Genomic DNA, 54,575 nt, shown 5'->3' with positions numbered 1-54,575 from the left:
CTGTGCAGGCGGCTTTGGGATACGTTTATGATGATCTGGGTTGGGAAACGGCAATCAGCGTTATTGTGCGGGAAAACGAAGGCTCACGCTCGCTCGCCAAACGGCTTGGTGCTCACCACGTTGGTGACATCAAATTGCCGGAAAGACCTCCCGCTGAGATCTGGAGGCATCTGGCTCCTGCGGAACTTCGGAAACGCTTGAATTCTGGCGAACTGTTGGATGAGGTGTGAGGGCTATTTGGTTAGCCCAAGCATGGTTTCCATGGCTTCTTTCATGCCCGCGCGGTACTCTTTTTCCGTTGTGATTTCCTGCTTCAGGCCTTTTGAGTAGGTGTTGAGAAGCCGCGCGATCTTGAGCGGTGTGCCCTCTGTTGTTTGCTGCAGATGAGGCAGGCCTGCCTGCTCGATTGCTGCTGCGACTTCAGACAGGAAGCTGGCTTCTGCGGACTGCATGATGTCGCCAGTTGTTTCAATTGCGGCTGCTACAAAGTCTGAGGCGACATGGTCGATCTTGCCAACGTATTGGCCGTGCCAGATGCTGAACATCTCTGTGACAATGACTTGCAGAGGTTTGCCAGATTGGGCGGTCTGCTGCACCAGCTTTAGGTTTTCTTCAAACGTGAACGCGCTGGCTTCTCGGAAGAGATCCGTCTTGTCTTTGAAGTGAAGATAAAGCGCCTGCCGGGAGACATTGGCGGCTTGGGCGACGTCATTAAGTGACGATTTTCTGAAGCCAAACTGCATGAACACCTCAACGGCCGAGCTCAGAATACGCGCCCGGGTATCGCGAGGTTTTTGAGGATTGGTTTGCACAGCAGTCTCCCTGAATGCGGAAAGTCATAGTGCTGATCACGAACTTGTCAAGCTTTACAAACTTGCGAATCTTGTAAAGTTGGTAAAGAAAGGACGCTTCCGTTTAACAGGAAGTGCGGGGCTCGTGCTTCCCGAAGCTGAAGGACTTTTTATGTTGAAGTTGAAATCGCTGGGCATCGGGCTGGTGCTGTCTGTGTTGAGTGTGACTGGTGCTGTTGCCGAGAAGCTGGCGCCCGTTGATGCCATGACTGCGTTTTATGAAGTGGCGGACGCACGCCCGTTTGATCGGGAGACTTTTTCTCTTTCTTCTCCGAGACTCATACAAACCATGATCCGCGCCCGGGCCAGACAAATGAAAGCAGCGGGGACATTGTGGCGGACTTTTATAAGTCTCTGCAGGATGGTTCGTCTGATGGGCGCCACGAGATCACGTTTGTTGAGCCTGTTGGTGACAGCAAAGCCCTTGTGCGCTGGCGCTATGTGGGGACGCATGATGGCCCTCTCTTTGGCATTCCGGCATCTGGCAATGAGTTTGATGCTGCGGGAATGGAGCTTTGGGAGTTTGATGAGAACGGCAAGATCAACGGGCTTTGGCACGTTGAAGAGATTGCCACACTTCTGCGGCAGATTACAAAGAAGCCATGAACTGTTTGGAATGAGGGGGCCTATCAATTGGTTCCCTTTTTTGTTCGGCGGTGATGATGTCCTGTTGTGTTTAAGGATGCTTTGGTGAGGGTGCAGTACTGTTGGCAGAGGAACTGGATGCCAGCAGCAGAGGGCCCTGAAGATGCATGATGTGATTGTGGTTGGGGGGAGTTATGCCGGGATGGCGGCGGCTTTGCAGCTGTTGCGGGCGCGCAGGTCTGTTCTGGTGATTGATGCAGGTGAACGGCGGAACCGCTTTTCTGAGCATGCCTATGGTTTTCTTGGGCAGGATGGGGTGAAGCCCGATGATATCTGGGCGCAGGCACGACAGCAGTTGGATGTCTATCCTGATCTGACCTGGTATGAGGGACAGGTGCAGGAGATCTTAGGTGAGATTGGAGCGTATCGGGTCAGTACCGACAAGGGCACTGATTTCACAGCGCACCGGATTTTGCTGGCCACAGGTGTGCGGGATGAGCTGCCGGATGTTCCGGGATTGGCAGAGCGTTGGGGCACGTCTGTTTTGCATTGCCCGTATTGTCATGGTTATGAGCTGCACAAAGAACCGATTGCTGTGATTGCCTTTAATCCCGTCTCCTTACATCAGGCGGAGATTATGCCGGAGTGGGGACCGACGACCTTCTTCACCAATGGTGCCCCTCCGCTGGAAGACGAGCAGCGTGAACATTTGCTGCGCAGTGGTGTTACCCTTGAAGATATTAGGATCAGCCGTATTGAGGGCACTGCGGATGTGGTGCTTGAAGATGGGCGTACACTACCGTTCTCTGCCATCTTTGTAGTCTCCAACACCTATCCCTCTAGTGGGCTGGCTCAGGCTGCTGGGTGTGCGTTGGAGGATCACATCATGGGGCAACAGATTGTGACCTCGGAGTTCAAGGAGACAACCGTTCGCGGTGTGTTTGCCTGTGGGGACGTGGCCCGCGTTCCGCATTCCGTTTCCTTTGCCGTGGGGGACGGGGTTTGGGCTGGAATGCAGGTGCATCGGTCCTTGCTTGATCCGGAGTTGTAGCGGTGCTTTATCTTGGTGCTGCTTCCAGCTCTTTCATTGGTGGATCCCATGGCTGAGCGGCTTCTTCGAAGACGGTGAAAGTGGGAGAGAAGCGGCTTGGATCGTCTAATGTGGCGGCGTGGATGTAGATGCGGTCCGGGAAGCGTTCTGTTCGGCTGGTGAGTGGGGAGCCGCAGGTGGGGCAGAAGCCGGAATGGGTCGCTGCACCGTTGTCGCTTGAGGCTTTGTACTCGCGGATTTCTCCGTGAAACTGAACCTGACTGGTTGCCACTGCGAAGGCTGATGAATGGCCAGTGCCGGTAGCCTGTTGGCACTTTCGGCAGTGACAGTTGAAGGAAAACTCGATTTCGCCAGCTGCTTCATAACGGACTGCACCGCAGGCGCATCCACCGGTGAGTTGCTCTGTCATTCTTCCAGTCTCCTTAGCCAGTGGCCAAAACAGATGATGCCGCGGCCCCAGCCGTAGGTGAGGGACTGTGCTGCTTCCTGTGTTGGCAGGTGTTCGTGAAGGATGGTGATGCGGACGCCATCGGCTTCCTCGGTGAATGTGATGGTCACCAGTGTGTCGCGTCCTTGTGTGAGGTGGTTGTCTTCCTCACTCTCCCACGTGAAGGTCAGGGTGTTGGGGCGGGAGATTTCGACGTATCGGCCTGAATGGTGTGAAGGGGCACCTGTTTCTGGCACCATGCGAAACCGCCAGTGACCACCGGGGATGAGGTTCAGCTCCAGAACCTCCGCTGTGTAGCCGGGTGGGCCGAACCAGCTGGCAATGGCCTTGGGATCTGTCCAGCCTGTGAAGGCGGTTTCCAGATCCGTGTCAAACCACATGCTCTCGTTGACGCTGTAGTCGGGGTTTGCTGTGCTAGCCATCGCCGTCTCCCTGTTTTTCGAGATAAGCGCCGAAGGATGCCAGTTTTTGTTGCCAGAACGCTTTGTGTCGCTCTGTCCATTCCAGCATGGGATCGAGGCCCGCTGTGGCGAGCTCGCAGTGGTGCTCTCGGCCTTTGACGGTGCGTTTGATCAGCTGCGCTTCCTCAAGAACCTTGAGGTGCTGCGAGATTGCGCCCGGTGTCATGTCGTGGTGGTGGCTTAACTCTTTCACGGTCTTGCTGCCGTGGAGCAGGTCATCCAACATCTGTCGGCGAACCGGATTGGCGAGGGCGGCGAATGTGGTGTTCAGGTCGGACATGGTTTAGTAGATTCTATACTGTTTAGATATTTCTAAACAGTTATGGTGAGCGGTGTCAAGTTTAGCTGTATTGGTTGGCTTGCTGGGCCTGAGGGATGTCCGGAGAGTTGGGTTGGTAAGCTGTTGTTACTTTGAGGCTTGTCGCTTGGAGGCTACGGTTTCTTCCCAGCCCTTGATGAGAGAGGCGCGGCGGGCTGGGTATTTATCGGACTGAACTTCCATGGAGTGAACTCGGTCGGTTCGGAAATGCCGGTAGTCCTCTCTGCTCTCGCACCACGCGACGATGTAGCGGACCTTATCCAGATAGGCGATGAACATGGGCCAGATGATGCGGGTGGTGAGTTGCTCGCTCTGGTCTTTGTAGGTGAGCTGCAGTTTGGTTCTGCTTCTTATGGCGCGTCTCAGGATGACGCCGTCGAACTGATCGCTGACGGGTGGTTTGGTTGCGATGGGTTTGACTCCAGCATCCAGTATGATCGGGCGTAGCTCTGACGGTATGGCAGCAGAGAGTTTGGCGACCAGATCTCTGGCGGAGCGAACAAGGGATGGATCTGCCTGTGTCGCCACCCATGCGGCGCCCAGTGCAGCGGCTTCCAGTTCGTCAGCAGTTAGCATCAATGGTGGCATGTCGTAGGCATCGTCGAGCACGTAACCTGTTCCGGCTTCTCCGGTGATGGGCACGCGCTGGGCCATGAGCTCAGCCATGTCGCGATACAATGTACGCAGGGAGATTTCGAGCTCGTCAACGAGCGCGCGTCCTGTGACAGGAGACCGGCTGGACCGCAAAATCTGGATGATGTGGAAAAGGCGTTCCGTGCGACGCATTGCGGGCTCCTGCTGTCATGCTGCTGCCATAACGGTGTCAGCAGCGCCACTGTATCAAGGGTTCAGCACCAAGCAAGATGTTTGCGAAGACTGAGGAAATCCAGATGATACACTTTGAGCGTTCTTTGATGATTGATGCCCGCGCGCATGCAATTTGGAATGTGCTTGGCAAGTTCATGCAGATCGATGAATTTGCTCCGCTGTTGAAGTCCGTTGATGCTCTGACAGAGGGGCCGGATGGGGTTGGTTCCAAGCGGCGCTGTCACTTTGAGGATGGCAACTCCGTGGTTGAAGAGGTGACTGAGTGGGAGACTAATCACCGATATCGCGTTCGGTTGTTAGAAGCGCCGTCTATGCCGCTGCATGAGGCTTATGCGGAGATTTGCATCAAGCCGCACACTCAAGGTCGGTCGCTGGTGGTGTGGAGCATGGATTATCGTATGAAGTATGGGCCGCTTGGATGGTTGATGGGCCAGACCCTGCTGAAAATGATGATGGGCAAGGTGCTTGATGCGAACCTGAAAGGTCTCTCTGCAAAGGTGAAAGCGCCCAGAGCAATTGCAGCTTAGAGATGAATACGCTTGACGAAACCCATGCGGGCCTTGATATGAGTCAGTGGTTCGGGTGGGTTAGGTCCTTATAGTTCCAGTCGGACTCGCGAAATGGAGTATCCTGATTGTGACTGGTTTCTGGCGTTTTTGTTCTGCAGCTTTTGTAAGCCTCGCGCTGTTTGTTGGCGGCGGGGCTGGTGCGTTTGCGCAGGAACCGGAGCGCATTCTGGTGTTCGCCGCCTCCAGCCTGAAGGATGTGCTGGAAGATGCTGGCGCGCAGTTTGATCAATCCCATAACACCAAGACCGAGTTCTCATTTGGCGGGTCGCAAACCATCACCCGCCACGTTGTGGCCGGTGCGCCCGCTGATGTGCTGGTGACAGCAGATGATGCGTGGATGGCGTATGCCGTGAAGAACGGCGTGCTGGTGGATGACAGTGTGGTGGAGCTCGCCTCCAACGGGCTTGTACTGGTCGGCTCTGAGGCGCTGGGCGCAAAAGCTGTTGAGCTGAATGCGGAAGCCTTGCAGACTGTGTTGGGAGATGGGCGCTTGGCGATGGGAGAGCCGGAGACGGTGCCAGCCGGGCGTTATGGCAAAGAGGCGCTGACCAACCTTGGTTTGTGGGAGAGTGTGGCGCGTCAGGTGGCACCCATGGAGAATGTGCGTGTTGCTCTGGCCGCTGCAGCGCGGGGCGAAGTGCCTTTGGCGCTGGTCTATTCTTCTGACGCGAAAGTGGAACACGGTGTGCGGGTGCTTGCAGAAATTCCGCAGGACAGTCATCGTGCTATTGTTATTCCGGGAGCCTTGACCTCTGGCCATTCCAAGGCTAGCGAAGGTTTTATGGAGTTTTTGAAGAGTGCTGAGGGGCGCAAGATCTTTCAGGCTCATGGTTTCAAAGTGAGCGGCGATTGAGCTTTTATCTGACGGATGCAGAATGGGCAGCGATCCAGCTATCGCTGCAGGTTGCGAGCCTTGCAATTGCGATTGCGCTGCCGCCTGCGGTTCTGCTCGGCTATGCTCTCGCCCGCTGGAAGTTTCCCGGATACACGCTGGTGAATGCCCTCGTGCATTTGCCGATTGTGCTGCCCCCTGTGGTGACGGGCTATGTACTGCTGGTGCTGTTTGGGCGTCAGGGCATGTTAGGCAGTTTCTTTGCGGATGTGTTTGGCATTGTGTTCGCCTTCCGATGGACGGGCGCTGCACTTGCCGCAGGGATTATGGCGTTCCCGCTGATCATTCGTCCGGTGAAGCTTTCCTTTGAACTGTCCGATGGGCAGCTGGAAGAAGCTGCGCATTCGCTGGGAACCTCTCGCCTTAAAACCTTTTTGCTGATTACGCTACCGTTGGCGCTGCCGGGTATCCTGAGTGGTGCGATCCTTGGTTTTGCCAAGGCGATGGGTGAGTTTGGGGCGACGATTACGTTTGTTTCCAACATTCCCGGTGAGACGCGCACGCTGTCGCTGGCGCTTTATACGGAGATGCAGAGCCTTTCTGGTGATGCGGGGGCGATCCGCCTGACGGTGATTGCGATTGTGGTTTCCATCTGTGCACTGGTGTTCTCTGAGGTGATTTCACGACGCCTCTCCCGCAAGTTGGGAGGGCAGCATGATTGATGTCGACATCTCCAGCCAGTTGGGTGACTTCTCGCTTTCCGCCCAGTTTGAGGTGAACAGCGGGATCACGGCGATCTTTGGCAAATCGGGGGCTGGCAAGTCCTCGTTGATCCGCATGATTGCCGGGCTGTCTGCTCCCGACCGTGGACGTATTGCGCTGGGCGAGCGGGTTGTTTTTGATCGGGCGACTTCCATCAGTGTGCCAATTCAGCTGCGCGGGGTGGGCATGGTGTTTCAGGATTCCCGCCTGTTTCCGCATATGAACGTGGAGCGGAACCTGCTTTACAGCCAGTGGGCGGCAGGGCGTAAGTCTGCTGTTGGGCTTGTTGAGATTGCTGAGTTGCTGGGACTCTCCCACTTGCTGAAGCGGCGGCCTCATGGGCTTTCTGGCGGGGAGAAGCAGCGTGTGGCGATTGGGCGGGCTTTGCTTTCCAATCCGCAGCTTCTTGTGCTGGATGAGCCGCTGGCCTCGTTGGATGCCTCGCGGAAAGCTGAGATCCTGCCGTATCTTCTGAAGCTGAAGAACGAGTTTGGCATCCCGATGCTCTATGTGAGCCATAGTCTTGGTGAGATCGAACAGCTGGCGGACACGCTGGTGCTGCTGGATGCCGGGTCTGTGGTGGCGCATGGGCCGATTGCGCAGATGCTGAGCAATCTGGAGCTGCCTCAGTTGGCGAGCGGGCCGGATGCTGGCTCACTGCTGTTTGCCACTCTGAACCACTATGATGAGCAGTGGCAGATCACTGAGTTTGGTCTGGAAGGGCAGATGCTGCAGTTGCCGGGGCAACTGGGTACTGTAGGGCAGGATGCGCGCATTCGCATCAAGGCGAAGGATGTTGCTCTGGCTCGTAAAGCGCCGGAAGAGGCATCCGTTCGTAATGTGCTCTCCGTTGTGATTGAAGGGATTACAGAGACCTCTGGCCCGTACGCTGAAGTGGATTGCCGGGTTGGGGAGCAGCATTTGCGGGCGCGGCTGACACGTCACTCCGTGCATGAGTTGCAGCTGGTTGCCGGACAACAGGTATTTGCTTTGATCAAAAGTGTTGCGCTAGACCAGTGAACGAACACGCGTTACACCGTACGTGATTGAGCGCATTTGGTGATGTCTTGGGAGGCATCGCCACCATATTCTAAATCGGACAAGCGACGTGAACAGGACAAGCAGATCTGAGCGATGGCAGCGGGTCTCCAGTGTTGCACTGGTGACGTTTGCTGTGTTTGCGCTTGTTGTGGCCTGGGTCGTGATGCAGCTCAGCGGCCAGTTTTATATGGCAGACCTGCAAACGCGCAGTCAGGCGACTTTGTCTGTGCAGGCGGCGGGGCTTGAGAAGTATCTCGACAAGTATCGTTTGCTGCCTCCGCTGTTGGCGCGGCGCTCGGACATTGTGCAGATCCTTGCTGAAGATGAGCATGAGCGCGGGCAGAATGTTGCCAAGGTGATTGCGGGCATGTCCGGTGCGCAGGAAGTTTGGTTTCAGAAACCTGATGGCGAGATTGTTGCCTCCAACCTGATCGACAATGCCAGTATGGCTGAGCGGGGCATGTCCTCTTACGCTGATGCTTTGAAGGCGGCGCGGCAGGGGCGGCTTGGGCGTCAGTTGGTGCTCTCTCGCAATGGTGGGCCTGCCAGTTACGTGTTTATCGCGCCGGTTCGGCAAGGCGAGCAGGATTATGGCTTTATTGCTGTGCGTGTGAGCCTTGAGGAGGTGGAGCAGAACTGGGCGCTCTCCAAGGATCGCCTTGTTGCGGTGGACCAGAACGGCATTGTAGTAGCAACCAACCAATCCAGTTGGCGCGGGGAACGACTGTTCGCGCAGCGCACGACACGACGTGGGCGAGTTTCGGGGACGCAAAATGGTGTGATTGACCAGCGTTGGTATGACCTGGACTTTGAGCTGGTGCGTCTGAGCCCGCCTTTCAACAAAACCAACTTCCAGATGATTGAGCAGGAGCTTCCGGTGTTGAACTGGAAGGTGGTGCTGTTTGCAGATACCTCTCAGGTTCGGCAGCAGTCCATCTGGGCGGCTCTGGTGGCATTGCTGCTGTGTGTTGTCAGCGGTGGTTTGTTCTGGATGGCCGGGGAGCGACGGCGGCGATTGCTGGAGCGGATCCGGCAGGACAAGGTTTATGCGGCACGGCTGGAAGAGCGGGTGCATGAGCGAACCCGTGAGCTTTCCAACATGAATGCGTTGCTGGCTCAGGAAGTGAAAGAGCGTGAGGCGGCGGAAAAAGAGCTTCAGCAGGCGCAAGCGGGGCTGGTGCAGTCCGCCAAACTGGCGACTCTGGGCGAGATGTCTGCTGCGATATCCCATGAGTTTAACCAGCCGTTGGGCGCGATCCGCACCCACTCCGAAAATGCGCAGGTGCTGATTGAGACGGGCAAGTCTGATCGGGCGCTGAAGAGCCTTGGCAAGATTGTCGCCATGGTAGAGCGTATGGCGGCGATCAGCCAGATCCTGAAAGGGTTCACCCGAAAAGCAGGGCGTGATCTGGTGCCGGTGAAAGTATCTGCCGTGGTTGGCGAAATCCTGATGCTGACGGGGCCGCGCTGCAAGCAGATGGGTGTGCACACAGAGGTGGTGCAGGAAGATAAGTCGCTTGAGGTGCTGGCCGGGCAAGTGCGCTTGGCGCAGGTGCTGATGAACCTGATGAGCAATGCGCTGGATGCGATGAAAGAGCAACTGGAGCCGCGCATTCGGATCACTGTTTCTCACCGAGAGCAGCAGGTGGTCATTCGGTTTGAGGACAACGGCCCGGGTGTGCCTGAAGATGTTGTTGCCAGCATTTTTGATCCGTTCTTCACCACAAAGGATGTTGGTGAAGGATTGGGGCTTGGTCTTTCCATCGCCTATAAGATAATCGAGGACCTTGAAGGGCAGCTGCACTATGAGCAGTCTGAGCTTGGCGGTGCGTGTTTTGTGATTGTGCTGAAGGACGTCTCGGAGACTTCCGGCGATCCTGAGGAAGAAGAAGTTTAGTATGGACGTATGGGCGATTGATAAAGCCACCATTCTTCTGGTCGATGACGATGAGGATATGCGTGAGGCGCTGGTAGAAGGGCTGGAACTGGCTGACTACCACGTGGTGCCGTTTTCCCGCGCTGAGGAAGCGCTGGAGCATATCACGCATGAGTTCTACGGCGTTTTGGTGAGCGATATCCGTATGCCGAAGATGGGTGGCTTTGATCTGATGAAAGCTGCCTTCGAGATCGACAGCGCGTTGCCCGTTGTGTTGATTACGGGGCATGGTGATGTGCCGCTGGCGGTGGAAGCCATGCGTGCTGGAGCCTATGACTTCAAAGAAAAGCCGTTCCCCGTCAGTGGGTTGGTTGCTGTGGTGGAGCGTGGGCTGGAGAAGCGCCGCCTGACGCTGGAAAACCGTGTGCTGCGTGAGGAGCTGGGCAACCTTTCCGGTCTGGAAGAGCGCATCGTGGGCAAGTCACCCTCCATGGAAGCGCTGCGCAACACGATCACGGCGCTCTCTGGCACTGATGCTGACGTGCTTATTCTGGGTGAGACAGGTTCTGGTAAGGAAGTGGTTGCCCGTGCGCTGCATGAGGAAGGTCTGCGCAAAGATGGACCGTTTGTGGCGCTGAACTGCGGCGCGCTGCCGGCGGATATCATCGAAAGCGAGCTGTTTGGGCACGAGAAAGGTGCATTTACCGGGGCGAGTGGTCAGCGGATCGGTAAGCTTGAGCATGCTCATGGCGGGACGGTGTTTTTGGATGAGATTGAGTCCATGCCGCTCGACTTGCAGGTGAAGCTGCTGCGGGTGTTTGAGACGCGGACGATTGAGCGCCTCGGTTCCAACAAGGCCATTCCGCTGGATCTGCGATTTGTGGCAGCAACTAAGGAAGATCTTGAGGCTGCTTCTAATGAAGGGCGGTTCCGGAAGGATCTGTTCTATCGCCTCAACGTGATCACGCTGGCTATTCCGCCTCTGCGGGAGCGGCTGGAGGATATTCCGGTGCTGTTCCACTATCTGACCCGGGGCGCGCGGGCACGCTATCGCAAAGAAGTCCCTGAGATTTCGAGAGAGTTTCTCTCAGAGCTGATGCAACGTGAGTGGCCGGGTAACGTGCGTGAACTGCGTAACGTAGCGGACCGGTTTGTACTGGGGCTTGAGGGACAACCTAAGGCAGCTGGGGCGGCTGCTGCTGTCGCCGGACCACAAAGCGGTACTCTGGCTGAGCGCGTCAGTGCCTATGAACGCGATATCATTGCCGCTGAACTTGAGAAGAACGACGGCAAAATCAAGCCGACATACGAAGCCCTCTCCGTTTCTCGCAAGGCGCTTTACGAGAAGATGAAGAAGTATGGGCTGAGCAAGGATGAGGTTGGCGAATAGAAATGTGTCGAATTCGACACATTTTTGAATAGTCAATGTTACTTATTCGAAACAAATGCATTTTGAATGATTAGGTGAAATTCCGTAAGTAGCTGTATTTATTATAGGTATTTAAACTGGCACGCAGATTGCTTTTGGTAGTGTGAGGAGCTTCGCTCCGTTCCATCTGGGAGGATACTATGAAGAAGATTATTACTGCTGCCACAGTTGCAGCTGGCATGTTCACCGCTACTCAGGCTGTTGCTGCTGAAGCGTGTGATCCGGGTGAAGTTGTTATCAAGTTCAGTCACGTTGTGTCCGCGACCGGTCACCCAAAAGGTGACTTTGCAACTGCACTTGCTGAGCGCATCAACAATGAGATGAATGGTAAGGCCTGTATGCAGGTTTTCCCAAGCTCCCAGCTGTTTGATGATGACAAAGTGATGGAAGCTCTGCTGCTCGGCGACGTTCAGATCGCTGCGCCTTCTCTTGCGAAATTCGAAGCTTACACACTCAAGTACCGTGTGTTTGACCTTCCGTTCCTGTTCTCCGATATGGATGCAGTGAACAAGTTCACACAGGGTGAAAAAGGTCAGGAACTGTTGGGCGCGATGTCTGACATCGGCTTTGTAGGTCTTGGTTATGTTTACAACGGTATCAAGCACTTCTCAGCAAACAAGCCACTGGTGACACCTGCTGATGCGGCTGGCCTGAAGTTCCGCGTTCAGACCTCTGACGTTGCTGTGGCAATGATTGAAGCGATGGAAGCAAACGCTCAGAAGCTTGCATTTAAAGAAGTGTATGGCGCTCTGCAGACTGGCGTTGTTGATGGTCAGGAAAACACCTGGTCCAACATCTACACCAAGAAGTTCTTTGAAGTTCAGGACGGTATTACAGAAACCAGCCACCAGCTGCTGTCTTACCTGGCTGTGACTTCTCAGGAATGGCTCGACAGCCTTGATCCAGAAGTTCGCGATCAGTTCATCACTATCTTCACTGAAGTGACCAACGATGCGAACGCACGTTCTTCCGCTATCAACGAAGCTAACAAGCAGAAGATCATCGAAGCTGGTGTGGAAGTTCGCACTCTGACACCTGAGCAGCGTCAGCAGTGGGTTGACGTGATGAAGCCTGTATGGGGCAAATTTGCTGATGACATCGGTCAGGATGTGATCGACGCTGCCGTCGCAGCAAACAACTAATCCAACACATTTTGATAGGACCGTCCGGCCATTGGTCGGGCGGACCCTGAAAAACCACAATGGTTTCTTTCTCGGTGCCGCAACACACTGAGAAATGAGAGTGCTGTTGGGGGAGGGCGCTTTGTCTCGACTAAATAAAATAATAGATGCTTTCGAAGAAGGGTTTATTGCCACCATCCTTGCTGTGATGACGCTGGTAACCTTCTGGCAGGTCGTCATGCGGTACGGCTTTAACTCGGGTTGGGGTGGCGCGCTACAGTTCACCCGCGTACTGTTTGCGTGGCTTATTCTCTTCGGTATGAGCTACGGCCTGAAAATTGGCTCACACCTTGGCGTTGATGCTTTCATCCGCCTGTTTCCAAAACCAATCTTCCGCGCATTTGGCCTTCTGGGCGCGTTGGTGACACTGCTTTATGCGGCGCTGCTGTTTGATGCGGACTGGTTTGGTGTGTTGCTCGGACTGGAAAACCGCGGTTCTACCGGTGGTGCGTTCGACTACGTGGCCAAGTACTACAAGCTTCCAATCGGTATGGAAGATCTGAAATTCCCTGAGTGGTATCAGGAGATGTTTGGCGTGAAAGAGCGCGTTCCTCGCTGGTGGGGTTACGTCATTCTGCCAATTGGCCTTGCCCTTCTCGCTTTCCGGTCGCTGCAAATGTGCTGGCTCATTCTCACCGGCCAACGCGACACGATGATTGCTGCGCACGAAGCTGAAGAGCTCGTTGAAGAAAACAAAGACGTGCTGAAGGACTAAGCCCAATGGAAACCGCTGTTCTCTTTTTGCTGCTCTTTGGGCTGCTTCTTATCGGGGCACCAATCGCGATTGCGCTTGGCTTGTCTTCCGTTCTCTATATCGCGCTGTTCTCTCATGACTCCATGAGCTCTGTGACCATTCAGATGTTCAATGCGTCACAGAACTTTACACTGCTCGCGATTCCGTTCTTCATTCTGGCCTCCAGCTTCATGTCCACCGGTGGTGTGGCACGTCGTATCGTGAACTTTGCGGTTGCGACTGTTGGCTGGGTGCGTGGTGGTCTGGCTATGGCTGGCGTGCTGGCCTGTATGATCTTCGCTGCGCTGTCTGGTTCTTCTCCTGCGACCGTGGTTGCGATTGGTACCATTGCGATTGCCGCGATGCGTCAGGCTGGTTACTCCAAGGAGTTTGCTGCCGGCATCATCGCCAACGCTGGTACGCTGGGTATTCTGATCCCACCATCCATCGTGATGGTTGTTTATGCGGCTGCGACCAACGTTTCCGTGGGTCGTATGTTCCTCGCGGGTGTTATTCCGGGCATCGTTGCCGGTCTGATGCTGATGGTGACCATCTACTTCATCGCGCGTAAGAAAAATCTGGCTGCATTGCCGTTTCCAAGCATGAAGGTGCTCTGGACCACGTTTGCTGAAGCTGCCTTTGGTATGTTCCTGATCGTGATCATCCTTGGCGGTATTTATGCTGGTGTGTTCACGCCAACTGAAGCTGCTGCTGTGGCTGCTGTTTATGCGTGTCTGATTGCTCTGTTCATCTACCGTGATATGGGGCCGCTGAAGGATAAGAAGTGGCGTAAGCCGGGTGAAAACCTGATTGAAGCAGTTGGCCGTAACATTGGTCTGCTGGTTCTTTACTTCTTCCCTGCGTTCTTCCACCGCGATACCCGCAAGGTGCTGGTTGAGAGTGGTAAGACCACGATCATGCTGATGTTCATCATCGTGAACGCGCTGCTGTTTGCGCATACGCTGACCGCTGAACGCATTCCGCAGATCATCACTGACTGGATGATTGGTGCTGGCTTCAACTGGTTCACCTTCCTGATTGCAGTGAACATCATCTTGTTGATCGGTGGTCAGTTTATGGAGCCATCTGGCCTGCTGCTGATTGTGGCACCTGTGGTGTTCCCGATTGCGATTGAGCTGGGTGTTGATCCAATCCACCTCGGTATCATCATGGTGGTGAACATGGAGATCGGCATGATCACACCGCCAATCGGACTAAACCTGTTTGTGACGTCGGGCATAACGGGCATGAGTCTGGTGCAGGTGGTGCGTGCTGCTGCGCCGTTCGTGATGGTTCTGCTGGTGTTCCTCGTGTTGGTCACGTACTTGCCGTGGCTCTCCACGGCGCTGCCGACTTACATGATGGGGCCTGAGGTCATCGTCAAATAGCGGAACTGATGAGTTCTTTGAAAGGCCGGGGCATTTGCTCCGGCTTTTTTGTATCTCCACTGATTTGCAGCAAATTCGCCGAATTAGCTTAGGCTGATTTTCGGGGTAAAATGCGACAATAAAGGTTCCCCAATGTTTGTGTGAGGAGCCGATGAAGAGAGCGATCGTTTCTATCATTTTCGCTCTGGGCGTTGCTTTTGCTTCACCTGCGTTCGCCCAGATTGAGTGTAAGCCTGGCGAAGTTGTCATCAAGTTCAGCCATGTTGTGCCGCCGAGAGGCCATCCTAAGGGGGATTTTGCGCGCATGCTGGCGGAGCGGGTGAACTCCGAGATGAATGGCAGGGCGTGTATGCAGGTGTTTCCCTTTTCCCAGCTTTATGATGATGAGAAGGTGATGGAAGCCCTGATATTAGGTGATGTGCAGCTGGCGGCGCCTTCTCTTTCAAAGCTGGAAGTTTACACCAACAAGTACCGGCTCTTTGATCTGCCTTTCCTGTTTGAGGATATGGATGCGGTGCAGCGGTTTACTGCCAGTGAGCAAGGGCAGGAGCTGCTTGATGTGATGTCTGACTTTGGGGTTGTTGGACTTGGGTATCTCTTCGATGGCCTGAAGCACTTTTCTGCAGACAAGCCGTTGCTCGTTCCTTCTGATGGAGCAGGACTGAAATTCCGCGTGCAGAACTCTGATGTGGCTGTGGCGATGATTGAGGCGATGGGGGCGAGTGCTCAGAAGCTGGCGTTTAAGGAAGTCTACGGGGCGTTACAGCTGGGTGTTGTTGATGGGCAGGAGAACAGCTGGTCCAACATCTTCACGTCACGCTTCTATGAGGTCCAGAACGGGATTACCGAGACCAATCATCAACTGCTGGCCTATGTGGTGTTCGCACCCAAGGAATGGTTGGAGAGCCTTGACCCTGATTTGCGGGATCAGTTTCTGAAGATCTTCCAAGAAACGTTGGTGAAAGCCAATGCACAAGCGGCTCAGACCAGCGAAGAGAACCGGCAACGGATTGTTGATGCAGGCTACACCGTGCGTGAGCTGACACCTGAGCAGCGCCAGCAGTGGGTGGATGTGATGCGGCCTGTGTGGGGTGACTTTGAGGATCAGATCGGCAAGGACCTGATTGCAGCGGCTGTGGCTGCTAATACGCCCGAGGACAACTGATGGCTTTCAGATAGGCTCTCCGTAGCTATTGCGCGCGCGTATCTTATTCGTATGATCAATGTTGATCATGTAATAGGTGCGCCATGTCTGAGGTTATTTATCTTTCCGCCAAAGAAGCTGCCAATGAGTTGGGTGTGCGCCCAGCTACGCTTTATGCCTATGTGAGCCGTGGGCTTGTTCGCTCCGTTCAGGGGCCGGGGCGCACCCGGCTTTATGATGCTTCTGACATCCGTTTTCTGAGAAGTCGCCGAGCTGGTGAAGGCGTGGAAGACAAGGAAGGGCAATCCCGCAGCGCAGCGGCCAAGGGCGTGTTGGAGACAAAGCTTACCCTTCTGACTGAAGATGGGCACTACTATCGGGGACAGTCTGCGCTTGAGTTGGCGAAGGCGGGGACGCTGGAGAGCGTGGCGACGTTGTTGTGGGACTGCGAGAATGATCCGTTTGCTCAGCCTGCTCCAAAGGGCGTTGGAGGCTTCAGCTCGCACCAGAGGCCCGTTGAGCGGGCGATTGTTGCTTTGTGTTCGTGGCCGGAGCAGGACAACGCGGCTTATACGCTGTCTCAGGAGCTTTTGAAGAAGAAGGGCGCGAGCCTCATTCGCCTGGCTGCCAGTGCACTCTTGATGCAGGAACCAAGCACAGATCCGATGCATAGGCAGATTGCTCAGGCTTGGGAGATCAAGGATGAGAAGGCCATTGATCTGATCCGTGCGACGCTGGTTTTGTGTGCGGACCATGAGCTGAACACCAGTGCCTATGCTGTGCGATGTGCTGCTTCTACCCGAGCACCGCTGCATGCGGTTCTAGTATCCGGGCTTGGGGCGTTCATGGGTCCAAGACATGGAACAAATGCAGAGCGTGTGCTGAGTTGGCTGAAGCATATTCATGATGTTGACGATATAGAGAAGGTGCTGCAAGAGCGTTGTATGAACGGCGAATATCTGCCGGGATTGGGCCATTCTATCTATGGTGGGATGGACCCTCGGGGCAAATTCCTATTAGACAAACTCATTCAAAGTGAGCTGAATCACCCACTCATTGAATTGATTCCGCCTTTGCTGGAAAGGTCGCGTGAGCTGTTTGGAAAGCCCGTGAATGTGGATATTCCACTAGCACTTTTGGAGCAGATTCTCGCGCTACCAAAAAATTCCGCCGGAATTTTGTTTTGTATTTCAAGAATTAGCGGATGGATCGCGCAAGCGCTGGAACAATATCAAATGCAAGAACAAATACGTCCGCGTGCTGCATATGTTGGTATTCGTCCAACCTGAAGCACGGCACAGTTGAATAGTTAATTTTTTTGATCTTTAACCTGAGCGTGTATCTTAGCATTATTCTATGGTTTCCTAGCGTAAAATTCAGGAAATTATGTTCTTTCTCTGTAATTATATTTGTATCGATTATTTATTCTGATTATCTATAAGTATTCCTTAGATTATCAATAATTGAGTAGTTGCCTATCGATGTTATCTATTGTGGAAATGTGGCTTTTTACATAATTTTTGACGTGACCTAGTTGATTTGAGGGTGTTCAAATTGGGGAGGCGCTATGTTACGTCTACATCATTAATTGGAATATTCGTTGTATCTCTCACTCTATCAAGAATAAGGCATTTCATGAATCGTTTGCCCCCTTTGAATGCTTTGGTCGCGTTTCGTGCAGTTATGGAAACTGGGAGTTTGGTTTCAGCGGCCCAAAAGCTAGCGATTACTGCTAGTGCGGTCAGTCACCGGCTCAAAGCGCTGGAGGATCACTTGGGTCTGGAGCTGTTTGAGCGTCGGTCCCGTGCTGTGTTCCCAACTGCGGCCGCTTATAGATATGCCTCAGAAATTGCAGAGGCGTTTGACAGAATTTCGACTGCGACGCGCACTATTGAAGCTGTCGGGAATAGAGATACGTTGAGTATCCATTGTTCTTCCAGCTTTGCGAGTAACTGGTTGCTGCGCCGCCTTCGCTCCTTTACTGCGCACAACTCTGAAATCACAGTAACTGTCTCAAGCAGTGGTGCTGATCAGAGTATTGAAGGCGGTCTTTATGACCTTGTCTTCACGCGCCAATCTAACACTCCGGATGAGTTTGAAGAGCTGACACTGGGACGTGAAAAGTTCCGTCCTCTGATTTCACCGGAACTGCTGGATACGCTTGGTTATCCGAAGAAGCCGAATGAGCTGCTGAAGCTGCCGATTATTCGCAGTGAAGGGGCTACGGTTTCCTGGGAAACATGGTTGTCTGAGGCTGGTGTTCCAAACCCAATCGTCAATGAGATGATGGTGTTTGAGAATGCAGCGCTTGCTCTGGATGCCGCTGAGAAGGGCTTTGGCATTGTGCTGGAATCCAACCTTCTGAGTGCAGAAGCAGAGACTGCTGGTCGCCTTGTGCCGATTTTCCCTGAGTATCAGCGGGATGGTCGTGAGCATAAGCTGATGTGGCGTGAGAAGCGTGGTGCGGAACCAAAAATCCGTAGCTTCCGTGATTGGTTGGAAAGCCAGCTGCGTTACGACTTTGTCGATGAAGAAGCGTATGAGCCGGTTGCGGCGCTTGTCGACTAAAAGGCATTACGGCATGTGACTGGTATCGGGCGGGCAACTGCCAGTTTGCATTGCTGAGTGTTTGATTTGGGTGGGTACGTATGTGCCCACCCATTTTCGTTTTCAGAAAACGATTTTGTATCTGATGTGCTTTGAGGAACTGAATTTTTACAGTCAGTTCGTGAGGGCTAGGGCCTGCCCATCTACCTGAGACAAAATTCTTCTGTTCATCCTTGATGAAATCCCTTAGAAGCACCGTAAACAGGCGCTCCTTTGCTGTTTCCCAAAGACAAAGTATGAGGCGCCGCTCAATAGCTCCATAAAAGAGCTTTAGAAAACACCAGAGAATTTGGTCGCCAGAATGAGAACCTCAGAACTCCTGATGCCTGCGGGCAACTTGCAGAAGCTTAAGATTGCCGTTCTTTACGGAGCAGATGCAATCTACCTTGGTACGCCAGATATGTCCCTGCGCACGAAGGCAGAGTTTACGCTTGAGCAGGTCGTTGAAGGCATTGAGTTTGCGCACAAACACGGCAAACGTGTTTACCTGACGCTGAACCTATTCTCTCACAACAAGGACGTTCCTAAGCTGAAGGAATATGCGGAGACCATTCGCGATATCAATCCAGATGGTTTGATCATTGCTGATCCGGGCGTGTTCCAGTTTATGCGTAAAGAACTGCCGAACGTGCCGCTGCACATCTCCACGCAGGCGAACGTGTGCTCCTGGCTTTCCGTTGACTTCTGGAAAGAGCAGGGCGCGGATCTGGTTGTTTTGGCCCGTGAAGTTTCCTTCCCAGAGCTTTCTGAGATTCGTGAGAAGTGCCCGGATATCCGCCTTGAAGCGTTTGTTCATGGTGCGATGTGTATGACCTATTCCGGTCGCTGCCTGCTTTCCAACTTCATGGCGGAGCGTGGCGCGAACCAGGGGAACTGCGCGAACTCCTGCCGCTGGAACTACAAAGTGCGCATGCGCATGAAAGATGGCACCATCAACGAGCTTGAGCTGAACGAAGACAATATCGGCATGTTCGAGTTCCTGCTGGAAGAAGGCTGCCGTCCGGGCGAGCTGATGCCAATTCTGGAAGACGGTCGTGGGTCATACATTCTGAACTCCAAAGACCTCTGCCTGATGCCGAAGCTCAATGACTACCTGCGCATTGGTGTGGACTCGCTGAAAGTGGAAGGCCGCAACAAGTCCATGTACTACGTGGCTGTTGTTGCACGTGCCTACCGCATGGCGATTGATGACTATTACCGTGATCCGGAGAACTGGAACCCGCAGAAGTACATGGACGAGATGTACAGCGTTGCCAATCGTGGCTACACCACTGCGTTCCACGAAGGCCGCCTGAACAATTACGCTCACAACTACGAAGATACGCATTCCATCGGTGAATGGGAATTTGCGGGTATCATTGAGGATGTAACAGACGAAGCCTTCTACATGAAGGTGAAGAACAAGATCGTCGCTGGTGAGGTTCTGGAGTTCTTGCAGCCATTGTCTGATGACAGCATCCTGCTGCGTATCTACGACTTTGAAGATGCGAAGTCTGGTGAGATGACGCAGGAAGTACAGGCTGGTAAGCAACCGGTTGTGCGTATTCCATTCACACTGTTTGATAAAGAAGATGCAGCGACGTTCAAAGAGCGCTTCCCGGTTAACACTGTGGTGCGTAAAGAACGTCCGTTGACCCCAGAGCAGTGGAGCCGCCTGAAGTTGGACCGCACCGCGGAGCGCATTGAAGCACGTGGTGAAGTGACTGACGCACAGCAGAACAAGTATGAGAGCCAGCGTGACCGCCTGATTGATGCGATTGCAGAAGGCAGTCAGGATCGTAAGCCGAAATCTCCACGCCTTGGTCTGGAAGGGTGCTGTGGTCGTGGCTGTAACGGCTGCATGATCTTCTGGGAAGATCCTAAGTTTGAGAAAGCGCGTGAAATTCTGAAAACCAAGAAGCAGGGTGAGATGCTTGCCCGCAACGCGTTGAAGCATGAAGTCAGCTGATAGCTTAGCATAACTTATGCATTGTGAGCCCCGGTCTGAGAAGGCCGGGGCTTTTGTTTTGCTTGGCCTCTGCGGGAACCTACTGAAGTTTCAGGTAAATATCATATTTATTAGGATGGTTAACTATTATTAGTATTAATTTATGTATGTTTGAAACATGAGTCCTCCGAATTCATGTAAGTGACGTTGGGATAGTTGCGCTGATTGTACTGGATGACTTGTCGTGGGGTACGTAAATACGCTGATCTTACTTATTTGATGCTCATCTCGCTCGGATGAGCTGCGTGGATGAGAAGGCGGCGTGTCGGGGATTATCTGCACTGGATGTGCAGTTTAGAAGGTAATTCGAGATGAATTGGTCCGGTATGTTGAAGGGCTCACCAAAAGCTCAGGCATCACATGAAGCGGATGTGGAACTCATCAGTCGTGAGGGTATTGATGCACTTCTGTTGGCTCTGATGGAGGATCGTCCGCTGCCTGAAGTGGATGGAGTTTCACCAGATCTTTATCAGCGATTTGAGGCGCTGAAACAGAAGATGGATACTCAAGACGAGACCACTCTTGGTCAGACGGTAGAGTACTCGTTGCAGGCCAGTGAATCCATGGCGGCGATCTCTCAGATCACCTGGCATATTCGTAAAGCGGATGAAGGTGCGCAGACGATCGCAACTGGCGTTGAAGAACTGAACGTTTCGTTCTCTGAAATCGCCTCCAGTGCGCAAGGTGCAGCGGATGCCGTTGAATCTGCCAATGTCGCCATGCAGCAAGGGGAGGCTGCGACGCGTGAGTCCGCAGATGCGAGCCAACATATCGGGCAATTCTTTGAGACAATGATTGAGGCCGCAAATGAGTTGACGGCAGCAGCAGTGCAGATTGGCACCTTCGTTGGCACGATTGAGGGCCTTGCAAAGCAGACCAACCTGCTTGCGCTGAATGCGACGATTGAAGCGGCACGAGCTGGAGAGGCCGGCAAAGGTTTTGCGGTTGTGGCGTCCGAGGTGAAGGATCTATCTGGCCAGACCCAGCAGGCGACTGATGACATCCGGACCCGGATCGAGACACTTCAGGGCCATGTGAATGATGTGAACTCCTCTGTGAGTGATGCGCAGTCGCTGGTGGGTAAGAGCATAGATAACTCTCAGAATGCTGAAAGCCTGATTTCTGAAGTGCTCCGTGATGTCGGTGTTGCAAGCACCCAGATGCGCGAGATTGCGCGCCAGTTGACCCAGCAGGAAGAAGCGACGCATGAGATCAATCGCGGCGTTCATTCCATCGCGGGTCATGCGCGTGATGTGAATGAGCGGATTGAGCATGTAATCCAGACCGTTGCTCAGTCAGAATCCATCGTTGAAGAACAGTTCACCGAGTTTGAGAAGCGTGGCGTGCCGAACTTCATTCTGCATCGTGCTAAGGCAGACCACATCATCTGGAAGAAACGCCTTGCTGAAATGTCCGTAGGCCTCAGCAGCTTGCAGGTGACTGAGCTTTCCGATCATCACCAGTGTCGTCTTGGTAAGTGGTATGACAAGGTGGAAGATCCTCGCGTGCGCGATAGCCTTGCTTTCAAGAAACTTCTGCCCGTTCACGCTGAAGTACACGAACAAGGCAAAGAATGCGCCCGCATGCTGGAAACTGGCAACCACGAAGGTGCCGACGCCGCTTACAAGCGCATGGAGACCGCATCCGTCGACGTCCTCCGCTACCTGGATGAGCTACTGACCCGTCGGTGAAGAGGTTTGCTTGTTGTGTGATTGATGAAGCGGTCAGGTTGACTGACTGCTTTTGGCATAGTGCGTATCCTGATTTTGCAGAGAGCGTGTGCTGGTGGCTGATTAAACGTTCTGTGCGAGCATCTATGCTGTTTTGACAGCAGGTTTATTAGTCGAAAACGGTTTTGTTCTCAGCTGATGCTTATGCTGGCAGTTCGCGGACAGATTTTGATGCTGGTGGGGAGCACAGTAGGGTGGGATGAACGATTATTACTTAGTGTAGATCAAAAGACACGGCATCATTTGATTGTTGTTTGGTTTTTCTGTTTTGGACGAAACTAGCTAACCTTTTATGCCGTAAGCGACGCCATTAGATGTGTTTCATTGAATTAAGTAATTGAATTGTATTTTGGAATCTAATTTCGCAGAGATATTGAAATGTATGTGTTCCTCTTCAATTTAAATGATCTCTGTGTACGACAATCAGGGCATCGCTTGTTTCATTCTGTCATTGCCTCAATTGCTTAGTCGGTTAGCCTGTAAGGCAACTTTCTCCGCGTAGATTTATCATTTTATATCTAGTTGGTCTCATTTAGGAGATACTAAAATATTCAGGTGACCGCTCAAGCTGGCATCAGTTTCGTGCTGACTTGGGGCCATTCATGAAATCCGGATTTAATATTCTTGCTTGCTGCACGCTGCTGCTAACGGGGGCGTGTGCTCAGATGCCTAAAGATGTTCTTCAGGTAAGTGAAAAGCACAGGGTTATGAAGGTAGCTCAATCCAGAAAAGTTGCGACACCAAAAAAGAAAGAGGTTCTTTTGGCTGGTGCCGCCGCCTTGCAGGATATGGGGTTCACCATTGATCAAAGTGATCCTGAGCTTGGGCTTGTGGTCGGGTCAAAGCAACGCGATGCCACTGATGGTGGACAGATTGCTCTTGCTGTGGTTGGCGCGACCTTGACGACGCTGCTGGCTGGGCCTGCTGCTGGTGTTAACGGTTTTCGATATGATGATGAGCAGGTTGTCAGAGCTTCTTTGATTGCAGGTGACGGTGCCGACGAAACGGATCTTCGCATCAGCGTGCAACGTGTGGTTCTGGATCAGCGCGGCAAGGTTTCAAAGGCTGAAACGATCCGCGATGAAGAGCTCTACACTCAGTTTTACGAGACACTTGGTGGATCCATTCCATGGGAAGTCACAGGAGGTTAGAATGGTATTGAGGCGATCTCAGATAGTAGCTTGCGCAGCCATTCTGGCCATGAGCTTTGGAGCAACAGGTTGTCAGATGAACTCCAAGGACAATGTCTTTGACATTGAAGCAGCAGAGCAAAGTGGCTTACGGCAAGTGCAATCTCGAACCTTTAAGGTTGAAGACAAAGACAAGACAATGCGCTCTGTGATGACAACCATGCAAGACATGGGATTTGTTATCGGGAACGCTGATAAAGATCTGGGCACTGTCAGTGGTACCAAGCTGGACGGGTACCAGTTAAGGATGACGGTGAGTGTTGTTCCAATCGTTGATGGACAGATGCTCGTGCGTGCAAATGCATCCTACAACAACAAGCCGATAGATTCTGAAGCTGCTTACAATGACTACTTTAGCGTTCTGGAGAAAGAACTGAAGGTTCCCGCGCAAGAGTTGGGCTAATCTCTTCGAGCTTATTGAAAAAGCCCGGGCAGGAGGTGCGCCGGGCTTTGGGTGTGTTGTTTTTTATTCTGTTATTTGGTTTGTTTGGCTCAGAGAGAGGCCATTGACCTCTCTAAATCTTTCAAGATCAGACCGGGATGACGACCCAGTAATCCAGATCGAGGATCACGCCGTCTTCGTATTTCCCTTCTTCGTTTTTATAAGGGAAATCTCCGCAGGTGAGATCTTTAGTAGCGACGAGGCGCAGGCGCATGGCTGCAATGTCGCTTCTGCCTTCAATCCGCTTTTTGTCCAGCACTTCAGACCATGCATAAACGGTGTCGCCTGCGAAGAGCGGGGCAACGTGGCGTCCTGCATTGATGCCTGTGATGTGGAATGCATTGCCCAAACCATTGAAAGACAACGCACGTGCGAGCGAGATGACGTGACCGCCGTAGATCAGGCGTTTGCCGAAGCGGCTGTTCTTCTCACTGTGGTGATTGAAGTGGACCTTCGCCGTGTTCTGGTAGAGACGTGTCGCCAGCTGATGCTCAGCTTCTTCCACGGTCATACCATCAACGTGATCGATCTTCTCACCCACTTCGTAGTCATCAAAGCGGAATGGAGATCCGGACAGGTCAAAGTCCCAATTCTCGATGGATAGCTCCGGAACGGCTTGTCCCAGAGTGTCTTCAGAAACGCCTTCTGGCAACTCCGGCAGGGTGGTTTCTGGTGCGGGCGCGTTTTCATCACGCTTCTTCACCATGACCCAGCGGGTGTATTCCAGAACCTTTTCAGGGTTTCCTGGCTCCTTGTGGCGATAGCCAGTAGAGCGCACATAAACAACACCGGTTTTGCCGTTTGAGTTTTCTTTCAGCCCGATGACTTCTGACGTGGCAGAGAGCGTATCTCCGGCATAGACAGGCATCAGGAAACGGCAATCGGAGTAACCCAGATTGGCGACGGCATTTAGTGAAATATCTCCCACTGTTTTGCCGAAGACCACGTGAAAGACTAATAAGTCATCCAGTGGGTAATACGGGTAGCCAATTTCTTCTGCAAAAGCAGTTCCCGACTGTACCGCAAATCGAGATCCGTACAATGCAGTATAAAGAGCAGTATCTCCTTCGTTTATTGTCTTTGGTGTTCCATGTCTTATGACCTGGCCCACGTGAAAATCTTCAAAAAAGTTACCGCAAGACGTTTTTGTCTTAACCGCAGTTAACGTCATGTATGTAGTCCCCCAACAACAACACGGCAGGCATTGAATAAGAAGTATTTTTAGTTATCAAGCAACACCTTAGAAGGTTGACACTTCGCATAGTATCTGTCGCTTTTGATCTTTTTTCTTTTGCCTTTGTATTTTCCTTAGTTGTCCGATTGACTTGTTTTATTAAACAAATTCAATAGCTTGACGGATAATGTGGTGGTTCCCGCACTCCGTGCTCCAGATGATCGACAAAAAAGCTCGAGAGAAACGAGCAAGCTTTCTGTCCGTTTGAACCCCTTTATATCTCAGAATCAGGAGAAATGAGCAAATTAAATGTAGATATTAGTTAGGTAATTGTGTCGTGTTTTTAGCTGAACCTACATCCTGACGTTGAAATTGTAGGATTGTGCAAGCGAATCACTAAAAATGTTAGCAAATCTCAGCTGATTCACTTGAGAGGCTGAAGTAGTGATGTTCACTGTTTGGCCCCCTAAAACCGCAGGTTTTTCTTCCAGATCAACGCGTTACTATGAGTAGAGGGAGGTTTGTGCCCATGGTGAGCTTTTTCTGGCGGATTGTTGGTGTTGTATTGCTGGCTTGGGTCGCGTGGGATCTTTATGCGGGATACACGCTTCTCTATGACGTGATCTACAGATCTGTTGATCCTTTGATGTACTGGATCGGTATTGCGCTTTGGACTGCTCTTGGCCTTAGCTGCTTCTTCTCATCAAGTAGTCAGGATTAAGGCGGCAATTTCTCAATTGATCGGGATGAGGTTGGTTGTATCCTTGAAACAATGGATGCTGGCGGTGGTTTCTGCCGCAGTATGTTGAGCTTTGGTTCAGGGAGGTTGTGATGTCAGAGAGAACCCTTATTTCTTCAGGTTCACCTTTTGAAAAGACAGCCGGATATTCTCGCGCTGTTGTCGATGGTGACTTCGTTCATGTTTCTGGAACGACCGGTTACGATTATTCCACTATGCAGATGCCAGAGGATGTTGGCGCACAAACCGTCAATATTCTTGAGACTATTAAGGGGGCGCTTGCTGAGGCAGGATGTTCGCTTAATGACGTTGTGCGCGCGCGCTATTACGTAACTGACCGGAGTAATGTTGAGGCGGTGTTTGCTGTTCTTGGCGAGTATTTTGGCGACATTCGACCTGCAGCAACGATGGTTATCTGTGATCTTATCAAAGAAGAGATGAAGGTTGAAATTGAGGTGACGGCGCGTAGAGGCTGAACCCGATTTATCTCCGGCTTTTAACTGGTAAGCTGCTTGCTCATGAGGTGAGCGTTAAGACTTTTAGCTTTCTGGTCTTATCGCCAGTTGAAAGATCGATTGCCTTAGCTATATAGGCAGATCATAGAGGGACAAAAGCAGTCTGTTTTGCTGACAAGCTGCTTTCAAGGATTAACTTCGCTCATCCCCGAAGGCCTTTGGCTTTTGGAGATGGCTTTAAAGAGATGGCGACGAATGACTGATTTTCCGAAAGAACTGCTGGCTGGATATGGCCTTTATAAAGAACGGATTTATAGCCAGTTTGAAGAGGAATATCAAAACCTCGCCATCTATGGCCAAGAGCCTGAAGTTATGGTGATTTCCTGCTGTGATAGCCGGGTGACGCCTGAAGGCATTTTCCACGCGCAACCGGGCGAGTTGTTCGTGGTGCGTAATGTGGCGAACCTTGTGCCTCCGTTTATTCAGGGTGGCGGTACACACGGCACCAGTGCCGCGCTTGAGTATGCGGTGACTGGCCTGAAGGTGAAGCACCTTGTTGTTCTGGGCCACTGTAAGTGCGGTGGTGTACAGGCGTTCCGTGAGAGTAATGGTAAGCTGAGCAAGACCGGCCAGTTTGTCGGTCCGTGGATCAAGATGCTGGAGCCTGCTGCGATTACGCTGGCTTGTACTCCGGTAGACAAGAACGAAGACCCTCAGCTCGCATTGGAATATGCTGGTATTCGCCAGAGCCTGAAGAACCTGATGACTTTCCCGTTCATTGAGAAGCTGGTCACCCAGGGTAACCTGCATATTCATGGTGCGTGGTTTGATATTGGGTCTGGCTCCTTGCGTGTCATGAACAAAGAAACAGAGATTTTTGAAGATGCTCAGGATTTGCGGGCTCGCATGAAAGAGCAGGAAACTGCTGAGCATGTTCCTGCGACTGCGGAAGAGAAAAAATAAGCTCTTTGATCTGAAGAATTTTAAGAAGGCCACGTTCTACGGTGTAGGGCGTGGCTTTTTTGCTTTCTTGCGGGCCTTCCAGTTGGGGCTGCTGACTTTCCAGAGGATGAACGGAACGCTGAGCGTGAGGAACACACCGGGGATGATGATCGCAAGGTACGTGGTCGCGGGGAAATCTGGTTCATCGGGTGGGCGGAAGCCGATGAGGAAGGCGATGAGGGAAATGGAAAATCCGATGCTGCCGAGAACCCAGATGCCCCAGTTGCCAAACGGGACTTTGTAGGTGCGGGGAACGTTTGGGCGTTTGTAACGTAGGCGGATAGCGGTGCTGTAAAGCAGCAGGTACATGACAGAGTAGAGCAGGACTGCTGTTGACGTCAGATACAGGAACACTTCATTCGTTTTGACGTGAAGCAGGAATGCTGTTGCGATGAGGGTGGCGATAGTTGCTTGAACGATCATCAGTGGGACAGGCATGTCATAAGCATTTGAGCCATGCAGGAACTTTGGCAACATGCCATCACGCCCAGCAACGGCGAGGCTTTTGACTGGGCCAGCGATCCAGGTGCTGACTTGCCCTGCTGCTCCTACTGCGATGAACATCGCGGCGATGGGGAGGATATCCGGTACGCCGTAGTGATCCAGCAAAATTGTATAGGTTTGCAGCACGCCCAAGGTGTTCGATATCTCTTTGTCTGGGATGATCATCGCTATGGTCAGACCGCCTAGGAGAGAGATTGAAAAACCTATGAATGCGGCGATGAGGATCGCGATTGGGTAGGTGCGGCGGACGTTCTGGACCTCGGTTGCGTGGCCTGCAGAGACTTCCATTCCGATGAAGCCGAAGAGGAAGCTGAGGAAGAGGAACAAGGTTGAGGTCTGTGAGAGGGATGGGACCACATTGGCGGTGGTGAGGCTGACATCTATGACCGGCTGGGCTGGGCCTGAAACGTATAGCAGGCCGAGCGTGATCATGGTGAGTGATGGAAAGATGGTGCCTGCCAGCAAGCAATAGCTGGCGATGCGCTTGGTTATTCGGGTACCGCGGAAGTTGGCGAAGGTCGCCCCCCAGTAGATGATGATGACGCCAGTGAACATGAGCCATGGGTTTTCATCAAGAGGCCTGTCAAAGACGAAGGCGAGGGCTGCGGTGGTATAAGCGACTGTAGCGACCATGGCGAAGATGGCCTGAAACCATTGTAGGAAGATTGCCATAAAACCAAAGGGTGCTCCAAAGGCTTCTTGCACCCACGTGTAAACGCCGTGTTTGGGCCAACCTGTTGCTAGTTCAGCTGAAATTAGTGCGACCGGTAAGATGTAGCAGAGAATGACTGCGCTGTTGAAGAACAGGATCTTCATGCCGGTTTGTGCCATGAGAGGCATGTTCAGCATGGTCATGAAGAGGGCTGTGGTCATAAACACCAAGTGCCAAAGAGTGATGTGGTGCTTTGGCTGATTGCGTGGTGTTTTGCCCATTACCTTTGCCCTTCATTCTGAGAAGGGTGATGGACGTTTTTGCGATGAATGAACCAGATGGCCAATGGAATGAGCAGGGCGAGGATGACAGCTACAATCATCAGTCCCTCAAAGCTCTCCAGTGAGAAGGGTAGGGATGGCGGCGGAATGAAGCCAATGGCGAAGCAGCTGATGGCGGTCAGCATGCCAATGCCGCCCAGAAGCCAGATACCCCAGTTGCCCCCGGGGACTTTGTAGGGCCTCGGGATATGCGGATGAGTGTAGCGCAGGCGGATGGCTGCGATGAACATCAGCAAGTACATCATGGAGTACAAAAGCACTGCGGTTGATGTGAGCACGAGGAAGACGAGGTTGACGTTCTCGAACACCACAAAGCTCAGCGCGATCAAGGAGATGAGTGAGGCTTGCAGGATAAGCAAGGCTGTGGGCACGTTGTTCTTATTGGCTTGGGCGAAGCGAGAGGGCAACAGGCCCTTGCGACTGGCGGCCCACATGCCTTTGACCGGGCCTACAATCCAAGTGCTGACCTGACCGGCGGCGCCGATTGCAACCAGTAAAGCGATGAATGGGGTGAGGATAGCGAGACCGTAGGCATCCAGATAGGCGGAGAAGGCCTGTAGTGCTCCATTGATGTTGGAGATATTGCCTTTCTCAAGGATCAAGGAGACGGCTAGGCCACCTGCCAGAGTGATGACAAAACCTGCGATGGCTGCAGTGAAGATGGCACGGGGATAGTTCTTTTGCGGGTTCTCGACTTCGTTAGCGTGACAGGCCGAAACCTCTATGCCGACAAAGCCGAAGACGAAGCTCATGAAGAAAACGAGGCTGGTGGTATCGGATAAAGAAGGCACCCAGTTTGCGACGGTCGCCGAGGTATCAAGAGCGATGGTTTCACCTGAGAACAGGTAGTAGATGCCAAAGACGATCAATAGTGCGGAGGGGAAGAAGACGCCGAGAGAGACGGCGTATCCTGATATCTTTTCTGAGGTTTCCGTGCCTTTGAAGTTGATGAGCGTTGCGGCCCAGTAGAGGGCGAGCACCGAGAAGGTGATGTAGTAGCGGTTGGAGCCGAGCTCCGGATCAAAGGCATAGGTAAGCGTTGCGGTGGCGTAGGCAACTATAGATGTGACGCCGAAAATGGATTGGATCCATTGTAGGAAAACGGCGATGAAACCAATGGGTGTTCCGAAAGCTGCCTCGACCCAATGGAACACGCCGTTCTGTGGCCAACCTGTTGCAAGTTCGGCTGAAATCAGTGCTGTTGGTATGAGATAAGCGAAGACTGTGATGGCGTTGAGCAGGACCATCTGCATGCCGGTTTCTGCCATCATGGGCATGTTGCGCAGGGTCATAAACAGTGCTGTGGTGATCAGCACCAGAGGTATAAAGGCGATCTTATGTGGTGCGCTGGGCGATTTTTCCTGCTGCATGGGCCACCGGCATAGTCCTCGACACCCTGAACTTTAAAATGAGGGCCTGAAAAAAGACTGAGAGCGCAAGTGGTAAGCGGCTTGCTGGCATTAAGCTGCTGTTAGCTGTAGGCGCTGGGCTAGATGTCTTCCTTGCATATCGAGCGGTCAACTTCCATCAGCTCAACGGGTGCTCCGTGCACTTCGATGAACGCGACGGTCAGGCCTTCAATAGGAGAGTTGGGTTCAATGATAACCTTCTGGTCTTTTAAAGCCTCTTCCAGATTGTCGACTTCGAAGGCGACATGGGCGACGGTTTTGACGATTTCCGGATACGGGGCGTCTTCGTCATAACGCTGCCATTGGATGCCAAACGGATTGTTTTTGTGGTCGCTGACGGTCATGTGCAGGTGGGGTAGGGGAATCTCTTCCTCGAAGTAGCCCTTGGTCGGAATACCGATGTGATTGAATTTCATTGAACTTCTTTCAGTTTGGCTGCGTGGGACCATGTTTGAGACCAATGGCCCAAGGGTTGCAGATAGGTGAACAGGTCTTCACCTTCCTCTGTCAGTTCGTAACCGTTCTCTCCGTTTCTGACGATCCCGCATTCTCGTAGTTCTTTCAAGCGCGTATTAAGCACAGTGGGCGATACAGAGTCGCAGTTGGACTGAAGTGCGCGGAAGGTTTGAGGGCCGGTTGAGAGGTTCCAGATGATGCCAAGAGCCCATCTTCTGCCCAGCAAATCAAAAAGAACCATGATCGGCTTACCGGATTTTGATCCGCGAACCGGTTGTCCTGCCTTAGGTATTTTCACAGATTATGGGCTTTCTTTTTTGCTAGGTTTAATGTAGCGATGTGTTGCTACGCATATTGTAGCACGTTTGGAAAGTTTTACTATGGTTGTTTTCGCTGTGTCGTCTGCTCTGGCGGCATCATTGGGGTGGGCATGTGGTTCTATGTTGGCCCACCGACCGCTACAACGTGTTGGTGTTTTTGAATTTACTCGTATTCAGCTACTGACTTCAGGGGCCATCCTGTGTGTGCTGTGCTCTGTGTTGGGATACTGGCAAACTGTTGACTGGAGCCAATGGCCTGCCTTTGTGGTGAGTGTGGTAGTCAGCGTGATTATCGGCAATGTTGCTTTGTTGGAATGCCTGAAGAGAGCTGGGCCACGGCAAACAGAGTTATTGCTTTCACTTAAAACGCCGATTGTGGCTGTACTTGCCTTTGCGTTTTTGGGTGAAGAGCTGAGCTTTACAGAAATGATTGGCATCGCAATCGCTCTCTTCGGCATTTGCTTAGCTATTTTGTTTGGAAGTTCTGATCAGGAAGCAGAAGCCACGCGCCGCAGTGGGGGATTGGTGGCGATTGTTGTGCTGGCGCTCATCGCAGCTGCCTCGCAGGGGATCGGGATGTTGGTCCTCAAGCCACTACTTCTTTCCGGAACTGAGCCTTTGGCGGCGTCTGCGATACGCGTTACGGGGGCTGCGTTTATTGTGGCGCTGGTTGGGTTGATGCCTCTATCTGCGGTTCAGGCGACGACAGAGATGAGCTGGATGTTGCTGTTCCGCGTGGTGCTGCCTGGGTTCATTGGCTACGGCATATCGGTTTCGCTGCTGCTCTATGCCTACGCGCATTATGATGCGGCGATAGCCAGTGTGCTTGGATCGCTCTCACCTGTTTTCATTCTGCCATTGCTCTGGATGAACACAGGCAACATGCCCCGCCCACTGGCCTGGGGCGGAGCCGCGCTTTCCCTGCTCGGAACAGCGGTGATTTTGCTGTAACTACGGCGATGCCAGCAGCTCAAGCGCTGCCGGCATGTTTTATCAGAAACTGAGCTGCAGGTTATGCTTCTCGAAGAGACTATGGAAGTTCTTGACGAGACCGTTTGCCACTTCTGCGGCATTTTCCGAGGGTTCATTCGGGAAGAAGAAGGTGTTTGCTATCGCTTGCTTCTGCTCCAGAAATTCATCCTGAGAGATCAACTCCTCGTCTGGTGCGCTGATGGAATCCAGCAGAGGGGCGAACAACTGTACGAAAGGCCCTTTCAGCGTTGAAGAGATTTCTGAAGCTGTTGCATACGCCTCCGTCGGATGTTTTCCGGCTTGCTGAAGACGGTTGACGAGTTGCTCCTCGACGTTTCTGGAAATGAGTTCGATTGCCTCACTTACCGTCTGCGCGTTGTTCTTTAGTCTTCCAGAGGCAAATGCAGTGTTTAGCTGTTGCTGGACTTCCGGGTGCTCTTTGAAGATTTTTGTAAAGTGGCGTTCAGCGGCAAACTTATTGTCATCCCCTCCTAAACCCTCGGCATTCTGAGAGTGCTTTGCAGTGAATGCGGTCAGTAGTTCGGCATTGATTTCATCGGCAGTCAGATGCTCAACGAAGCCCTTGATGGTTTCATTAACACCTTGTGCAGCTTCGATTTGAGCCCTCAGTTCTGCCTTCCCTGCATTGATGACGCCACCCTGTTCCTCGAAGCTGTTTCCTTCTTTTATAGAGCGTACGATCTCTTTAGCAGCGAGAGTTGGCAGCCACTTTTGTGCAGCTCTGATTTCCTTTTCTGTTCCTTCCGGAACAAATGGAGCTATCTGATCACTGAACTCATCGGTTAGGGCTATCTCTTTCAAGGTTGAAGCGAGTACATCCTGAATGGCGCAGTTGGTGATTGCCTTTCTGACAATTCCTTCTATCTGGTCTGTAAAGTCATTTGTGCCTTCCGGCCCTGATGCCGTTTTGAACTCTCCATTCAGCACAGTCGTGATCAAGCCAAATGCGCCCTCGCTTACTTTTTCAGCGGGCAGCCCCAGCTCTGCAAAGACTTGCTCAAGTAAGGCCCCGCCTGCGCTTGCTGACTGAAGTGCCTCGATTGCACGCAGCTGGTTAGCCAGTGCTGCTTGCACCTGACCGTCCTTCAGGCTGCTGCGAATGGATTGATTGGAGTTGTCTGGTCTGGACTGCGTTTCCAGTTTGCCTTGCACGTTCTCCTGAAGGTTGGAGATTTGCTCAGGAGAAACCTGATCCCAATCGATCTGGATGCCCGCATTTGATGCGGTGGCTTTCAGATAGTCCCGGTCAGCCATTTGCTTGATATGACTTGCAATGCTGGCATCGGTTGCTGTCGCCAGTTGTTGGGCGATGTCTTTCGCGATCTCAGTTATGGATGTTTTTAGTTGTTCTGGATTTTCGCCAGCTTTTGCAAACTCACTGGACCCTTCCAGCAGTTTTGAGAGATCTGCTGCGACCTCTGCACCATGGGCCTTCGTGACACTTGCGAGGATATCTGTCTGCGCAGTTGTGTTGCGGGCTTCAGCTTTTTCTTCCTGCGTTCTGAGTGCAAACTCGACGGTGTCCAGAACCTGTGCTTTTGTCAGGCTGTGGGATCTGCTGCCTTCTTGTGTACATGCGTTGTAGGCAAACTGGGCGATCTCCTCTCCGAACTCGGCTTTTAAGGCTTCCTGAAAACGGGCTTGATCTGCTGATTTTTGGCTATCACCGGTGATATGGAGCTTTGCCCAAGAAAGTACTTTCCCGCCTACAGATGTGTGGGAAGTGCGCTCAGTAACTGCTTCGCTGGTGGTGTGTAGTTTGTCCAAGCCGTTGTGGTTTTGGGCGGCTTCTACAAAGCTGGAGAGTTGGATCACGCTCATATTCTTACTCCAGGATCTGAAAGATTATTGGTGTTGCACGGTGTTGCGTGATTTGGATTTTCCCAGTCCGGGGTAAGGCTTTCCGGGGTTTTAAGGCGTTCGTGCCAGGAGGCTGCCGTGCGGATGAACATGTCCAGCTTGTTGTGCAGGGCGAAGGATGATCTGTCAGAAATGGTCACCACCATGGACAGATTGATATGGCGCTCCTTGGGGCTGATGTTGAAGGCCATGGCATGGCTATCGGCAAACACGCAGTTGGCTTGCATCAAAGCTTGCAGCACTTGCGGGTTGTCGGTGTTTTGCTTGCTTATGACAGAGTTGAAGAGCAGGGTCTGGCTCTCATCCCGCCAGACGATGCTCATGGCGAGGTTCTGATCAAGGCCGAGAAAGATCTGGCCGTCTTCATTGAGAGAGAAATTGTCGAACCCAATTCTGTTGCCGAGTTCGATCAGCAGTGCGTTCACCAAATCCGTCATGCTTGTGCACCTCACCATAGGACGCATATTCCGTTGGTTCAGTACTAGCGAAGGTGAGATGAGGGCGCTGTCTTGTTTGGTACAGTTGGTTTGAGAACTTTCAGCCCTCGCAAATCCTGTTGGTCTGCGAGGGCTGATTACTTAGGAGCTTGCCACTGCAGTGGCAGGAGCAGCTGCTTTTTTGTGGGAGACCACGACGATGAATGTCAGCCCAAGCAGCAGGATCTCTGCCAGAGCGCTGCTGTACCAGATGCCTGCTTCACCCACTGCATAAGGCAGCACAAGGGTGAGGGGGATGGCGAACAAGTAGGTTTTGGCCAGCAGCAGAATGCCTGCACGGGCAGCATCACCAATGGCCTGAAAGAAGGTGCCGATCATCATCAGTGGGCCTGACAGGAAGAAGATCAGCGTGACGATTGGTGTGATGCGTGCAACCTCTGAGATTGTGGCTGCGTCATCGACAAAAATCGCGCCCAGTTGAGTGCTGAACAGGAAGTAGATTGCCTGCACAACAACGCAATAAACGAGTGAGATTATGAGTGCGATCTTCAGGGTTTGTGATGTTCTGTCATGTTTTTGAGCGCCGAAGTTGTTTCCTGAAATAGACTGCAGCGCCATGCTGATGCCAAGCAGTGGCAAGAAGGTGAAAGTCAACATTCTGGTGAGGATGCCGTAGGCGCCAGCGGTGGTTTCATAGCCACTTCCGGGCCAAAGCTGGATGGCGAACAACGTGACTGCCGCTGCCAGAGAAACACCTGTGTAACCAAGGCTTTGTGGAACGCCGAGAGCGATCAGAGACTTCCATTGGAAGCTGACTGGTCGCCAGTTCAGGAATGAAAACTCACCACGCTTTGAGGTGTAGTAAGTAACCATTGCGGCCAGAGAGATGAGCTGCGCAGTCAAAGTGCCATAAGCAGAGCCAGCCACGCCCCAACCGAACTGAACGACATAGAGCCAGTCAAAGAAGATATTGAGGAAGGCTGAGCTGAGCGTGATGGCGGTCATCAGCGGCAGCAGGCCTTCGCACCGTAATCTGTCGATGTTGATGGACAGAATGAAGCCGAGTGGAGAGCCCAGAATGAGGATGGCCATGTACTCATAGCCGATCTCGGCCAGCTCATGAGAACCGTTGGTCAGGAACAGAGCCAGCTGAAAGCCAGCTGCGAGAAAACTCAGGATAAGGAGTGAGCAGAAAATCAGAGCGAGACAGATGGAACTGTCGATGATCTTCTTTGCGATGCGGAAGTTGCTTGCCCCGAAGGCGCGGGCATAGATGCTTGCGAACCCGTTGGACACGAGAGTGAACAGCGAAACAAGGATCATGAAGAGTGGGAACATGAGTGTGACGCCAGTGAGCGCCTGCGTGCCTACATATGTGCCCAGAAAGTACGCATCAACGACGGTGTGCAAGCCGTTCACCATCATGACGATGCTGATTGGCAGAGCTGTTTTTGCGAAGAGAATAGGTATGGAACCGGATAAGAAAATGTTGTCCGGTTGAGAAGAAGAAACTTCAGACATCGAAACTGCTTTCAGTTCAAAATGCGGGAAAGTGCTGGTGCTCGCGTTGCCAGTAAACCGCTGAAAACATGCGGTTTGTTCAAGAAAAGTGGAGCTTCACCAGAGCGGGATTGCTTGCGAGCGGCGGGTGCCCTAACCACGTCGAGATCATAGGTGGAGTGGTTTTTGACCGCAAGTGGATGAGCTGAATTGAGCAAGATTTGTAAACTGCTATATGACAGACCGATTTTGCGTGTTGTTGCGGTTGACGGGAGTGCTGCAAGCGACCTACTTCTCATGCAGTAATTTCTGCTGAGAGGTCTTTCCATGGCAAAAGCAATTCACATGATGGTTCGTGTTCTGGATGAAGAACGGTCGCTTGCGTTTTACCGCAAGGCGTTTGGTCTGGAGGTTGCGGAGAGACTGGACTTTGACAGCTTCACGCTGGTTTATCTGCGCAATGCGGAGAACGACTTTGAGGTTGAGCTGACAGTCAACAAAGATCGCAGTGAGCCATACTCACTGGGTGATGGTTACGGTCACATTGCGTTCTGCGTGGATAATCTGGATTATGAGCACAAGCGCTTTCAGGCGGAAGGACTTGCTCCGGAAGACATCAAGGAGTTCTTCGTGGAAGGCAAGCTGCTGGCGCGGTTCTTCTTTGTGACTGATCCGGATGGATATCGCATCGAGGTGCTGGAGCGGCACGGGCGTTACCAGTAACCGCTCTTTGTGATTAGTACTCGATTGCTTTTTCAGCGAGCGTTGGAGGGGAGCTTCTTGCAAGCTCTTCTCTGGTGTAGCTCTTGAAGGTGTGGGTGAAGCCTTCCCGTAACTTGTACTGAGGCTGCCAATCGAAGTTCTCCAGATATCTGGTGACGTCGAGCGCGCAGTCGTAGTCGCGGAACGGGAAATACTCGCGGGCCGGGATGCCCGGGGCCATGTCTTTGCCGTAGATGATTTCCGGCTCAACCTCCACAATATCGCAGAGCATCCGCACCCATTTCTCGATTGTCAGGATATGCGGATCGGCCAGATTGACCGCTTCGGTCGGCATGGCGTGCATTGCCAGCAGATACAGGATGAAGCTGGCGAGATCTTCCTCGTGCAGAAACTGTAGTTTGGTCTGGCCATCACCCGGTAGAATGATTGGGCGCTCTGTCAGTGCACGAGCCCAGACGAACTGCTCGCGGTCGATGTCGTTGTTTGGCCCATACAGATAAGGCGGACGGATGGCGACAGCGGGGGTATGTTCCTGATTGAGCAGGAAGTGATCGGCCTCAGATTTGTCTCTGCCGTAGGCACCCCAAACAGAGGCGCCGCCAATTGAGTCTTTCTCACTTGGCAGGTGACCTTTGGTTTCCTTGTAGACCGCGGCGCTGGAGAGGTGGATCCACTTTTTGGCATGAATGCCGAAAGTGTTGAAGGCGATTTCTGACTGCTCACGGGTGTAAGCGCTTGTATCAATTACAGCTTCGTATCTGCCCGCCACTTGTTTCATGGCAAATGGATCGTTCCTGTCAGCGATAAGCTGCTGTGTTCCGGGGACAGGGCGAGACCCTCTGTTGAGCAGGGTTACATTATAGCCCTTCGAAATTAGGGCCGGGATGAGCGATGCACCCACAAAGCCCGATCCACCTATGACTAACAAGTTATGCATATTTTGCAGTGCCTTAGAACTGTCTACGCTCAGTTGCCGAAGAGTATCATGGTGGGATTAAAGAAACCTGTCTAAGGCACTATTGTTGAGGACCCATCCATTTTCGTTGAAATATTGAACCTTGCAATAGCAGGGGTGAGGCGGCACAAATGGTCAACTTCAATTTGCAGAAAACGGGATATTGACCCATGGCATCCAACAAGCTCCTGCTTCTTCCTGGTGATGGAATTGGTCCGGAAATTATGGAAGAGGTGAAAAAGGTTATCGCCTGGCTCAACGAGCAGGGCGAAGATACTTACGAGTATGACGAAGGCCTTGTTGGTGGCAGCGCGTACGATGCGCACGGCGTTTCCATCTCTGAAGACGATATGGCGAAAGCACAGGCTGCTGATGCTGTGATCTTCGGTGCTGTTGGTGGCCCTAAGTGGGACGATGTTCCTTATGAGGTTCGCCCGGAAGCTGGCCTGCTGCGTCTGCGTAAGGACCTTGGCCTGTTTGCTAACCTGCGCCCTGCAATCTGCTACCCTGCGCTGGCTGATGCGTCTTCTCTGAAGCCGGAAGTGATTGAAGGTCTGGACATCCTGATCGTTCGCGAGCTGACTGGTGGTGTGTACTTCGGTGAGCCGAAAGAGATCATCGATCTGGACAACGGTCAGAAGCGCGGTATCGATACGCAGGTTTATGACAGCTACGAAATCGAGCGTATTGCTGGCGTTGCGTTTGACCTTGCGCGCACCCGTGACAACAAAGTTTGCTCCATGGAAAAGCGCAATGTGATGAAGTCCGGCGTGCTTTGGAACGAAGTTGTAACTGCAACGCACAAAGCGAATTACGCTGATGTTGAGCTGGACCACATGCTGGCAGATGCTGGTGGCATGCAGCTGGTTCGCTGGCCAAAACAGTTCGACGTGATCGTCACTGACAACCTGTTTGGTGATATGCTTTCCGACGTTGCAGCGATGCTTACCGGTTCTCTGGGCATGCTGCCATCTGCGTCTCTTGGCGCGCCTGATGACGCAACCGGCAAGCGTAAGGCGCTTTATGAGCCAGTGCATGGTTCTGCGCCAGACATCGCAGGCACCGGTGCTGCTAACCCAATTGCAATGATTGCAAGCTTTGCAATGGCGCTGCGCTACTCCTTCCAGAAAATTGCTGAGGCAGACATGCTTGAAAAAGCGATCTCCAACGCACTGGATAAAGGCTTGCGCACCAAAGACATCGCGAAAGAAGGTGAAGCAACCATCACCACCGCACAGATGGGTGATGCCATTGTTGCTGAGCTGACTGCTCTGGCAGGTGTTTCAGCTTAAGCGATTGCCAAAATTTTAGAATTTTGAAGCAGGGCTTCCGTTGGTTCGGAAGCCCTGTTTTTTATTGCATAGGTGGCAGCAGGGGCTGTGTTGGTTTCGGGCTCGGCAGGTTCACAAACTGCAGTTGGCCGCTGGTGACATCAAAGTCATCGAAGCTGACACCGTGGAGCGTCGTGTTCTCGTAGGTTTTGATGTAGTAGATCTTGTTTTCGATGTCTGCGATGGCGGACCATTGGGTGTAATCGTTTGCTTCCTGTTCCTGCTCTGTAGGGGAGATGGCAGGCCTTACGAACCCTTTTGGAATATCGAAGTTGTTCAGCACGTGCTCCATTGTCACCAGCCGGTTCTTGTTCAGCTCCGAGGCGTCAATGGTGGAGATCAGCCCGAGAGCCCGAATGAAACGGGAAGGAGGAGTTGGATCACCGGGAATGCCGAGCAAGCCTGATCCCTGACCAAATGGCTCCAGTTCCTGCCCCATAATGGTGGTGGTGCCGATGTTGAAAGGTGAGAGGAACAGATAATTGCGGATGTTCTGAGTATGCCATTCGAAATCAGGCGAGTTGGTGAGCACGGTGTAGGGATTGTCGTAGACTTTGATTTCGCCATCAACTGGCTCAATGACGATAGAGAAGCCGGCAGCATCATGCAGCGTGTAATGCAGAGGCGGGATCTCATCCATGTTTGCATAATAGGTGCCGACCAGAGAAACCTTATCCAGATTGATCTTGATTTCTTCGACAGTTTTGAAGGTTGAGAGCATCCAGACGAGGAAGTCTACCTGATTGATTTCCTTGGCTCTCTCTTCTTCGCTTCGTGACGGATTTTTGTAACCAGCAAAGCCGGGGAAGTAGAGGGCGCCACCTGAAAGCCCATACTCGTTCATGCCGTCGACCATGGCGGGGCTATCGAAGATACTGGCGCCGATGACCGCTATCTTGCCTGTCCAGCTGAACCCTATCTCATCGTTGATTTTGGATTGGAACTTGTAACCGCGTGGGATCAGCCCAATTTTAGTGGGGATCTGTTTGCCGAACTCCATGGTGCGACCGTACATGCGGATGTTGTCGACGGTGGAAAGGACAAAGCTTGTGCAGGCGTTGGCTGCAACAGGCTGAAAGACAAAGGCAAACAGGACTAGTGTGATCTTGAACAAGGCGAACGGTTTGCTGGCAATGCGCTTGAGCATGGGGCCTCCGGAGCGGTTCTTTTGCCCGCAATTGTGGGCGAAGAGCGCAAAGGTTCCGTTAGATGGGCCTGCCGTTTTAAGATTGGTTTTTTGGAAGTTTGGCCACCCGATGTTAATCACGGGAGTTAGCTGTGCCACGCGGTTGCGCTGAAAACAGCACTGCGGCATAAGCGTGGACCAAGAATTTTATGAGAAGCATTGCTGGAAGGCAGAGCATGGATGAACGTATAAGACCCTTTCTCGGTACCTGGATTTTGGATCCGGATGTCTCAAACTATGAGCAGGGTGCTGTGCCGTGGGGCGGTAGCCTGACGATCGCCGAGAAGGATGGTGAGATCGGCTTCTTTATGAAAACCGTTGAGGGTGAAGGAGAGACCGTGGAAGCGAACTTCTCTGGTATTCCGGATGGTGAAGACCGCCCGATGCCAGAAAATCCGTTTGCTGATACGCTTTCTCTTTCTCTGAACACAGATGGTGATCTGGTCTCTGAAGCCAAACGCGGTGGCCTGACCATTATGGTTGCCAAGCGTGAGCTGAACGAAGATGGCTCGCAGCTGACTGTTTATCAAACTGTACACCTGCTGGATGCAGGTTCGTTTACTAACGAAGCGGTTTACGTAAGAGCGCACTAGGCGGTTTAAACCTGCCTTAGCTTCTCTTTGCTGGACTTGGTTGCATCAAATAAGAACAAGACTGGATGCAACCATGTTCAAGTGGAAGAGCTTTGCCGGAGCCTGTGCAATACTGGCGGTTTGGGGGGCGTCGAACGCCAACTCATTGGTGTTTGATGGCATTCCTTACATGGACAACCGCAGCACTCCCCAAGCGGTTATTGAGAGCTACTACAATGCCATCAATCGCAAAGATTATGTGCAAGCGTATAGCTATTTCAATACTCCACCCAAGAATTTCGATGAGTGGAAAGACGGTTTTCGAACAACTGAGTCTGTTCAGCTTCGTTATGGATCCACTCGGCCAGACCCGGGCATGAGCCAGATATACTGGGCGCTTCCGGTGGCGATTGAAACGCACCTTTCCGATGGCACTTCTCAGGTTTATGCAGGTTGTTATGTCTTACATATGGTGGTGCCGGGCACTATTACCGATCCGCCTTACTCTCCCATCGCGATTAACAAGGGTGAGTTGAAGCCAACGGATAAGCCTTTAAGTCAGGCCTTGCCCGACAAATGTGATGAATAGCCGTTTTAGTTCTTCGCCTTAGCTTGCAGAGAAGGCCTCGGAATAAGCAACAGCGCCTGTTGGAGTCTCTCCTTCAAAGGTGTGCTGCATGAAGTATTCTGCTGGCACGCCGGGGAAGGTGAGGCTTTCTGACTGCTGGAAGCCAAAGCGGCTGTAGTATTTCGGCTCTCCAAGCAAAACGATGCCTTTTGCGCCACGCTGCCTGATTTGCTGCATGCCTTCCATAATGAGAGCAGCACCAAAGCCTTTGCCTTGATGTTTCGGCACAATGGCCACTGGGCCAAGGCCGTACCAGCCCTTATCCTCACCATCGATTGTTATTGGAGAGAAAGCGATGTGGCCTACCATGCCGCCTGCCTGTCCCGCGATGAGTGACAAGCTCAGCTCCCCGTTCTCGCGCAGCTGGTCGACAATCAGGTGTTCGGTTGGTTTTGCGCCGGGTTCATGGTGTGGATGGTTCTCAAAAGCTGCGTAAACAAGATCGCGGATGATTTCGATGTCAGATGGTAGCTCTGCGCGGATGATCATGGGTGTTGTCCGATGTTTTTAGTTCGGCCTTTATGCCGCAAAGACTGGGGCGTTGTCTAACTTGTTCCGTTAGAGATACCCAAACATGCGACCGCATATTAGGACGCCGAGCCAGCTGAACAGGGAGATAAAGCCAGCGGACTTGAAACGAGGGATGGTTCCGCGGGAATCCACTTGTGCCAGATAGCGCCAGGGCTTGTTGAAGCGCAGGAGCAGTGCGTTCAGCAGGGCGAGAGTGAAAAAGCCTGACTTGGCCCAAAAGATGGGCGCATTGACGTAGACCTGAGCTTTGACTGAGAGCAGGAAGATGCCGGTTGCGATGGCGATCAGGCCTCCCAGAAGTGCAATGCGGGTGAGAGGGCGTGCCAGATCATACAGCGGGATCGAGCGCCACATGCCCATCATGCGCAGGTCCAGCGGCACAAGGGAGCCGAACAACATGGCCAGACCAACGATGTGGCCTGTGTTGATTGCCGGATAGACCCACCATGCATACTTGAAGACCTCTGGCAGCTGAGAGCGCTCGAGATCGACAGCAAGTGCTTGCAATTGAGAAAGTAGATCCATCATTATTCCGTTGTGATTTTGACTGCTTCTCTCAGACTGAGTGCAGAAGCGGTGCCATGCAAGAATTGATTGGTGCTCTTTTTCAGGTGCCCACGGTTTTATCATTTTGAGGTTGTTTATGGCTGACTTTGTGCATGTGGAGTGGGGACGCAATGCGAGCAGCGAAGGCTTTGCTGCGACTGTGATCGTTGACTGCCTGAGCTTTTCGACGGCGACTGCTGTTGCTTGTGGCAGAGGTGCTTTGGTGGTGCACGTTGCAGATCGGGAAGAGGGGAAGAAACTCGCTACTGAGGTCGGTGGTGTTTGTGCTCGTAAGCGGTGGGAAGGTGGGTTTTCGCTGTCACCTCCAACACTGATGGGGCTTTCTGCCGATGCGGTGTTGGTGCTGCCCAGTCCTAACGGGGCGACGCTCTCTACTTTGCCAAGAGAAGGGCGGGTATTTGCTGGCGCTCTGCGAAATGCGTCAGCGGTTGCTGCTTATCTTGCTGAGATTCCCGGAAAAGTTCTGCTGCTTGCTGCGGGAGAAAAATGGCCTGATGGAAGCCTGCGTCCAGCATTCGAAGACCAGATCGCCTGCGGTGCGATTGCTCATTTTCTGGAGTGTTCTTTGTCGTCCGAAGCATCGCTTGCTCAAGCGGGCTATCTCTCCTGCGCAGATGCTTTGCAGAGCGCGCTGGAAGGCTGTGTCAGCGGCCAGGAGCTAACGCATCGTGGCTATGCGGCTGATGTTGAGTGGGCAGCGCAACTGAATGCGGAGCGCTGTGTGCCAGAGTTGCGGCAAGTTCAGTGCAGCGGGCAACTTGTGAATGCGTTTGGGGATGTGAGCTAGAGGCATCCGGAGATGCCTCCACTCTGTATTGAGCTTAGATTACTGCCCGAAGTTGATGGTGCCCACGAGCTCCATGCCATCAGATTTGATATGCTGTGAGGATACGTCTGAGAGCTGGATGAGCAGGTTATCGCGACGCTGCAGAGAGAATTTCATCTGACGTACATTGCCATACGCGGTGCCGTTTACGAAGACACCTGATCCGATGAATGAAATCTGTTCACGCGTGTCGTTCTGGAGATCGATCGTGATCTCGGCGCCGTCGCTGTAGAGTTTGGAGCCGGTCAGCTCGTTATCAAGCTCTTTGGTGAATACGTCGTAGGTGTCACCCTTAGCGATCAGCACCAGCTTTTCTTTTGGTGTTTCCTGATCATAGCCAATCAGAACACCATATGGCTGCTGGATCTTGGTTTCTGTGACGTTGCTCTGCCAGGAGCCGATATGAACTGGCACGCTTGCGCTGAAGGAGATTTTGCGATCAATACTGCCGGAATCGCGCGCGCAGCCTTTGAATTCAACGTTCTGGAAGTAACGATTTAGAGATGGCTCAACCTTGCCGCGGATTTTGTCGCAATCTTCCTGAGAGAAAGTACCTGTGCCAACGAGCTGGATTGGGGCGTAGATTGGTTTGTCTGCGGTGTCTTCAGTCAGATCACTCGCATACAGGGAGACCTGTGTTTCATAGTTACACGCGGTTACGGTCAGTCCAATAAACAGGGCTGATAAAATCTTGGTGTATTTCATTGTTTACTCTGCGCCGCTCGTTAAAGTTTAGGTATGCTCATGAATTCGCAGTTCAGGAGCAAGCTATCTTGAAGATTAAATTGCGTTTAAAATACTATTAGTTGCTCGATATGACGTGTGCAAGTCATAGTTGCTGCGACCTTTGAGACAGCTCAGGAGTGAGCCTGCGATACAGGGTGCTCACTTTTGAGATTATGTCAGCCTTATTTCGGTGATTATTAAGTGTTTCGGTGAAAACTGACCGAAATCCGTGGTTTCCTGGTGTGGCGAAGTGACAGAAGTTTGTCCTCTCCAAATTGCCCAAGATATGCCTGTTGACAAATGAGGTTGATATAGGCAATTTCTGCGCGACCAATTTTAGGGGCAGAGTTTAGCAGCATGATGTTTGCGATGACCAACATGAAGACGACCATGAAACGTGCGATGACCGCGCGCATGGCTTCTGTTGCGCTCAAAACTGCTACCACAAAAACCACCACTAAAACGACAAAGACCACCGCCTGACGGTGCCTCTCTTTCCCGCGCTCTCCCCGGGACGGAGGGCGCTAGAGGGCCAGACCGGGGGTGGAACGCTCCTCGGCGGCTCAGCGGGGGAGACGAAAGAGGACAGAACCAATGGGTTATAAGGTTGCGATTGCAGGTGCTACCGGCAATGTGGGCGCAGAAATGCTGGATATTCTGGCTGAGCGTGGTTTCCCTGCTGATGAAGTGATCGCGCTGGCGTCACGTCGCTCTCAGGGCAAAGAGATTTCCTTCGGCGATAAAACCCTGAAAGTTCAGGCGATGGAGAACTTCGACTTCTCTTCCGTCGATATCTGCCTGATGTCTGCTGGTGGTTCTATCGCAAAAGAGTGGGCGCCAAAGATTGCTGCGAAGGGCTGCGTTGTCATCGATAACTCTTCTGCATGGCGTTACGATGCGGATGTGCCGCTGATCGTGCCTGAAGTGAATGCTGACGATATCGTTGACTTCAAAAAGAAGAACATCATCGCGAACCCGAACTGCTCCACTGCACAGCTGGTTGTTGCGCTGAAGCCGATCCACGAAAAGGCTGGCATCAAGCGCCTCGTCGTATCCACTTACCAGTCCGTTTCTGGTGGCGGTAAAGAAGCGATGGACGAGCTGTTCAATCAGACCCGCGCCGTGTTCGTGAATGATCCGATTGAGCCGCAGAAGTTCACCAAGCGCATTGCGTTTAACGTGATCCCGCACATCGACGAGTTCATGGAAGACGGTTACACCAAGGAAGAGTGGAAAGTTCTGGCTGAGACCAAGAAGATGCTCGACCCGACCATCAAGGTCACCTGTACCGCTGTTCGTGTGCCTGTATTTGTTGGTCACTCCGAGTCCGTTAACATGGAACTGGAAAACCCGCTCTCTCCTGAAGAAGCACAGGATCTGCTGCGTGAAGCGCCAGGCATTCTGGTTGTCGACAAGCGTGAAGACGGTGGCTACGTCACTCCTTACGAGTGTGCTGGTGAAGATGCGACTTACGTTTCCCGTATCCGTGAAGACGCGACCGTTGAGAACGGCCTGAACATGTGGGTTGTTTCCGATAACCTGCGTAAAGGTGCTGCGCTGAACACCGTGCAGATCGCTGAGGTTCTGGTGAACCGCGGCCTGATCAAGCCAAAAGCAGAAGCAGCTGCTTAAGCTGAAAAGCATGATATGAGATTACGAAGGGCACCTTTTCGGGTGCCCTTTTTCGTTAGAAGTTGCCGAACGTGATGTTGGTGAGATAGCCGTCCCAGAAGGGCATGAGTTTGCCTTTGGCAGCACGGGCAATGGTGAATTTGTGCGGGATCATCATGCCTGAGACTTCCTTATATTCTGAGCGATAAACGTGCTCGCCCGAGCCATGATAGGAGGTTGTAAGATCTCCATCTTCCTCTGCATCAAACTGCTCCAGACTTCCATCTTCTCTAAAGGTGGCGACCAGTGAGGCTGAGTATCCGCTCATGGCAACTGTTGCTCTGGCTCTGCTGTTGTCGATGGCTTCCCATGTGACTGGTCCGCCAGGCAAGAGGGCGGTTGGATAGAGTGGGCTTTCCAGTAACCAGCGGCGCAGAGATGTGGTGTTGAGTTCTGGGGTTTCCTCTTCATCGACCACTGTAAGTGTGGAGAGGATTTTGGCCTTCATTTCCATTTTGGCATTTGCGTAGGCATCGTAAGCCCTTGCCCAAACTCCAGGTATGATGGGTGTTGTTGCTGAAAATGCCAGCGCAGGCGTGTTGGCTGCAGCGACTTGCTCTGCTGTGGTTGGGGCAAAGCTCTCCATTTGAGGGCGCCGGAACTGCCCCTCCATCTTCATTGAGACGTGAGAGATGTTTGCGGGGCCATTGGGGAACGTGAACTGAAAGTATCGCTGGACCACCTTAGGCAGTTCAGAAAATGCCGCTTCATCCCAGATTGGGGCCTGAACCTTTTGGGCCAGTGAAATTACGTTTTTCCGATGTGCTTTGATATCGGCTTCAGTGCGCCATGTGGAGTAAGCGATGACCGTGGTCGCGAGAGCGGTGACTGACAGTGAGAGGACAAATGTAATTTTGAGTAAGCGCATAAGGATCTCCGTGAAAATATAAAAGCGTAATTATGTGTACGGATTGATTGTAACCGTATTCTTGTGTACGGTTTGTGTCAACCGGGAGATTTGACGTGCGTGATGAGAAGAAGACTGCAAGGCAAAAACAGATTGCTGAAGCGGCCTATGACGTGTTGGCGGAGAAGGGCTATGCGGGGGCATCCATGCTTAGCATTGCGAAGAAAGCCAAGGCTTCCAACGAAACTCTGTATCGGTGGTACGGAAATAAGCAGGGGCTGTTTCGCGATTTAGTTGCTCAGAATGCAGAGCTCGTTGCCGAGCAGCTGGAAGAGGAGCTGGCCAAAGCGGAGCATTCGCTGCAAGTGCTTGAGGTTGTTGGCGAGCGGCTGCTTGCTATGTTGCTCAGTCCACGTGCTGTGGCACTCAATCGGGCGGCGGCAGCAGATGCTGAAGTTTCTGGTGAGTTGGGGCAAGCTCTGGCTGAAGCAGGGCGAGATCGTGTCTTTCCGTTATTGGTGCAACTTCTGGAGAAGCTGAAGGCTGAAGACTATCTGGCCTTCGACCATGTGGGGGAAGCTGCTGAGCTGTATGTGGCTTTGCTTGTTGGCGATATGCAAATTCGCAGAGTGACAGGCGTTCTTGCTGAACCCTCAGCAGAGGATGTTCAGCGGAGATCTCGTAGAGCTGCGGAGCGGTTTATCGGGATTTATGCCGGGAAGGTGCGTTGAATTGCCCAAAACTTATCCCCCTCGTGCATTTCTCCCGTAGTCTGAACATATGCCTACGTAACGGGCTGGCTGGGGGACCGTCCCTCAGTCTGGTGTGGGCTGGTCGGGGCTACTGCGGAAGGTAACGTAGTTCGCAGCAGGTCCGTGGAGGTTCCCCTTTCACCAACAGTGTTGAGGGATAGCGGATGTCCGGCCAGATCAGAGGGCGCCAGCACTGAGACCTGAGGCTTTCCAACAGCCTTAAGTCTTCCAAGTGTCTTCTGGACCCTGGCCTTAGCCTCCTACAAAAACGCCCGGGCAAGGCGACACGCCAATGCTGAAGAAATTTATTTACTCATACTGCGCAGGCATTGCCTGCCGCCTTGCCCCTCCCGATTATCGGGAAACCCAGCTTTAACACTGCATGGAAAACCCTGCGGTGCCACTGGTGTTTGTGGGGATACTTTACCCAATGGCTATGCTAGGGTTTTGCCGAATTGAGGGGGTATTATGCAGACACTTGAAATTAGAGCTGCGCGATTTGATGAGTTGCCGGAAGTTGCGCGTATGTACAGGTATTCGCGGGACCGGTGTCTTTCATTTTTGCCCAGATTGCATACACCAGAAGAAGATCTCTGGTTCTTCCAGAATATTGTTTTTAAGAGCAATGAACTGACAATAGTCATGGGAGATGAGCAAATCATAGGTATGATGGCCATCAAAGATGACTGGATAGAACAGCTTTATCTGGATCCGCGGCATCTGCGGAAGGGCATTGGTACAAAGCTCTTAGGCCAAGCAAAAGCTCAATCTTCCGGGACTCTTAAGCTGATGTGCTTTGTTGAGAATGTGGATGCGAGAGCATTTTACGAAGCGCATGGCTTTAAGGAAGTGAAGCGGACAAGCGGTTCAGAGAATGAAGAAGGAGCGCCGGATATTTTGTATGAATGGCAGGCCTGACCTGTCATCGGCAATATCCGATGCAGTGCGGTGGTTGCAGACGAGCGCAAGATGATACCCCTAAAATTGCAGGGGGCATATACGGTGATTTCCGTCTAGTGCAGCCCAACTCTGAGTGGCATTGTTCGAAGTAGATGTAAGCCAGAGCACTTCGCGTTCATGAGGATTTACGTGTCATGCTCTTAGCTTTTTTGCCACGCGTATTCCTGATGGAAGGCCAGAGGTGCTTTTGGGGGATACGCTCTAGGACAATGTGTTGGGAGGCACACGCGAATGCTGAACACTGCAAGTTATGCCAATTACAAGATCACTCATACGGATGAGACCTTCACTGATTGGCTGGTGAAATCTGCAGGACCTGCGTGGAACAGAGCAATCAATCATCCGTTCACGAGTGCGGTTGGTAATGACACAGTAAGCAAGGACGTGTTCCTCCGTTACTTGCTTGAGGACTATCACTACATTCAGGATCTGGCATCTGCTCTTGGCTTCCTGATTGCCAAAGCGCCATCTATGGCTTCAAAAGCGCGCCTTTCTGAGTTTGCGCATCAGCTGACATCCAATGAGCTCTCGTACTTCCAGCGGACATTTAAAGAGCTGGGTGTTGAACCTGAGACTTATGAAAATGCCAAGCCGAACACAGTGACCCGTGCGATTGGTGCGACGCTGCTCTCAACGGCTGGCAAAGGCCACTACGTGGACGGTATGGCCACGCTTCTTGCTTCTGAGTGGATCTATCGTGAATGGGGACACCGGGAAGCTTCCAAGCCACGTCCTGAGCGCTTCTATCTTGCGGAGTGGGTTGAGTTTCTTGCCACCGATGAGTTTGGTGAGTTCATTGAATGGATCAAACGGGAAGTAAACTCAATTGGCGAAGAGGAGCGTGTGAAACGCCAGAGTGAAATCTCTGAGAGCTTTACTCATATGTGTGAGTTGGAGGCCGAATTCTTCGATATGGTGAGCTGATAAGCTGTTTGCCGTCTGGTTCCAAAATGCTCTCTGTTTTGCAGGGAGCATTTTTTTTCAGGCTGTGAGTCAGTAGTTATACGTTTCGCCTAAAATCTTGGGGCAAGTGCACGTTTTGCCTGTAACATCTCCGTGATCTTGCTGGGAAATTGCAGAAATTAACAAGATGTTCTCAAATCAGATTTTGTCACCTGCAGCCTTGAAGGAAGTATTTTTTATGCATATCGGCTTTACTGGTATTGTGTTCTAATAATTTCTGTCATTGGTAGTTTATTTGATTTAATTGAGCTTCCAGCTTGGCTAATTGTAGAAAATTTTCCTCATTCTGGTAGAACGTGCTCAACAAAAAATACGAATAAGGAATAGATATGTTCTCTCGTTCTACTGTTGCTGCTCTTGCCCTTCTCGTGGCTGTTCCTGCTCAGGCTGAAACAATCCGTGTGGGCATGTCTGGTGGATATTTCCCATTCACTTTTGTCAAGCAGGACGTTCTGCAGGGCTTTGAAGTTGATGTTGCTCGCGCAATTGCAGAGCAGACTGGTGACGACGTTGAATTCGTAACCATGAGCTTCTCTGGCCTGATCGGTGCTCTGGAAGCTGGCCGCATTGACACCATTGCAAACCAGATCACCATTACTTCTGAGCGTGAAGCCAAGTTCACCTTCTCTCAGCCATATGTTTATGATGGTGCGCAGGTTGTTGTGAAAGCTGGCAACGAGGAAATCAACGGCGTTGAAGACCTTAAAGGCAAAAGCGTTGCTGTAAACCTCGGCTCCAACTTTGAAGAGCTGCTTCGCGGTCTGCCATTTGCTGACGAAATCGACATCCGCACCTACGAAAGCAACCTGGCTCAGGACACTGCTCTTGGTCGCGTTGACGCGTTCATTCACGACCGCATCAGTGCAACTCAGGTGATTAAAGAAACTCCGCTGCCGCTGGCTCTGGCTGGTGCACCATTCTCTGAAATTCGTAACGCAATGCCGTTCCGTACCGATGAAGATGGTAAAGCTTTGGCTGCTAAGGTTGACGGTGCGATCACCGAGCTGAAGGCTTCTGGTAAGCTTGCTGAGATTTCCGACAAGTGGTTTGGCGCGGACATCACAAAAGCTGACTAAAGCTCTCTGTTTTTTTACTGGTAAAGCAGTTCGCTTCTGAATTATTCAGGTGGACTGCTTTTACTTTTGATCTGGTTCACTTTCGGGCGTTTATTCTCATCACCTGAAAGTGTGCTTCAATAATAAGAACAAACCATGCGTGCCTTAGATCTGGATTATATGCTCGGCCTTTTGCCGATCCTCTTAAAGTACCTACCCCTAACCTTGGGTATGGCAAGTGTGTCCATGATTTTGGCGCTCATACTTGCATCGCTGTTTGCGATTATCCGTGTGGTCCGCTTTCCTGTTCTGGATGCGGCCACTCGGCTCTTTATCAGTTTCTTTCGTGGAACACCGCTGCTGGTGCAGCTGTTTCTGTTCTACTACGGCCTGCCGCAGCTGGTTTCCTTCCTCACCGCGATTGATGGGGTGACTGCTGCGATTGTTGGCCTGACACTGCACTTTTCTGCCTACATGGCAGAGAGTATTCGTGCAGCTATTCTGGGTGTGGACCGCAGCCAGTGGGAAGCGGCGAAGTCTATCGGTATGTCTACTGGCCAGATGATGCGTCGTATCATTCTGCCTCAGGCTGCCCGTGTTGCTGCGCCGACCCTGATCAACTACTTCATTGACCTCATCAAGAGCACCAGTCTTGCCTTTACGCTTGGTGTGACCGAACTGATGGGGGCTGCACAAAAAGAAGCTGCTGGCAGCTTCCTGTACTTCGAGACCTTTATTGTGGTTGCAGTGATTTACTGGGTTGTTGTTGAGAGCCTTGCTTTCGTTCAGTCCAAAATTGAAAATCGACTATCAAAGGCTGTTTCAAGATGATCCAGATCCGCGGGCTCACAAAAATCTATAATGGTGTTCCTGTGTTGAACGGGATCGACCTTGATATCAAAAAAGGCGAGCGCATTGCGATTATTGGTCCATCCGGGACCGGTAAGTCCACGCTGCTCCGCTGCATCAACTTTCTTGAGACGCCAGAGCAGGGTGAGTACATCCTTGATGGTGAGAGCATTGATGTTCAAAAAGCCAATGCTGCGCAGATCAAAGAGATGCGTTTAAGAACAGCGTTTGTGTTCCAGAACTATGCTCTATTTGCCAACAAGACGGCGCGTGAGAACATTGCAGAAGGCCTGATCACCGTTCGTGGTGAAGCCAAAGAGACTGCGTTTGAGCGTGCCAATGAGATCCTGCAGAACATTGGTCTGGCTGATAAGGCGGATGCTTATCCGGCTTCGCTTTCTGGTGGTCAGCAGCAGCGTGTGGGTATTGGCCGTGCGATGGCCAGTAACTCTGAGCTGATGCTGGTAGATGAGCCGACTTCTGCACTGGATCCTGAATGGGTGGATGAGGTGCTGCAGCTGCTGACGCGGGTTGCGCAGGCTCACCAGACCATGCTGATCGTGACACACGAGATGGCGTTTGCAAAAGAGATTGCAGATCGCGTTCTGTTTATGGAAGGCGGGCGTATTGTTGAGCAAGGGCCGCCTGAAAAGATCTTCACCAGCCCAGATGACCCAAGAACCCGCAGCTTCCTGCGCAAGGTTCTTTAAGGAATTTTTAGAGCGGTACCATCTGACGGTGGTACCGCTTTTCTTTTATCGGCCTGACAGGGTGTTGTTGACCTGAAGGAGTTCAGCGTTACCACCGCAGAGCAGCACGCCAATGCGCTCGCCTTCTGCTGGTTTATAAACGCCGGAGATCAAAGCTGCGAGGGCAGTTGCGCCCCCCGGTTCAACAACGAGCTGCATCTCTCTCCAGAGGCGGCGTTGCGCTGCCAGGATGGCGTCGTCTTCAACCAGAATGGATTCTGCGATGTGGCTCTGCGCAACTTCAAACGGGAAGGTGCCGCACCGTTTCGCGCCAAGAGCGTTTGCTGCGATGCTGTCGAGTTCGACGTCCACTGGTTCGCCAGCTTCGAGCGCTGCATGCATGGAGCAGGAGCCATAAGGTTCGACGGCGACGATCTTAGTTGGGCTGTTGGCGTAGTAGCTTGCAACACCTGCTGCAAGGCCGCCGCCACCGACAGCCACGAGGATGGTGTCGAGATCCGGGCTTTGCTCAGCCCATTCCAGTGCGACAGTTCCCTGGCCGTTGATGGTGTCAACAGCGTCGTACGGATGAATGTCGATTGCGCCGGTTTGCTGCTGGTATTCTGAGCACAGGGCTGCTGCATCTGCGTATGCTGCGCCTTCAACGTGAACGTCCGCACCGAAGCTGCGGATTTTGTCGATCTTGGCCGGATTGGAGATCTCAGGCACGAAGATCTTGGCTTTCAATCCAAGAGCGTGGGCGGCACACGCAACGGCGGCGCCATGGTTGCCACCGGATGCTGCGGCGATGCCAGCCTCTGGGATTGTGTTGTTTAGTAATGAGTTGAATGCTCCACGTGCTTTGAAAGAGCCTGAGTGTTGCAGATGCTCGAGCTTCAAAGAGATGGAGTATTTCAGGCCGAAGGTACCATTACCGCTTACAATAGATGGCGTTTTGCGGATGTACTTCTGAATTCGTTTGTGAGCGACTTCAATAGCTTGCTTGGATATCTGCACGGTAATGGCCTGAATATTTTTAATATAGAGAAGCCTCGGAAAAATCCGAGGCCCCGTAAATTGCAATGTGCATTTTAAGTTGCAGGCATTGCGGTTTCAACCAGTTTAATAAAATAGGAACAACCATATGGAATGGCTTCGTCGTTGAAGTCATATTTCGGATGATGGAGTCCTGCGGTATCGCCATTGCCGAGGAAGATGAACGCGCCTGGCTTTTCTTCCAGAAAGTAAGCAAAGTCTTCACCGCCCATGGTCGGTTCGATGTTCTCGTCCACCTTATCCGCGCTGCCTGCGATTTCAGCTGCGATCTGGGTTGCGAACTTGGTCTGTTCTGGATGGTTTGAGGTAGATGGATAACCATCGTTGAACTCGAAGTCCACGCCAGCGCCGTTTGCTGCACATACGCCTTCGACAACCTGCTTCACACGCTCCGCAGCTTGCTTGCGAACATCCTGATTGAGCGTGCGGATGGTTCCGCCGAGTTTCGCTGTATCAGGGATGATGTTGTAGGCAGTGCCGGCTTGGAAGAAGGTCACGGAGATCACGATGGACTGCAGTGGGCCAACGTTACGGGAGGCGATGGACTGCAGAGCGGAGACGATCTGGGAGCCAACGACAACAGGGTCGATTGTGTTGTGTGGATACGCTGCGTGGCCACCGATGCCTTTTACGGTGATGGTGAACTCGTCGGTTGACGCCATCAGCGGGCCTGAGCGGGTTGCAAAGTGGTCGATTGGAGTGCCTGGCTGGTTATGCAGGCCGTAGATCTCGTCGACGTTCCAGCGGGTGAACAGGCCGTCGTCCATCATCGCTTTTGCGCCAGCGCCGCCTTCTTCGGCTGGCTGGAATACGAGGATCACTGTGCCGTCGAAGTTGCGGGTTTCGGCAAGGTATTTTGCAGTACCAAGCAGCATTGCGGTGTGGCCGTCGTGGCCACAGGCGTGCATGGCGCCTTCGTTTTTGGAAGCGTATTCTTTGCCGGTTTCTTCGGACATTGGAAGCGCGTCCATGTCAGCGCGCAGGGCGATGGATTTGCCTGCGCCGCCATTGCGGCCTTTGATAACGCCGACTACGCCCGTACGGCCAACACCTGTAGTAACTTCATCAACGCCGATCTCTTGTAGGATCTCGGCTACTTTTGCTGCTGTGCGATGGGTCTCATAAAGGACTTCAGGATACTCATGAAAATCACGGCGCCATGCGGTGATTTCATCGTGCATTTCCGCAAGACGATTGATGGTTGGCATTGGAGCGCTCCCTAAAAACTTCGGATTCTTATTGAGATTAGAAAATGAACCTCACTTTGGCCTAGTGCAGTGAAATATTGCAAGAGCAAATCACTCGCAAGAGGGTCAGTTGAGTAAAATTAAATGAACTGCGCATGGGGCTCCTTAACTAACCCAAAGACACCTTAATCACGCTAAGCTATAGCTGACGTCAGGTCACATATTGCACCGGTTTTAACAGCATCAGTAGCGAGGCAGTATGGCGATCTATCGGAGTGTTTTTCGCAATGTCACAGAGGAGAAACAGCAATGGATGTTTCTCAATAAAGCCCACCGATATGTCAGTCTGTTGCCCGCTCAATCTGAGTTCGAAACGGTTCCCTGTGATTTTCGTCGCAGCATTTCGATCAATCTCCTTGTGAATGGAGGGCTCTACGGGACGTCGCTGCGGTACAACTCGTTGCGGGACAGCTGGAGCTTGTGGCCGTTGACGAGTGACTTTGCCCTTCAGGTCGATAAGCGAACCGTGATTGTTGAATGTGCTTTGACGTCTCCGTACCAGACCGGTGCCAATGTCACGTCACTGGCTCAGTTTTATGAGGAAGTGAGCCGGCCTAATCGGTAGAGGCTGGCGCTCTAACTGTTTCAGGCATGCGAGAGAGTGTGGCTGTGAGGGAGGAGATCAGCTCGCTTTGTGACTTCATGTCTGCTTTGCTTGTTAGTCCTGCGATGTGGTTGCGGGCGGTGTTGTAGCTCATGTTGAGAGTGCTTGCGGTTTCCTTCAGAGAGAAGCCTCGTATCAGCATTTGAGCGATGTCTGCCTCGCGGTTGGTTGCACCCCAGATTTTCTGAATAAGCATCTCCTTTGAAACTGGATGGTCGGTTGGATCGAGGATCACTGCGAGAACCGGGCTCCAGTTCTTCAGGAAGGGCTCTACGTCGTTGGTGCCTTGTTCCAGCACTGTCAGGGGAACGTAGGAGATCAGTGGTTGGGTTGGCGTTTCACATCCCAGAGGGAAGGGACCAACTGGGACTTTTTGAGTTCTGCATTGGAGGAGGAGGTTCTCCAGATTGTTGGTGTACATCCGATGGTTGGTTGCGAGGTTGTTGCTTCTGTCTGCGTAGAGGAACCGGCTTTTCTGCAGCAGTGAACGGCCTTTCTGGTTGCTGAGGGCTATGTGAAAACCGTGGTCCAGAATGAAGGC

The 54,575-nt window shown here is 52.4% G+C and carries 58 protein-coding genes and 1 pseudogene (2 of these 59 running past the window's edge); 36 read left to right on the top strand and 23 right to left on the bottom strand.

Annotation, left to right across the window (positions count from 1 at the left end):
* On the top strand, nucleotides 1–230 hold the 3' portion of the coding sequence (locus AC3CB2_RS21990; protein WP_352936421.1) for a GNAT family N-acetyltransferase. The gene continues 340 nt to the left of window position 1, outside the view; the window shows 230 of its 570 coding nt (coding positions 341–570); its start codon lies beyond the left edge, outside the window; the stop codon is at nucleotides 228–230.
* A gap of 3 nt (nucleotides 231–233) precedes the next feature.
* Here the strand turns inward: AC3CB2_RS21990 and AC3CB2_RS21985 are convergent, their stop codons facing one another.
* The gene (locus AC3CB2_RS21985) at nucleotides 234–812 is read right to left on the bottom strand and encodes a TetR/AcrR family transcriptional regulator (RefSeq protein ID WP_352936419.1); all 579 of its coding nucleotides are present in this window, start codon (nucleotides 810–812) and stop codon (nucleotides 234–236) included.
* 360 nt (nucleotides 813–1,172) lie between these two features.
* Between AC3CB2_RS21985 and AC3CB2_RS21980 the strand changes: the two are divergent.
* Both AC3CB2_RS21980 and AC3CB2_RS21975 read left to right on the top strand, forming a co-directional pair.
* Nucleotides 1,173–1,457, top strand: a pseudogene (locus tag AC3CB2_RS21980) (ester cyclase); the annotation flags it as partial.
* Nucleotides 1,458–1,599: 142 nt separating this feature from the next.
* Nucleotides 1,600–2,487 (top strand): NAD(P)/FAD-dependent oxidoreductase, encoded by an 888-nt coding sequence (locus tag AC3CB2_RS21975; protein WP_352936417.1) that lies wholly within the window; start codon nucleotides 1,600–1,602, stop codon nucleotides 2,485–2,487.
* 7 nt (nucleotides 2,488–2,494) lie between these two features.
* Here the strand turns inward: AC3CB2_RS21975 and AC3CB2_RS21970 are convergent, their stop codons facing one another.
* From AC3CB2_RS21970 to AC3CB2_RS21955, 4 genes are all read right to left on the bottom strand, one after another.
* The gene (locus AC3CB2_RS21970) at nucleotides 2,495–2,896 is read right to left on the bottom strand and encodes a GFA family protein (protein ID WP_352936415.1); all 402 of its coding nucleotides are present in this window, start codon (nucleotides 2,894–2,896) and stop codon (nucleotides 2,495–2,497) included.
* Nucleotides 2,893–3,357, bottom strand: a complete 465-nt coding sequence (locus AC3CB2_RS21965; RefSeq protein ID WP_352936413.1) for an SRPBCC family protein — start codon at nucleotides 3,355–3,357, stop codon at nucleotides 2,893–2,895. Before AC3CB2_RS21965 ends, AC3CB2_RS21970 begins: the two co-directional genes overlap by 4 nt.
* Complete coding sequence (locus AC3CB2_RS21960) at nucleotides 3,350–3,676, bottom strand: ArsR/SmtB family transcription factor (protein ID WP_352936411.1); 327 nt, start codon at nucleotides 3,674–3,676, stop codon at nucleotides 3,350–3,352. Before AC3CB2_RS21960 ends, AC3CB2_RS21965 begins: the two co-directional genes overlap by 8 nt.
* 126 nt (nucleotides 3,677–3,802) lie before the next feature.
* On the bottom strand, nucleotides 3,803–4,501 hold the full coding sequence (locus AC3CB2_RS21955) for a helix-turn-helix transcriptional regulator (RefSeq protein WP_352936409.1): 699 nt from the start codon (nucleotides 4,499–4,501) through the stop codon (nucleotides 3,803–3,805).
* 104 nt (nucleotides 4,502–4,605) lie between these two features.
* On the opposite strand from AC3CB2_RS21955, the gene AC3CB2_RS21950 reads away from it, so the two are divergent.
* The 16 genes from AC3CB2_RS21950 to AC3CB2_RS21875 all read left to right on the top strand — a co-directional run bounded on the left by AC3CB2_RS21950 (nucleotide 4,606) and on the right by AC3CB2_RS21875 (nucleotide 23,415).
* Nucleotides 4,606–5,070 (top strand): SRPBCC family protein, encoded by a 465-nt coding sequence (locus AC3CB2_RS21950; protein ID WP_352936407.1) that lies wholly within the window; start codon nucleotides 4,606–4,608, stop codon nucleotides 5,068–5,070.
* Nucleotides 5,071–5,179: 109 nt separating this feature from the next.
* The gene (gene modA, locus AC3CB2_RS21945) at nucleotides 5,180–5,965 is read left to right on the top strand and encodes a molybdate ABC transporter substrate-binding protein (RefSeq protein ID WP_352936405.1); all 786 of its coding nucleotides are present in this window, start codon (nucleotides 5,180–5,182) and stop codon (nucleotides 5,963–5,965) included.
* A complete protein-coding gene (gene modB, locus AC3CB2_RS21940) occupies nucleotides 5,962–6,666 on the top strand; it encodes a molybdate ABC transporter permease subunit (RefSeq protein WP_008551620.1) in 705 nt (234 codons plus the stop codon). Before modA ends, modB begins: the two co-directional genes overlap by 4 nt.
* Nucleotides 6,659–7,726, top strand: a complete 1,068-nt coding sequence (modC, locus tag AC3CB2_RS21935) for a molybdenum ABC transporter ATP-binding protein (protein ID WP_352936403.1) — start codon at nucleotides 6,659–6,661, stop codon at nucleotides 7,724–7,726. Before modB ends, modC begins: the two co-directional genes overlap by 8 nt.
* A gap of 88 nt (nucleotides 7,727–7,814) precedes the next feature.
* Nucleotides 7,815–9,644, top strand: coding sequence for a sensor histidine kinase (locus AC3CB2_RS21930; RefSeq protein WP_352936401.1), 1,830 nt, complete (start codon nucleotides 7,815–7,817; stop codon nucleotides 9,642–9,644).
* A 1-nt stretch (nucleotide 9,645) separates the two neighbouring features.
* The gene (locus AC3CB2_RS21925) at nucleotides 9,646–11,013 is read left to right on the top strand and encodes a sigma-54-dependent transcriptional regulator (RefSeq protein WP_014287141.1); all 1,368 of its coding nucleotides are present in this window, start codon (nucleotides 9,646–9,648) and stop codon (nucleotides 11,011–11,013) included.
* Between the two features lie 179 nt (nucleotides 11,014–11,192).
* On the top strand, nucleotides 11,193–12,194 hold the full coding sequence (locus AC3CB2_RS21920) for a DctP family TRAP transporter solute-binding subunit (RefSeq protein WP_008551419.1): 1,002 nt from the start codon (nucleotides 11,193–11,195) through the stop codon (nucleotides 12,192–12,194).
* A gap of 121 nt (nucleotides 12,195–12,315) precedes the next feature.
* Entirely contained in the window at nucleotides 12,316–12,948 is a 633-nt protein-coding gene (locus AC3CB2_RS21915) for a TRAP transporter small permease (protein ID WP_008551724.1), read from the top strand.
* Between the two features lie 5 nt (nucleotides 12,949–12,953).
* On the top strand, nucleotides 12,954–14,354 hold the full coding sequence (locus AC3CB2_RS21910; RefSeq protein WP_352936398.1) for a TRAP transporter large permease: 1,401 nt from the start codon (nucleotides 12,954–12,956) through the stop codon (nucleotides 14,352–14,354).
* Between the two features lie 151 nt (nucleotides 14,355–14,505).
* Nucleotides 14,506–15,519: a DctP family TRAP transporter solute-binding subunit gene (locus tag AC3CB2_RS21905; protein WP_352936396.1), complete on the top strand. Its 1,014-nt coding sequence runs from the start codon at nucleotides 14,506–14,508 to the stop codon at nucleotides 15,517–15,519.
* A gap of 83 nt (nucleotides 15,520–15,602) precedes the next feature.
* Nucleotides 15,603–16,787: a citrate/2-methylcitrate synthase gene (locus AC3CB2_RS21900; protein ID WP_352936394.1), complete on the top strand. Its 1,185-nt coding sequence runs from the start codon at nucleotides 15,603–15,605 to the stop codon at nucleotides 16,785–16,787.
* 346 nt (nucleotides 16,788–17,133) lie between these two features.
* The gene (locus AC3CB2_RS21895) at nucleotides 17,134–18,066 is read left to right on the top strand and encodes a LysR substrate-binding domain-containing protein (RefSeq protein WP_014287137.1); all 933 of its coding nucleotides are present in this window, start codon (nucleotides 17,134–17,136) and stop codon (nucleotides 18,064–18,066) included.
* Nucleotides 18,067–18,406: 340 nt separating this feature from the next.
* Nucleotides 18,407–20,053 (top strand): U32 family peptidase, encoded by a 1,647-nt coding sequence (locus AC3CB2_RS21890; protein WP_352936392.1) that lies wholly within the window; start codon nucleotides 18,407–18,409, stop codon nucleotides 20,051–20,053.
* A gap of 350 nt (nucleotides 20,054–20,403) precedes the next feature.
* The gene (locus tag AC3CB2_RS21885; RefSeq protein WP_352936390.1) at nucleotides 20,404–21,783 is read left to right on the top strand and encodes a methyl-accepting chemotaxis protein; all 1,380 of its coding nucleotides are present in this window, start codon (nucleotides 20,404–20,406) and stop codon (nucleotides 21,781–21,783) included.
* Between the two features lie 704 nt (nucleotides 21,784–22,487).
* Nucleotides 22,488–22,973: a hypothetical protein gene (locus AC3CB2_RS21880; protein ID WP_352936388.1), complete on the top strand. Its 486-nt coding sequence runs from the start codon at nucleotides 22,488–22,490 to the stop codon at nucleotides 22,971–22,973.
* Between the two features lies 1 nt (nucleotide 22,974).
* A complete protein-coding gene (locus AC3CB2_RS21875; protein ID WP_352936386.1) occupies nucleotides 22,975–23,415 on the top strand; it encodes a hypothetical protein in 441 nt (146 codons plus the stop codon).
* 127 nt (nucleotides 23,416–23,542) lie between these two features.
* Here AC3CB2_RS21875 and AC3CB2_RS21870 read toward each other — a convergent pair whose 3' ends face one another.
* Nucleotides 23,543–24,625, bottom strand: a complete 1,083-nt coding sequence (locus tag AC3CB2_RS21870) for a MaoC family dehydratase (protein ID WP_054785614.1) — start codon at nucleotides 24,623–24,625, stop codon at nucleotides 23,543–23,545.
* A 532-nt stretch (nucleotides 24,626–25,157) separates the two neighbouring features.
* On the opposite strand from AC3CB2_RS21870, the gene AC3CB2_RS21865 reads away from it, so the two are divergent.
* From AC3CB2_RS21865 to AC3CB2_RS21855, 3 genes are all read left to right on the top strand, one after another.
* A complete protein-coding gene (locus AC3CB2_RS21865) occupies nucleotides 25,158–25,349 on the top strand; it encodes a hypothetical protein (RefSeq protein ID WP_014287134.1) in 192 nt (63 codons plus the stop codon).
* A gap of 110 nt (nucleotides 25,350–25,459) precedes the next feature.
* Complete coding sequence (locus AC3CB2_RS21860; protein ID WP_014287133.1) at nucleotides 25,460–25,843, top strand: RidA family protein; 384 nt, start codon at nucleotides 25,460–25,462, stop codon at nucleotides 25,841–25,843.
* 234 nt (nucleotides 25,844–26,077) lie between these two features.
* Nucleotides 26,078–26,785 (top strand): carbonic anhydrase, encoded by a 708-nt coding sequence (locus tag AC3CB2_RS21855; protein ID WP_008551562.1) that lies wholly within the window; start codon nucleotides 26,078–26,080, stop codon nucleotides 26,783–26,785.
* A gap of 36 nt (nucleotides 26,786–26,821) precedes the next feature.
* Here the strand turns inward: AC3CB2_RS21855 and AC3CB2_RS21850 are convergent, their stop codons facing one another.
* The 4 genes from AC3CB2_RS21850 to AC3CB2_RS21835 form a co-directional block, all read right to left on the bottom strand.
* Nucleotides 26,822–28,261 (bottom strand): APC family permease, encoded by a 1,440-nt coding sequence (locus AC3CB2_RS21850; protein WP_008551367.1) that lies wholly within the window; start codon nucleotides 28,259–28,261, stop codon nucleotides 26,822–26,824.
* Nucleotides 28,261–29,691, bottom strand: a complete 1,431-nt coding sequence (locus tag AC3CB2_RS21845) for an amino acid permease (RefSeq protein WP_352936382.1) — start codon at nucleotides 29,689–29,691, stop codon at nucleotides 28,261–28,263. Before AC3CB2_RS21845 ends, AC3CB2_RS21850 begins: the two co-directional genes overlap by 1 nt.
* Nucleotides 29,692–29,810: 119 nt before the next feature.
* Nucleotides 29,811–30,146: a hypothetical protein gene (locus AC3CB2_RS21840; RefSeq protein WP_008551293.1), complete on the bottom strand. Its 336-nt coding sequence runs from the start codon at nucleotides 30,144–30,146 to the stop codon at nucleotides 29,811–29,813.
* Nucleotides 30,143–30,484, bottom strand: coding sequence for a winged helix-turn-helix transcriptional regulator (locus tag AC3CB2_RS21835; RefSeq protein WP_352936380.1), 342 nt, complete (start codon nucleotides 30,482–30,484; stop codon nucleotides 30,143–30,145). The genes AC3CB2_RS21840 and AC3CB2_RS21835 overlap by 4 nt, the downstream gene beginning before the upstream one ends.
* 82 nt (nucleotides 30,485–30,566) lie before the next feature.
* Between AC3CB2_RS21835 and AC3CB2_RS21830 the strand changes: the two genes are divergently transcribed.
* Entirely contained in the window at nucleotides 30,567–31,457 is an 891-nt protein-coding gene (locus AC3CB2_RS21830; RefSeq protein WP_054785619.1) for a DMT family transporter, read from the top strand.
* Between the two features lie 42 nt (nucleotides 31,458–31,499).
* On the opposite strand, the gene AC3CB2_RS21825 is transcribed toward AC3CB2_RS21830, so the two are convergent.
* From AC3CB2_RS21825 to AC3CB2_RS21815, 3 genes are all read right to left on the bottom strand, one after another.
* Nucleotides 31,500–33,320, bottom strand: a complete 1,821-nt coding sequence (locus AC3CB2_RS21825) for a hypothetical protein (protein WP_352936378.1) — start codon at nucleotides 33,318–33,320, stop codon at nucleotides 31,500–31,502.
* Entirely contained in the window at nucleotides 33,317–33,796 is a 480-nt protein-coding gene (locus AC3CB2_RS21820) for a type III secretion system chaperone (protein WP_352936376.1), read from the bottom strand. The genes AC3CB2_RS21825 and AC3CB2_RS21820 overlap by 4 nt, the downstream gene beginning before the upstream one ends.
* A gap of 141 nt (nucleotides 33,797–33,937) precedes the next feature.
* Nucleotides 33,938–35,317 (bottom strand): MATE family efflux transporter, encoded by a 1,380-nt coding sequence (locus AC3CB2_RS21815; RefSeq protein WP_352936374.1) that lies wholly within the window; start codon nucleotides 35,315–35,317, stop codon nucleotides 33,938–33,940.
* A 306-nt stretch (nucleotides 35,318–35,623) separates the two neighbouring features.
* On the opposite strand from AC3CB2_RS21815, the gene AC3CB2_RS21810 reads away from it, so the two are divergent.
* Nucleotides 35,624–36,019, top strand: coding sequence for a VOC family protein (locus AC3CB2_RS21810; RefSeq protein WP_352936372.1), 396 nt, complete (start codon nucleotides 35,624–35,626; stop codon nucleotides 36,017–36,019).
* Between the two features lie 13 nt (nucleotides 36,020–36,032).
* On the opposite strand, the gene AC3CB2_RS21805 is transcribed toward AC3CB2_RS21810, so the two are convergent.
* Nucleotides 36,033–36,956 carry an NAD-dependent epimerase/dehydratase family protein gene (locus AC3CB2_RS21805; protein ID WP_083417412.1) on the bottom strand — a complete coding sequence of 308 codons (924 nt, stop codon included), beginning with the start codon at nucleotides 36,954–36,956 and terminating at the stop codon, nucleotides 36,033–36,035.
* 188 nt (nucleotides 36,957–37,144) lie between these two features.
* Between AC3CB2_RS21805 and leuB the strand changes: the two genes are divergently transcribed.
* Complete coding sequence (gene leuB, locus AC3CB2_RS21800; protein WP_352936370.1) at nucleotides 37,145–38,266, top strand: 3-isopropylmalate dehydrogenase; 1,122 nt, start codon at nucleotides 37,145–37,147, stop codon at nucleotides 38,264–38,266.
* A gap of 61 nt (nucleotides 38,267–38,327) precedes the next feature.
* On the opposite strand, the gene AC3CB2_RS21795 is transcribed toward leuB, so the two are convergent.
* Nucleotides 38,328–39,452 carry a linear amide C-N hydrolase gene (locus AC3CB2_RS21795; protein ID WP_352936368.1) on the bottom strand — a complete coding sequence of 375 codons (1,125 nt, stop codon included), beginning with the start codon at nucleotides 39,450–39,452 and terminating at the stop codon, nucleotides 38,328–38,330.
* A 215-nt stretch (nucleotides 39,453–39,667) separates the two neighbouring features.
* Between AC3CB2_RS21795 and AC3CB2_RS21790 the strand changes: the two genes are divergently transcribed.
* Both AC3CB2_RS21790 and AC3CB2_RS21785 read left to right on the top strand, forming a co-directional pair.
* Nucleotides 39,668–40,084, top strand: coding sequence for a hypothetical protein (locus tag AC3CB2_RS21790; RefSeq protein ID WP_008551732.1), 417 nt, complete (start codon nucleotides 39,668–39,670; stop codon nucleotides 40,082–40,084).
* Between the two features lie 73 nt (nucleotides 40,085–40,157).
* On the top strand, nucleotides 40,158–40,652 hold the full coding sequence (locus AC3CB2_RS21785) for a hypothetical protein (protein WP_352936366.1): 495 nt from the start codon (nucleotides 40,158–40,160) through the stop codon (nucleotides 40,650–40,652).
* 18 nt (nucleotides 40,653–40,670) lie between these two features.
* Here the strand turns inward: AC3CB2_RS21785 and AC3CB2_RS21780 are convergent, their stop codons facing one another.
* Nucleotides 40,671–41,180, bottom strand: coding sequence for a GNAT family N-acetyltransferase (locus AC3CB2_RS21780; protein ID WP_352936364.1), 510 nt, complete (start codon nucleotides 41,178–41,180; stop codon nucleotides 40,671–40,673).
* A gap of 69 nt (nucleotides 41,181–41,249) precedes the next feature.
* Complete coding sequence (locus AC3CB2_RS21775; protein WP_352936362.1) at nucleotides 41,250–41,750, bottom strand: hypothetical protein; 501 nt, start codon at nucleotides 41,748–41,750, stop codon at nucleotides 41,250–41,252.
* A 115-nt stretch (nucleotides 41,751–41,865) separates the two neighbouring features.
* Between AC3CB2_RS21775 and AC3CB2_RS21770 the strand changes: the two genes are divergently transcribed.
* Complete coding sequence (locus AC3CB2_RS21770) at nucleotides 41,866–42,576, top strand: 2-phosphosulfolactate phosphatase (RefSeq protein WP_352936360.1); 711 nt, start codon at nucleotides 41,866–41,868, stop codon at nucleotides 42,574–42,576.
* 39 nt (nucleotides 42,577–42,615) lie between these two features.
* On the opposite strand, the gene AC3CB2_RS21765 is transcribed toward AC3CB2_RS21770, so the two are convergent.
* Complete coding sequence (locus tag AC3CB2_RS21765; protein WP_014287115.1) at nucleotides 42,616–43,320, bottom strand: DUF7424 family protein; 705 nt, start codon at nucleotides 43,318–43,320, stop codon at nucleotides 42,616–42,618.
* Between the two features lie 218 nt (nucleotides 43,321–43,538).
* Nucleotides 43,539–43,817, bottom strand: a complete 279-nt coding sequence (locus tag AC3CB2_RS21760; RefSeq protein WP_352936358.1) for a hypothetical protein — start codon at nucleotides 43,815–43,817, stop codon at nucleotides 43,539–43,541.
* Nucleotides 43,818–43,935: 118 nt separating this feature from the next.
* On the opposite strand from AC3CB2_RS21760, the gene AC3CB2_RS21755 reads away from it, so the two are divergent.
* On the top strand, nucleotides 43,936–44,973 hold the full coding sequence (locus tag AC3CB2_RS21755) for an aspartate-semialdehyde dehydrogenase (RefSeq protein WP_014287113.1): 1,038 nt from the start codon (nucleotides 43,936–43,938) through the stop codon (nucleotides 44,971–44,973).
* 55 nt (nucleotides 44,974–45,028) lie between these two features.
* On the opposite strand, the gene AC3CB2_RS21750 is transcribed toward AC3CB2_RS21755, so the two are convergent.
* The gene (locus tag AC3CB2_RS21750) at nucleotides 45,029–45,880 is read right to left on the bottom strand and encodes a DUF6920 family protein (protein ID WP_352936356.1); all 852 of its coding nucleotides are present in this window, start codon (nucleotides 45,878–45,880) and stop codon (nucleotides 45,029–45,031) included.
* Between the two features lie 95 nt (nucleotides 45,881–45,975).
* Between AC3CB2_RS21750 and AC3CB2_RS21745 the strand changes: the two genes are divergently transcribed.
* From AC3CB2_RS21745 to AC3CB2_RS21720, 6 genes are all read left to right on the top strand, one after another.
* Nucleotides 45,976–46,590 (top strand): TetR/AcrR family transcriptional regulator, encoded by a 615-nt coding sequence (locus tag AC3CB2_RS21745; RefSeq protein WP_083417409.1) that lies wholly within the window; start codon nucleotides 45,976–45,978, stop codon nucleotides 46,588–46,590.
* 489 nt (nucleotides 46,591–47,079) lie between these two features.
* The gene (locus AC3CB2_RS21740; protein WP_352936354.1) at nucleotides 47,080–47,529 is read left to right on the top strand and encodes a GNAT family N-acetyltransferase; all 450 of its coding nucleotides are present in this window, start codon (nucleotides 47,080–47,082) and stop codon (nucleotides 47,527–47,529) included.
* Nucleotides 47,530–47,802: 273 nt separating this feature from the next.
* Nucleotides 47,803–48,495, top strand: coding sequence for a TenA family protein (locus AC3CB2_RS21735; RefSeq protein WP_352936352.1), 693 nt, complete (start codon nucleotides 47,803–47,805; stop codon nucleotides 48,493–48,495).
* 368 nt (nucleotides 48,496–48,863) lie between these two features.
* Nucleotides 48,864–49,610 carry an amino acid ABC transporter substrate-binding protein gene (locus tag AC3CB2_RS21730; protein WP_352936350.1) on the top strand — a complete coding sequence of 249 codons (747 nt, stop codon included), beginning with the start codon at nucleotides 48,864–48,866 and terminating at the stop codon, nucleotides 49,608–49,610.
* A 135-nt stretch (nucleotides 49,611–49,745) separates the two neighbouring features.
* Nucleotides 49,746–50,420 (top strand): amino acid ABC transporter permease, encoded by a 675-nt coding sequence (locus tag AC3CB2_RS21725; RefSeq protein ID WP_037037709.1) that lies wholly within the window; start codon nucleotides 49,746–49,748, stop codon nucleotides 50,418–50,420.
* Nucleotides 50,417–51,148 (top strand): amino acid ABC transporter ATP-binding protein, encoded by a 732-nt coding sequence (locus AC3CB2_RS21720; RefSeq protein ID WP_014287110.1) that lies wholly within the window; start codon nucleotides 50,417–50,419, stop codon nucleotides 51,146–51,148. Before AC3CB2_RS21725 ends, AC3CB2_RS21720 begins: the two co-directional genes overlap by 4 nt.
* A 45-nt stretch (nucleotides 51,149–51,193) precedes the next feature.
* Here AC3CB2_RS21720 and AC3CB2_RS21715 read toward each other — a convergent pair whose 3' ends face one another.
* The gene (locus AC3CB2_RS21715) at nucleotides 51,194–52,144 is read right to left on the bottom strand and encodes a threonine/serine dehydratase (RefSeq protein ID WP_352936348.1); all 951 of its coding nucleotides are present in this window, start codon (nucleotides 52,142–52,144) and stop codon (nucleotides 51,194–51,196) included.
* Nucleotides 52,145–52,218: 74 nt separating this feature from the next.
* Entirely contained in the window at nucleotides 52,219–53,391 is a 1,173-nt protein-coding gene (locus AC3CB2_RS21710; protein WP_352936346.1) for a M20 aminoacylase family protein, read from the bottom strand.
* Nucleotides 53,392–53,683: 292 nt separating this feature from the next.
* On the opposite strand from AC3CB2_RS21710, the gene AC3CB2_RS21705 reads away from it, so the two are divergent.
* The gene (locus AC3CB2_RS21705) at nucleotides 53,684–53,995 is read left to right on the top strand and encodes a hypothetical protein (RefSeq protein WP_352936344.1); all 312 of its coding nucleotides are present in this window, start codon (nucleotides 53,684–53,686) and stop codon (nucleotides 53,993–53,995) included.
* Here AC3CB2_RS21705 and AC3CB2_RS21700 read toward each other — a convergent pair.
* Nucleotides 53,985–54,575, bottom strand: the 3' portion of a protein-coding gene (locus tag AC3CB2_RS21700; protein WP_352936342.1) for a helix-turn-helix transcriptional regulator. It continues 570 nt past the right edge of the window; only the last 591 of its 1,161 coding nucleotides appear in the window; the start codon falls outside the window, past its right edge; its stop codon occupies nucleotides 53,985–53,987. The genes AC3CB2_RS21705 and AC3CB2_RS21700 overlap by 11 nt on opposite strands.

This window comes from Pseudovibrio sp. SCP20, from assembly GCF_057774105.1.
Note: the sequence above shows the minus strand (reverse complement) of the source record. Positions and strands in the feature narration are given on the sequence as shown.

What these genes read in the sequence shown, in the direction of transcription:
- AC3CB2_RS21975 (WP_352936417.1), top strand. Translation starts at nt 1,600, where the DNA reads ATGCATGATGTGATTGTGGTTGGGGGGAGTTATGCCGGGATGGCGGCG.
- AC3CB2_RS21970 (WP_352936415.1), bottom strand. Translation starts at nt 2,896, where the DNA reads ATGACAGAGCAACTCACCGGTGGATGCGCCTGCGGTGCAGTCCGTTAT.
- AC3CB2_RS21965 (WP_352936413.1), bottom strand. Translation starts at nt 3,357, where the DNA reads ATGGCTAGCACAGCAAACCCCGACTACAGCGTCAACGAGAGCATGTGG.
- AC3CB2_RS21960 (WP_352936411.1), bottom strand. Translation starts at nt 3,676, where the DNA reads ATGTCCGACCTGAACACCACATTCGCCGCCCTCGCCAATCCGGTTCGC.
- AC3CB2_RS21955 (WP_352936409.1), bottom strand. Translation starts at nt 4,501, where the DNA reads ATGCGTCGCACGGAACGCCTTTTCCACATCATCCAGATTTTGCGGTCC.
- AC3CB2_RS21950 (WP_352936407.1), top strand. Translation starts at nt 4,606, where the DNA reads ATGATACACTTTGAGCGTTCTTTGATGATTGATGCCCGCGCGCATGCA.
- modC (WP_352936403.1), top strand. Translation starts at nt 6,659, where the DNA reads ATGATTGATGTCGACATCTCCAGCCAGTTGGGTGACTTCTCGCTTTCC.
- AC3CB2_RS21925 (WP_014287141.1), top strand. Translation starts at nt 9,646, where the DNA reads ATGGACGTATGGGCGATTGATAAAGCCACCATTCTTCTGGTCGATGAC.
- AC3CB2_RS21920 (WP_008551419.1), top strand. Translation starts at nt 11,193, where the DNA reads ATGAAGAAGATTATTACTGCTGCCACAGTTGCAGCTGGCATGTTCACC.
- AC3CB2_RS21910 (WP_352936398.1), top strand. Translation starts at nt 12,954, where the DNA reads ATGGAAACCGCTGTTCTCTTTTTGCTGCTCTTTGGGCTGCTTCTTATC.
- AC3CB2_RS21905 (WP_352936396.1), top strand. Translation starts at nt 14,506, where the DNA reads ATGAAGAGAGCGATCGTTTCTATCATTTTCGCTCTGGGCGTTGCTTTT.
- AC3CB2_RS21900 (WP_352936394.1), top strand. Translation starts at nt 15,603, where the DNA reads ATGTCTGAGGTTATTTATCTTTCCGCCAAAGAAGCTGCCAATGAGTTG.
- AC3CB2_RS21895 (WP_014287137.1), top strand. Translation starts at nt 17,134, where the DNA reads ATGAATCGTTTGCCCCCTTTGAATGCTTTGGTCGCGTTTCGTGCAGTT.
- AC3CB2_RS21890 (WP_352936392.1), top strand. Translation starts at nt 18,407, where the DNA reads ATGAGAACCTCAGAACTCCTGATGCCTGCGGGCAACTTGCAGAAGCTT.
- AC3CB2_RS21885 (WP_352936390.1), top strand. Translation starts at nt 20,404, where the DNA reads ATGAATTGGTCCGGTATGTTGAAGGGCTCACCAAAAGCTCAGGCATCA.
- AC3CB2_RS21880 (WP_352936388.1), top strand. Translation starts at nt 22,488, where the DNA reads ATGCCTAAAGATGTTCTTCAGGTAAGTGAAAAGCACAGGGTTATGAAG.
- AC3CB2_RS21875 (WP_352936386.1), top strand. Translation starts at nt 22,975, where the DNA reads ATGGTATTGAGGCGATCTCAGATAGTAGCTTGCGCAGCCATTCTGGCC.
- AC3CB2_RS21870 (WP_054785614.1), bottom strand. Translation starts at nt 24,625, where the DNA reads ATGACGTTAACTGCGGTTAAGACAAAAACGTCTTGCGGTAACTTTTTT.
- AC3CB2_RS21865 (WP_014287134.1), top strand. Translation starts at nt 25,158, where the DNA reads ATGGTGAGCTTTTTCTGGCGGATTGTTGGTGTTGTATTGCTGGCTTGG.
- AC3CB2_RS21860 (WP_014287133.1), top strand. Translation starts at nt 25,460, where the DNA reads ATGTCAGAGAGAACCCTTATTTCTTCAGGTTCACCTTTTGAAAAGACA.
- AC3CB2_RS21855 (WP_008551562.1), top strand. Translation starts at nt 26,078, where the DNA reads ATGACTGATTTTCCGAAAGAACTGCTGGCTGGATATGGCCTTTATAAA.
- AC3CB2_RS21850 (WP_008551367.1), bottom strand. Translation starts at nt 28,261, where the DNA reads ATGGGCAAAACACCACGCAATCAGCCAAAGCACCACATCACTCTTTGG.
- AC3CB2_RS21845 (WP_352936382.1), bottom strand. Translation starts at nt 29,691, where the DNA reads ATGCAGCAGGAAAAATCGCCCAGCGCACCACATAAGATCGCCTTTATA.
- AC3CB2_RS21840 (WP_008551293.1), bottom strand. Translation starts at nt 30,146, where the DNA reads ATGAAATTCAATCACATCGGTATTCCGACCAAGGGCTACTTCGAGGAA.
- AC3CB2_RS21830 (WP_054785619.1), top strand. Translation starts at nt 30,567, where the DNA reads ATGGTTGTTTTCGCTGTGTCGTCTGCTCTGGCGGCATCATTGGGGTGG.
- AC3CB2_RS21825 (WP_352936378.1), bottom strand. Translation starts at nt 33,320, where the DNA reads ATGAGCGTGATCCAACTCTCCAGCTTTGTAGAAGCCGCCCAAAACCAC.
- AC3CB2_RS21820 (WP_352936376.1), bottom strand. Translation starts at nt 33,796, where the DNA reads ATGACGGATTTGGTGAACGCACTGCTGATCGAACTCGGCAACAGAATT.
- AC3CB2_RS21815 (WP_352936374.1), bottom strand. Translation starts at nt 35,317, where the DNA reads ATGTCTGAAGTTTCTTCTTCTCAACCGGACAACATTTTCTTATCCGGT.
- AC3CB2_RS21810 (WP_352936372.1), top strand. Translation starts at nt 35,624, where the DNA reads ATGGCAAAAGCAATTCACATGATGGTTCGTGTTCTGGATGAAGAACGG.
- AC3CB2_RS21805 (WP_083417412.1), bottom strand. Translation starts at nt 36,956, where the DNA reads ATGCATAACTTGTTAGTCATAGGTGGATCGGGCTTTGTGGGTGCATCG.
- leuB (WP_352936370.1), top strand. Translation starts at nt 37,145, where the DNA reads ATGGCATCCAACAAGCTCCTGCTTCTTCCTGGTGATGGAATTGGTCCG.
- AC3CB2_RS21795 (WP_352936368.1), bottom strand. Translation starts at nt 39,452, where the DNA reads ATGCTCAAGCGCATTGCCAGCAAACCGTTCGCCTTGTTCAAGATCACA.
- AC3CB2_RS21790 (WP_008551732.1), top strand. Translation starts at nt 39,668, where the DNA reads ATGGATGAACGTATAAGACCCTTTCTCGGTACCTGGATTTTGGATCCG.
- AC3CB2_RS21785 (WP_352936366.1), top strand. Translation starts at nt 40,158, where the DNA reads ATGTTCAAGTGGAAGAGCTTTGCCGGAGCCTGTGCAATACTGGCGGTT.
- AC3CB2_RS21780 (WP_352936364.1), bottom strand. Translation starts at nt 41,180, where the DNA reads ATGATCATCCGCGCAGAGCTACCATCTGACATCGAAATCATCCGCGAT.
- AC3CB2_RS21775 (WP_352936362.1), bottom strand. Translation starts at nt 41,750, where the DNA reads ATGATGGATCTACTTTCTCAATTGCAAGCACTTGCTGTCGATCTCGAG.
- AC3CB2_RS21770 (WP_352936360.1), top strand. Translation starts at nt 41,866, where the DNA reads ATGGCTGACTTTGTGCATGTGGAGTGGGGACGCAATGCGAGCAGCGAA.
- AC3CB2_RS21765 (WP_014287115.1), bottom strand. Translation starts at nt 43,320, where the DNA reads ATGAAATACACCAAGATTTTATCAGCCCTGTTTATTGGACTGACCGTA.
- AC3CB2_RS21755 (WP_014287113.1), top strand. Translation starts at nt 43,936, where the DNA reads ATGGGTTATAAGGTTGCGATTGCAGGTGCTACCGGCAATGTGGGCGCA.
- AC3CB2_RS21750 (WP_352936356.1), bottom strand. Translation starts at nt 45,880, where the DNA reads ATGCGCTTACTCAAAATTACATTTGTCCTCTCACTGTCAGTCACCGCT.
- AC3CB2_RS21740 (WP_352936354.1), top strand. Translation starts at nt 47,080, where the DNA reads ATGCAGACACTTGAAATTAGAGCTGCGCGATTTGATGAGTTGCCGGAA.
- AC3CB2_RS21735 (WP_352936352.1), top strand. Translation starts at nt 47,803, where the DNA reads ATGCTGAACACTGCAAGTTATGCCAATTACAAGATCACTCATACGGAT.
- AC3CB2_RS21730 (WP_352936350.1), top strand. Translation starts at nt 48,864, where the DNA reads ATGTTCTCTCGTTCTACTGTTGCTGCTCTTGCCCTTCTCGTGGCTGTT.
- AC3CB2_RS21725 (WP_037037709.1), top strand. Translation starts at nt 49,746, where the DNA reads ATGCGTGCCTTAGATCTGGATTATATGCTCGGCCTTTTGCCGATCCTC.
- AC3CB2_RS21720 (WP_014287110.1), top strand. Translation starts at nt 50,417, where the DNA reads ATGATCCAGATCCGCGGGCTCACAAAAATCTATAATGGTGTTCCTGTG.
- AC3CB2_RS21710 (WP_352936346.1), bottom strand. Translation starts at nt 53,391, where the DNA reads ATGCCAACCATCAATCGTCTTGCGGAAATGCACGATGAAATCACCGCA.
- AC3CB2_RS21705 (WP_352936344.1), top strand. Translation starts at nt 53,684, where the DNA reads ATGTTTCTCAATAAAGCCCACCGATATGTCAGTCTGTTGCCCGCTCAA.